The sequence below is a fragment of the Streptomyces sp. NPDC048392 genome (genome assembly GCF_043200575.1).
Taxonomy (GTDB): domain Bacteria; phylum Actinomycetota; class Actinomycetes; order Streptomycetales; family Streptomycetaceae; genus Streptomyces.
Window position 1 is genome coordinate 115,344 of record NZ_JBICYB010000008.1, and the last position, 56,318, is coordinate 171,661.

Sequence of the window (56,318 nt, forward strand, 5' to 3'; positions counted from 1 at the left end):
GGTGAGGGCCCAGCGGCCGTCCCGCGTGATGCCGATCGGCAGGACGTCGTACCGCGTCCGGTCGATGGCCGCGAGGACGGCGCCGGCGGTGACCACGGAGATCCCGTGTTCGGAGCTGCGCCCGCCGAACACGACGGCCACACGCGGTTTGCGAGGCGGCTGCTCGGGGCTCTGGGGGAGGTTCTCGGTGCTCATATCGCGTTGAGAGTACCCGCCCGTAGGGCCTCGAGACAGCGTCGGCGGGGCCGCGTGGCGCGGGCGACGGCCGGGTCCCGCTCCGGTGCCGGTCCGGCGTCGCTCAGCGTCGTTCGGGCTTCGCGCTGCGCGACATCAGTTCCTTGACGGCGACCACCGGGGACTTGCCCTCGTGCACGATCGCGACGACCGTCTCGGTGATCGGCATGTCGACGCGGTGCCTGCGGGCCAGATCCAGCACCGACTCGCAGGACTTGACGCCCTCGGCGGTCTGCCTGGTGACCGCGATGGTCTCCGCCAGGGTCATGCCCTTGCCGAGGTTGGTGCCGAAGGTGTGGTTGCGGGACAGCGGAGAGGAGCAGGTCGCCACCAGGTCGCCGAGCCCGGCGAGGCCCGAGAAGGTCAGCGGGTCGGCGCCGAGGGCGACCCCGAGACGGGTGGTCTCGGCGAGGCCGCGGGTGATGAGGGAGCCCTTGGCGTTGTCGCCGAGGCCCATGCCGTCCGCGATGCCGACGGCCAGCCCGATCACGTTCTTCACGGCGCCGCCCAGCTCGCAGCCGACGACGTCGGTGTTGGTGTACGGGCGGAAGTAAGGTGTGTGGCAGGCGGTCTGGAGACGCCGGGCGACGGCTTCGTCGGGGCAGGCGACCACGGCGGCGGCCGGCATCCGGGCGGCGATCTCACGGGCCAGGTTGGGGCCGGTGACCACGGCGATGCGCTCGGCGCCGACCTTGGCGACGTCCCCGATGACCTCGCTCATCCGCATCGCGGAGCCGAGTTCGACACCCTTCATCAGCGACACCAGGACGGTGCCGGACGCCAGCAGCGGCGTCCAGTCGGCCAGGTTGGCGCGCAGTGTCTGGGAGGGGACGGCGAGGACCGTGAAGTCGGCGTCCCGCGCGGCCTCGGCGGCGTCGGTGGTGGCGCGCAGGTTCGCGGGAAGTTCCACGCCGGGCAGGTAGTCCGGGTTGGTGCGGGTGGAGTTGACGGCGTCGGCGAGTTCGGCGCGGCGCCCCCACAGGGTGACGTCGCACCCCGCGTCGGCGAGGACCGTGCCGAAGGCGGTGCCCCAGGACCCGGTGCCGAAGACGGCCGCCCTGACCGGCTTGCTCACGTGCTCTGCCCTTCTGCCTGCGGTCCGTGCGTCCGTGGCGGCGCCGGCCGCGACTGCGCCTGCCGCGTGCGGCGCCGCTGCTCGATCCGCTCGCGGCGCGGGTCGTACGGGGTTTCGGGTGCCTTCTCGCCGCGGATCTGCTCCAGCTGGCGGGTGACTGCGGCCATGATGACCTCGGTGGCCTGCTTGAGCAGCTCCGTGGTCATCTCCTTGTCGTAGAACCGCGACAGGTCGACCGGCGGCCCCGCGAGCACCTGGTGGGTCTTGCGCGGGAGGAGGTGGGGCTTCTTGGCGTACGGCGGCAGCAGTTCGTTGCAGCCCCACTGGGCGACGGGGATCACCGGGCACTTGGTCTGCAGGGCGACGCGCGCGGCACCGGTCTTGGCGGTCATCGGCCAGCCGTCCGGGTCGCGGGTGAGGGTGCCCTCGGGGTAGAACGCGACGCACTCGCCGCGCTCCACGGCGTCGATCGCGGCCCGGAAGGCGCTCAGCGCGTCCGTGCTCTCGCGGTAGACGGGGATCTGTCCGGTGCCCCGCATCGCGGCGCCGACGAAGCCCTTCCTGAAAAGGCCGCTCTTCGCCAGGAATCGCGGGACGCGTCCGGTGTTGTACTGGTAGTGCGCGTACGCGAAGGGGTCCACGTGCGAATTGTGGTTCACGGCGGTGATAAATCCGCCCTCGGCCGGAATGTTCTCCATTCCCCGCCAGTCCCGCTTGATCAGAACCACCAGCGGCGGTTTGCAGATCACCGCGGCCAAGCGGTACCAGAAGCCGATTCTGCGGCGGGGCACGCGGACACCTTTCCTCCAGGGCCTGGGGCCGGACAAGTGTCGCCCCGGGCCGCCCGTCTGTCGAGAACACCGTACGCCCCGACGAGTGAACCGCCAGGTCTCCCAGGTGACAATGACGGCGACGAGAGAAGGACGGAACGCTCGTGCAGTGGACCTTGGTCGTACCCGTGAAGCCCCTTGCCCGGGCCAAGAGCAGGCTGTCGGACACCGCGGACGACGGGGTGCGGCCGGGGCTCGCGCTGGCGTTCGCGCAGGACACCGTGGCGGCCGCGCTGGCCTGCCCGGCGGTCGCGGATGTGGCAGTCGTCACGGACGACGCACGGGCCGGACGGGAACTCGCGGCGCTCGGCGCGGATGTCGTCCCGGACGAGCCCGGCGGCGGTCTGAACGCCGCGCTGGCGCACGGAGCGGCCGTGGTACGGGCGGCCCGGCCCGGAAGTCCGGTGGCCGCGCTCAACGCCGATCTCCCCGCACTGCGGCCGGCTGAATTGGCGCTGGTGCTGACGGCGGCCACGCAATTCCCGCGTGCTTTTCTCCCGGACGCGGCCGGAATCGGCACGACGCTGCTGGCCGCGGCGCCGGGCCGTGAATTGGCCCCCGCTTTCGGTAAGGATTCGCGGACCCGCCACCGGGCGTCCGGCGCGGCGGAACTGCGCCTCGGCGCGGTGGATTCCGTACGGCAGGACGTCGACACCGGTGATGATCTGCGCACCGCGCTGGCGCTCGGGGTGGGGCCCCATACGGCCGCGGTGGCGGCGCGGTTGCTGATCGCCGGGCAGTAGGCTGCCGGCATGCAGGCGACCGCGTACACGTACGACCCCGAAAGCCGCAGCGGGCAGGTGCTGCTCGACGACGGCACGCCGGTGCCCTTCGACGCGGCGGCGTTCGACGCGGGGGGCCTGCGGCTGCTGCGGCCCGGGCAGCGGGTGCGGATCGAGACCGAGGGCGCGGACACGGACCGCCGGATCACGCTGGTGACGCTTCAGACGTTCTGACCCGCCGGGCGTCCCCTGGCGCCTGGGTCACGGGGCGCCGGGGTCACGGGCACCGGACTCAAGGGCGTTTGCCACGGCGGGCGCACACGCCGCGGGCCGGACTCCGAGAGGGAGTCCGGCCCGGCGCGTGAATACCCCTGTGCCTGTTCGCCTGCTTGCCGCGTGGGCCGGCGCTGCCCGCGCTGCCTGCTACTTCTTGCGGGCGGTGGCCTTCTTGGCGGTGGTCTTGCGGGCGGTCGACTTCTTGGCCGGGGCCGTCTTGGCGGTCGCCTTCTTCGCGGGGGCCTTCTTGGCCGCGGTCTTCTTCGCCGCCGCCGTGGTGCTCTTGGCGGCGGACTTCTTGGCGGTGGTCTTCTTCGCCGTCGTCTTCGCCGCTCCGGTGGTCTTCTTGGCGGTGGTCTTCTTCGCCGCTCCGGTGGTCTTCTTGGCCGCGCCCGTGGTCTTCTTCGCGGCGCCCGTGGCCTTCTTGGCGGCGGCCTTCTTGCCCGCGGCCTTGGCGATGGTGGGCGGCGGGCCGGACAGGCTGCCCTTGGGGGCCTTCTTGACCGCGATGTCGTTCTTCGGAAGCTTCTTCGAGCCGCTCACCAGGTCCTTGAAGCCCTGGCCCGCGCGGAAGCGCGGCACGGAGGTCTTCTTGACCCGAACCCGCTCACCCGTCTGCGGGTTGCGGGCGTAGCGGGCCGGGCGGTCGACCTTCTCAAAGGAACCGAAGCCGGTGACCGAGACCCGGTCGCCCGCGACGACGGCACGGACGAGTGCGTCCAGGACCGCGTCGACAGCGTCGGCGGCCTGCTGCCGGCCGCCCAGCTTGTCGGCAATCGCTTCTACGAGCTGCGCCTTGTTCACGTCTTCCCCTTCGGAGACATCGCCAGAACGAATGTGTTCAAGCTTTTTCGCACGTTAGGCAGATATATACCGCAAATCAAACACGAAACGGGCTAATCACCCTTGTGCCGCAACGGACTCGGGCCGTCCCGGCCTGTTCAGCCGTCCTCTTCGGGAAATCGACCCTCGTCGAGGTCGGCGGTGAACCGATCCAGGCGCCTTGCCGCACCGGCGAGATCGTGTTTGGCCGCGGCCGTAATGACCAGCAGCTTCCGGGTCAGCGCCATCCGTACGCCCTCCGGGACTTGCAGTGCGCGCACTCTTGTGTGCGCTTCCTTGAGCCGGACCGCGACCGCCGCATAGAGCTCGAGTTGGCCGTCGTGTTCCATGCACAGATTGTGCCATCTGGGGCGAGTTGTCGCCTGCGCAGGGGGCAACTGCCGCCCCAGACGGCCTTCCGGGCACACCCGGAAGCCGGACTTTCATGACCTGCGTACCCCGGCAACAACGCCTCTAACGTGGGAAGTTGTTCGTCACAGGCGTGCCGGGCAGGCGTGGGCCGAGGCAAAAACGGCCGTACCCCCGATCGGGCTGATCGGGGGTACGGCGGGGATGTCGGGTGGCCGAAACTCGACCTTGCGGAGCACGTGGGGCCCCGGGGTCCGAAGACCCGTGGGATCAGACTTGGAGGGTCTGCGGCTTGAACGACGGGCGCTTGGCCTCGTACGCGGCGATGTCCGCCTCGTTCCGCAGGGTGATCGAGATGTCGTCCAGCCCGTTCAGCAGTCGCCAGCGGGAGTTCTCGTCCAGCTCGAAGGAGGCGGTGATGCCCTCGGCGCGGACCTCGCGCGTCTCCAGGTCGACCGTGACCTCGGCCTGGGGGTCGTCCTCGGTGAGCTCCCACAGCGCGTCCACGGTCTGCTGGCCGAGGACCACCGTGAGCAGGCCGTTCTTCAGCGAGTTGCCGCGGAAGATGTCGGCGAAGCGGGAGGAGATCACGGTCTTGAAGCCGTAGTTCTGCAGCGCCCAGACGGCGTGCTCACGGGAGGAGCCGGTGCCGAAGTCGGGGCCGGCGACCAGCACCGTGGCACCCTCGCGCTCGGGCCGGTTGAGGACGAACTCCGGGTCCTTGCGCCAGGCCTCGAACAGCCCGTCCTCGAACCCGTCCCGGGTCACCTTCTTGAGCCAGTGGGCGGGGATGATCTGGTCGGTGTCGACGTTGCCGCGGCGCAGCGGGACGGCCCGGCCGGTGTGCTTGGTGAACGCTTCCATGACTCTCAGACTCCAGCGGGCGTGGGGACGTCGGCGGCGGACAGGTCGGCCGGGGAGGCCAGGTGGCCCAGGACCGCCGTCGCGGCCGCGACCTGCGGCGACACCAGGTGGGTGCGGCCGCCCTTGCCCTGGCGTCCCTCGAAGTTGCGGTTGGAGGTGGACGCGGAGCGCTCGCCCGGGGCCAGCTGGTCCGGATTCATGCCCAGGCACATCGAGCAGCCCGCGTGCCGCCACTCGGCGCCGGCCTCCTTGAAGACCACGTCCAGGCCTTCGGAGACGGCCTGCAGACCGACCCGCGCGGAGCCCGGCACGACCAGCATGCGTACGCCGTCGGCGACTTTGCGGCTCCGTACGATCTCGGCGGCGGCGCGCAGGTCCTCGATGCGTCCGTTGGTGCAGGAACCCACGAAGACGGTGTCCACCTTGATGGAGCGCAGCGGCTGTCCGGCCGCCAGCCCCATGTACTCCAGGGCCTTCTCGGCGGCGAAGCGCTCCGAGGCGTCCTCGTACGAGGACGGGTCGGGGACGGCGCCGGAAAGCGGCGCGCCCTGGCCCGGGTTGGTGCCCCAGGTGACGAACGGCGACAGCGCGGCGGCCTCGATGACCACCTCGGCGTCGAACTGGGCGTCGTCGTCGGTGCGCAGCGTCTTCCAGTATTCGACCGCCGCGTCCCAGTCCGCGCCCTCGGGGGCGTGCGGACGGCCCCGGAGGTAGGCGAAGGTCGTCTCGTCGGGGGCGATCATGCCGGCGCGGGCACCGGCCTCGATCGACATGTTGCAGATGGTCATGCGGGCCTCCATCGAGAGCTTCTCGATGGCCTCGCCCCGGTACTCCAGGACGTAGCCCTGGCCGCCGCCCGTGCCGATCTTCGCGATGATCGCCAGGATCAGGTCCTTGGCGGTGACAGCGTCGGGCAGTTCGCCGTCGACGGTGATCGCCATGGTCTTCGGGCGGGCCATGGGCAGCGTCTGGGTGGCCAGCACGTGCTCGACCTGGGAGGTGCCGATGCCGAACGCCAGCGCGCCGAAGGCACCGTGTGTGGAGGTGTGCGAGTCGCCGCAGACCACGGTGGTGCCGGGCTGGGTCAGGCCCAGCTGCGGGCCGACGACGTGCACGACGCCCTGCTCGACGTCGCCCAGCGGGTGCAGCCGGACGCCGAAGTCCGCGCAGTTCTTGCGCAGCGTCTCCAGCTGGACCCGGGAGACCGGGTCCGCGATGGGCTTGTCGATGTCGAGCGTCGGGGTGTTGTGGTCCTCGGTGGCGATGGTCAGGTCTAGCCGGCGCACCGGGCGGCCGCTCTTGCGGAGGCCGTCGAAGGCCTGCGGGCTGGTCACCTCGTGCAGCAGGTGCAGATCGATGAAGAGGAGGTCGGGCTCGCCCTCGGCGCGCCGGACGACGTGGTCGTCCCAGACCTTCTCCGCGAGTGTCCTACCCATCGCTTTCCCTCCGGCCGGCGTCGAAGCGCCGACCCAACTAGAGATCTTGGGAAACGGTGCCCGCACCCCTGTGTTCCCGGGCGACCGCCACCAGGCCCTTTCGTCACGGGCCGTTGTGACTTCGTGCCATCCAGAGTGGCGCGTTCCACGAAAAATTGAACTTGCGTTTCACAGAGTGAGACGGGAGTATCGTTTCATGGACAACAGTAGCGGCGTCGGCGTTCTGGACAAGGCGGCACTCGTCCTGAGCGCTCTGGAGTCCGGCCCGGCCACCCTCGCGGGGTTGGTCGGTGCGACCGGACTGGCACGACCCACGGCCCACCGCCTGGCCGTGGCGCTGGAGCACCACCGCATGGTGGCGCGCGACATGCAGGGCCGTTTCATCCTCGGCCCGCGCCTGGCCGAACTTGCGGCGGCGGCCGGCGAGGACCGCCTGCTCGCCACGGCGGGCCCGGTGCTCACCCACCTTCGCGACATCACGGGCGAGAGCGCCCAGCTCTACCGCCGCCAGGGCGACATGCGCATCTGCGTGGCCGCGGCGGAGCGTCTGTCGGGCCTGAGGGACACGGTCCCGGTCGGCTCCACGCTCACCATGAAGGCCGGGTCCTCGGCGCAGATCCTGATGGCCTGGGAGGAGCCCGAGCGCCTCCACCGCGGCCTGCAGGGGGCCCGTTTCACGGCGACCGCCCTGTCCGGCGTACGCCGCCGCGGCTGGGCCCAGTCCATCGGCGAGCGGGAGCCCGGCGTCGCGTCCGTCTCCGCGCCGGTGCGCGGCCCCTCCAACCGCGTGGTGGCCGCCGTGTCCGTCTCCGGCCCCATCGAGCGCCTCAGCCGCCACCCCGGCCGCATGCACGCGCAGGCGATCATCGACGCCGCCGGCCGCCTCTCCGAGGCGCTGCGCCGCACCGGCTGATCACCCCGGGACGCCTCCGACCGGTATCGGGTCCGCCTCAACGCCGCGGCGGGCCCTGTTTCGGTCCCAGTCGCCGTCCGGCACCCCTCCCCGGCGCCCACCCGTCTCTCCGGCCCATGCGCGAACCGGGCCCCGTGCACCGCTCCCTGGTGGCGGCGGTGACCGCGCCGCGCCGCCCGGACTACCGTACGACGGAACTGGCGGGGGCCCAGGGCGAGTTGACGCCGGAGGTGGCCCGGCGGGACCCGGACTTCACGGAGGCCCGTGCCCCGGAGGCGGAGGGAGAAGGCCGAAACGGCGGTCGCGGCGGCGGTGCTCTTCCAGCCGGTGCCGCGGGCCCCGCACCGGCCGGCCCAGGAGGAGGAGTCGGCGCGGCGGTACGGCGCCGGGTGAACGCCGAAGGGGGCTCCCGCCTCAGCGGGAGCCCCCTTCGGGACTCATGTACCCCCGACCGGATTCGAACCGGCGCTACCGCCTTGAGAGGGCGGCGTGCTAGGCCGCTACACAACGGGGGCGTGGATCTTGCGAGCGTTCAACGCTACAGCGCCGCAGATCCGAGCTGGTCTACCAGGACTCGAACCTAGACTAACTGAACCAGAATCAGTCGTGCTGCCAATTACACCATAGACCAATGTGGTTTAGACCAGTTCGTACCCCCGACCGGATTCGAACCGGCGCTACCGCCTTGAGAGGGCGGCGTGCTAGGCCGCTACACAACGGGGGCCCTAGCGATCCTGCATCGAGAACAGTGGGAGCTACCCGAGCTGCCCTCGCGGGAAGGATCTGTACCCCCGACCGGATTCGAACCGGCGCTACCGCCTTGAGAGGGCGGCGTGCTAGGCCGCTACACAACGGGGGCTTTGCGGATGTGCTCCGCGGCGCAGATAAGCTCTGCGAGCTGGCCTACCAGGACTCGAACCTAGACTAACTGAACCAGAATCAGTCGTGCTGCCAATTACACCATAGGCCACTGGAACGCAAGCCCCGGCGGGGTTCTTGTTCTAGCGTTGCGCTTCCGGTTCCCGGCCTCTCGGCCCGCTCCCCGGCGGCGCAGGAAGAACATTACCCGAAGGTGGACGGGGCTCCAAAACGGGTATCGGCGCCGAGGAGCGCGGGAAGTTCGGAGAGCGAGGCGATGCGGCTCGGTCCGGCCGGCGGGTCGACGGTCGCGTACACACCGCCGCGGTCGATCCACACGGAGAGCAGTCCGGCGTCGGCGGCGCCGCGTCCGTCGATCTCCGGGTGGTCACCGACGTAGGCGACCTCGGACGGGGTGAGGGCGAGGGCGTCGCAGGCGGCGAGGAAGGCTCCGGCCTCGGGTTTGGAGACGCCCAGCTCGGCGGCGCACAGGATGGACTCGAAGCGGTCGTGCACGCCGAGGACGCGCAGCTTGCGGTCCTGGACGGTGAGGCTCGAGTTGGAGAGCACGGCGTGCCGGTGGCTTACCGCGAGGGCGTCCAGGACCGGCAGGACGTCCGGGAAGAGGGACCAGGCGGCCTCGTAGTGCGTGACGTACCGCTGGAACCAGTCGTCAGCCTCGGCGTCCGTCAGCTCCGGCCGGCCGAGGAAGACCCGGGTGCGGTCGCGACGCTGTGTGACGAAGTCCACCTCGCCCGCCGCGAAGCGGCCCCACTGCTGGTCGGTGATCTCCCGCCAGCGCACAAGGGCCTCGTCGGCCGACCCGTACCCGGCGAGCAGTCCTTCGGCGATCAGATGGGCCCGCATGCCCTCGCGGTCGGCGGTGGTGTAGTCGAAGAGCGTGTCGTCGACGTCCCAGACCACGGCGCGAATGCTCATGATCCGACCGTAACGCCGCCGGGCCCGGCGTGTCCGGCGTACGCCCGAGGGACGGCCCCAAAAGTCCGCGCAAGTCCGGGAGCCGCCCCTCGGGCGCGGGGTACGCGCGGTCAGGCCGCGAGCCTCGCCAGCGCCGCGTCGATCCGGGCCAGTGCCTTCTCCTTGCCCAGGACCTCCAGGGACTCGAAGAGGGGCAGGCCGACCGTACGGCCGGTGACGGCGACGCGGACGGGGGCCTGGGCCTTGCCGAGCTTGAGGCCGTGGGCCTCGCCGGCGGCCAGGACGGCCTCCTTGAGGGACTCGGGGGACGTCCAGTCGGCGGCGTCCAGCTTCTCGCGCGCCGTGCTCAGCAGGGCGTCCGAGCCCTCCTTCATCGCCTTCGTCCAGCTCGCCTCGTCGAGGACCGGCTCGGGCAGGAAAAGGAAGTCGACGTTGTCCGTGATCTCGGAGAGGACCTTCAGGCGGGTCTGCGCGTGCGGCGCGATCGCCTGCCACTTGGCCTCGTCGAAGTCCTCCGGGGCCCAGGGGGCGGCGGGGGCCTTCAGCCACGGGCGGCAGCGCTCGGTGAAGTCCTTGACCTCGAGCAGGCGGATGTGGTCGGCGTTGATCGCCTCGCACTTCTTGAGGTCGAAGCGCGCCGGGTTGGGGTTGACGGCGGAGATGTCGAAGGCGGCGACCATCTCCTCGATGGTGAAGACGTCCTGGTCGGCGGAGAGGGACCAGCCGAGCAGGGAGAGGTAGTTGAGCAGGCCCTCGGGGAGGAAGCCGCGCTCGCGGTAGAGGTTGAGGCTCGACTGCGGGTCGCGCTTGGACAGCTTCTTGTTGCCCTCGCCCATGACGTACGGCAGGTGGCCGAAGGCGGGGATCTCCTTGGCGACGCCGAGCTCGGTCAGCGCCCTGTACAGGGCGATCTGGCGCGGGGTGGAGGAGAGCAGGTCCTCGCCGCGCAGGACGTGGGTGATCTCCATCAGGGCGTCGTCGACCGGGTTGACGAGCGTGTAGAGGGGGGCGCCGTTGGCGCGGACGATGCCGTAGTCCGGGACGTTCTCGGGGAGGTAGGTGATCTCGCCGCGGACCAGGTCCGTGAAAGTGATCGCCTCGTCGGGCATCCGGAAGCGGACGATGGGCTCGCGGCCCCGCGCCTTGTACTCCTCGACCCGGTCGTCGCTCAGCTCACGGCAGTGGCCGTCGTAGCCGGAGGGCCTGCCGGCGGCGCGGGCGGCCTCGCGGCGGGTGTCCAGCTCCTCCTGGGAGCAGTAGCAGTGGTAGGCGTGGCCGGCGTCGAGGAGCTTCTGAGCGACGTCTCGGTAGATGTCCATGCGCTGCGACTGGCGGTACGGCGCGTGCGGGCCGCCGGCCTCGGGGCCCTCGTCCCAGTCGAAGCCCAGCCAGCGCATCGAGTCGAGCAGCTGGTCGTACGACTCCTCGGAGTCGCGGGCCGCGTCGGTGTCCTCGATGCGGAAGACCAGCGTGCCCTGGTGGTGCCGGGCGAACGCCCAGTTGAACAGGGCGGTGCGGACCAGGCCCACGTGGGGGTTGCCGGTGGGGGACGGACAGAATCGGACGCGTACGGGGGAGCCGGGTGCGCTAGCCACGCTTGACAACCTTGTTGGTGAGAGTGCCGATGCCTTCGATGGTGACGGCGACCTCGTCGCCGACGTTGAGGGGGCCGACGCCCGCCGGGGTGCCGGTGAGAAGCACGTCGCCGGGGAGCAGCGTCATCGCCTCGGAGATGTTGACGATCAGATCCTCGATGGAGTGGATCATCTCGCTGGTGCGGCCGAGCTGCCGCTGGCCGCCGTTGACCGTGAGCTGGATGGTCAGGTCGCTCGGGTCGAGGTCGGTCTCCACCCAGGGGCCCAGCGGGCAGGAGGAGTCGAAGCCCTTCGCCCTGGCCCACTGCTTCTCGCGGCGCTGCACGTCGCGCGCGGTGATGTCGTTGGCGCAGGTGTAGCCGAGGATCACGTCCTTCACGCGTTCGCGCGGCACCTCGCGGCACATGCGGCCGATGACGACGGCGAGTTCGGCCTCGTGGTGCAGTTCCTCGGAGAAGGAGGGGTACTGGATGACGTCCCCGGGGCCGATCACCGAGGTGGACGGCTTGAAGAAGGCGAACGGGGCGTCGGGCACCTCGTTGCCGAGTTCGCGGGCGTGCTCGGCGTAGTTGCGGCCGAAGGCGACGACCTTGTTGGGCAGTACCGGCGGCAGGAGCCGCACCTTGCTCAGGGGCACCTTGGTGCCGGAGAGCTCGAAGTCCGCGAACGGGATGCCCTTGATGATGTCGAGGACGAGCTGGTCCGGCTGGTCGCCCTCGACCGCGCCGAAGGCGACGTTCCCGTCGATGGAGAACCTGGCGATGCGCACGGGTTGCTTGGCCCCTTGACTGAGCTGGCTGGAGTCTGACGCTCCAGGCTAACGCGGCAAAGGGCGGGCGCCTCGCGCATGACGTGCCGTGACCCCGGGGGGCGGCGGTCCGTGGGCGCGGGCGCCCGTGTCCGCGTACGGCCGCCCTGAACGGATCGCGGCCGGGCGGCGTACTACTCCGCGGCGGAGGCCGCGACCGGGATCTCCATGAGGACCGTGCGCCGGGGATTGGCGGTCTGGGCGGGGAGCTCGACGGGGTGCTCCGGCTGCTCCGGCGTCCGCAGGTCGTCGGCGTCCTCGAGGTGTGCCAGCGTCGTGCGTCGCGGGTTGGCGATCTTGTGGAACATCATCGTCGTCTTCACGGTTCTACGAGGCCCTGTCGTGTCCGGGCGCCCGAGGGCGGCGAAAGCCCCTGAGAGGGCGCGTGTTGTCGGTTTTGCCTTCTCTGTAAAGCGTCAGGCTAAACATGCGATTCCCCGGCAACCCGGGGGCAGCTCGTGATCTGAGTGTGAGTTTGCTCACTTAGCAAGGGTCAAACCGGTCAATTGCGACGCCATCTCCACCCCGACCAAAGCGACATAACACACCTGAACCCACCATTCCGCTGCTGATCATGTCGACTGGGACACCCACCCCACCTCGGCGACTCGCGCACATACGTCCGGTTTGCGGGTGATCATCTTCTACGTCTGGTGACTCGCCCCTCACGTGGTGTCACCTATCTCACGGCCCGCCCCACGGGCCTTGTTGGAGATCCTGCACTGTGCTGGAATCGCACGGACCGCCGCAGGACCGAGCCGGCGCACAGGGGGCGCACACCGCCGCCGAGCGGCGGTGAGAAGGGGGAACCAGCGCCGGTCACTCACGACCAACACAGGGGCGTATTCAGGGCGCCCCCATGACGCCGACACCGTGTCCCGCCGTTCACGCGGAGGGGCGCCTGGTCCAGAGGTTGCGACGCTAGTGCAGGGACGTTTCAAGAGGGATGGCAGCGCTTCGGCGGAGCCGGAGCCGCACGGCGGGACTGGCCCCAAGGCCGTCAGCTCCTCGCCCCAGCACGCCCAGAACCCGGGCCAGACCCAGTCCGGCGACGGCAAGGAGCGCGCCGGTCGGGCGACGGGCCCGTCCGCTGCCGGCCAGCAGCCGCCCGCGAAGCCGACGAAGGGCTCGACCGGCCCCGGCCCGCGCATAGCGCTGCGCAACTGGCGGATCTCCACCCGTCTGGTGTCACTGCTCGCGCTCCCGGTGGTCGCGGCGACCTCGCTGGGTGCCTTGCGCATCAACCAGTCGGTCGACGACATCCAGCAGCTCGACAACATGAAGCTGCTGACCGAGATGACCAAGCAGGCCACTGAACTGGCTCACGCGCTCCAGGAGGAGCGCGACCAGTCCGCCGGCCCCCTGGCCCACGGTTCGAAGTCCAGCGCGATCGCCGTCAAGGGTGACCGCGAGCAGACCGACCGGGCCCTGAAGAACTTCCTCGACAAGTCCGAGCAGATCGACACGGCGAGCAAGGACGGCCAGCTCGTCGGCGTCCGGGACAGCCTCGTCGGCCTCGCGAGCGACCTGAACGACCTGACCAAGATCCGCAGCACGGCGTACCAGGCGAAGGACAACTCGACCCAGACGGTCGAGGCCTACCACCGCCTGATCACCCACCTGCTCGACCTCTCGCAGGACATGGCGGAGGCGACCAGCAACTCCGACATGATCCAGCGCACGCGCGCCCTGTCGGCCTTCTCCTCGGCCAAGGAGTACGCGTCCATCCAGCGTGCGGTCCTCGCCGCGGCACTGCCCGCGAACAACACCACCAAGGGCGATCTCGCCGAGAACGACCGGCTGTACGCCCAGTCCGCGCTGCAGAGCCAGACGTCCGAGATCCGCAGCTTCACCAGCATCTACGGCGACGGCGCGGAGGACCTGCTCAAGCCGATCTCCGAGGGCAACCCGGTGATCGAGGCGTCCGACCAGTACGCCGGCCGCGCCCTCAGCGGGGTCAACGGTCTGGGGGACCTGAAGTCCCGGTCCTACCAGGACTGGCTGGACGACAGCTCCACCAAGATCCAGCAGATGAAGAACATCGAGCTGAAGCTGCTGGAGGACATGGAGCAGCAGGCCCGCGAGCTGCGCAACGAGTCCCAGCAAGAGGCCATCATCTCGGGTGTCCTGATCCTGCTCGTGCTCGGCGTCTCCCTGGTCGGCGCCTTCGTCGTGGCCCGGTCCATGATCCGCTCGCTGCGCCGCCTGGAGGACACCGCGACCAAGGTCGCCCAGGACCGTCTGCCGGAGCTGGTCAAGCAGCTCTCCGAGACCGACCCGCAGGACGTCGACACCTCGGTGGAGTCGGTCGGTGTGCACTCCCGGGACGAGATCGGCAAGGTGGCCGCGGCCTTCGACCACGTGCACCGCGAGGCGGTCCGGCTCGCCGCCGAGCAGGCCCTGCTGCGGGGCAACGTCAACGCGATGTTCACCAACCTCTCGCGCCGCTCCCAGGGTCTGATCCAGCGCCAGCTGTCGCTGATCTCCGAACTGGAGTCCCGCGAGGCCGACCCGGACCAGCTGTCCTCGCTGTTCAAGCTCGACCACCTCGCCACGCGCATGCGCCGCAACGGTGAGAATCTCCTCGTCCTCGCCGGTGAGGAGCCCGGCCGCCGCTGGACGCGTCCGGTACCGCTGGTCGACGTGCTCCGTGCCGCCGCCTCCGAGGTGGAGCAGTACGAGCGCATCGAGCTGGCCTCGGTGCCGACCACCGAGGTCGCCGGCCGTGTGGTCAACGACCTCGTGCACCTGCTCGCCGAGCTGCTGGAGAACGCGACCTCGTTCTCCTCGCCGCAGACCAAGGTCAAGGTCACCGGTCACGCGCTGCCCGACGGCCGGGTACTGATCGAGATCCACGACACGGGCATCGGCCTCTCGCCGGAGGACCTGGCCGCGATCAACGAGCGGCTCGCCTCACCGCCCACCGTGGACGTCTCCGTCTCCCGCCGCATGGGTCTGTTCGTGGTCGGCCGCCTCTCGCAGCGCCACGGCATCCGCATCCAGCTGCGTCCGTCCGACTCCGGGGGCACGACCGCGCTGGTCATGCTGCCCGTCGACGTCGCCCAGGGCGGCCGCAAGCCGCAGCCCAAGCCGGGCCAGTCGGCCTCCGGCGGCGGTCCGGCCGCCGCGCAGGCGGCCGCCGGTGTCGCCGCGGCCCGCCGTGGCGGCCAGGGCGGCGGTGCCCTCGCGGGCAACGGGGCCTTCGGCGGCGGTGGCGGCGCTCTCGGCGCCGGTGCGCCGGGTGGCCGGCTCAGTGCCGGCCAGGGACCGCGGGCCGCACTGCCCGGGCGCGACGCGGGCGGTAACCCGGGTGCGCCGGGTGGCCCGCGCGGGCCCCAGTCCCCGGCGGGTCCGGGCCGGCAGAACCGTCCGGCTCCGGCCGGCGCGGGTGCCGGTGCCGGTGCCGGTCAGGCGTCCGGTACTCCGCAGGGCCTGCAGGCCGCGGGCATGAACGCGCCGCAGGGCAACGCGCCGCAGGGCAACGCCTCGCAGGGGCGGGGCCAGGACATGTTCGGCGGTACGCGCGCCCCCGCAGCGCCCCCGCAGCGCGGCAAGCGGGGGAACAGCGGCGACACCGAGCAGGGCCGCCGTCCGCAGCTGCCGCCGCGCGGCGGCCCGCGGGCCGAGCTGCCCGGCGGCAATCCGCAGCCGCGGATGCCCAGCTGGAGCGACGAGAACGCGCAGCCGCCCGCGCCGCGTGCCTCGCTGGACGCCCCGCGCGGCCACGACGAGCCGGACGGCTCCCGCGCCGACCGGACGCCGCGCCTCGACGACCGGCAGGGTCCGGGTTCCACGGCGGAGATGCCGGCCGTGCCCCGGTTCGGCGAGCCCCAGTCCCCCGCCGCCACGGCCGAGTTCGCCCGCCCCGACTTCGACGCCCCGGCGCCTCGTCGGGACGAACCACAGGACACGGGCCAGTTCGCCCGGCCCGACCAGAACCAGTACGACCAGAACCAGTACGACCAGAGCCAGTACGGGCAGGGCCAGTTCGACCAGAACCAGTACGGGCAGGGGCAGTACGGCCAGAACCAGTACGACCGGGGCCAGGGTGGACCGGACGCCGCGCAGAACGACCAGTACGCGGGCTCCGAGCCGGCCGCCCCGCAGCAGGGCGGCGGGCCCTTCGTCCGCTCGGACGTCTTCGGCGGTCAGCCCGTGCAGGCGGCGCCGAACGACCCTGCCCCGGCCGACGGGTTCGCCGACGCCCAGGGCTACGACAGCGGCCCGACCGGGCAGCACAACCTGCCGGGCCGTCAGAACCCGGCTGCCACAGGCCAGTACGAGCGTCCGCAGGGCAACGGCCACCAGGGCGGGAACGACTTCGGTGCCCCGCGCCCGCCGGCCCCGCAGCGTCCCGCCCCGCAGCGTCCCGCCCCGCAGCGTCCGGCGCCGCCGCAGGGACCCGCGGGCCACAGTGCCGACGGGTCTCTCCCGCAGCGGCCCGGAGACGGCTGGGCACTGCCCCCGGCTTCCGGCCCCGGCGACGGACGTACGCCGCTGTACGACACGCTGGAGACCAACTGGTTCCACGGCGACCGCGAGGCGAGGGCGCAGCAGAGCGCGCCGGCCGCGGCCCCGGAGCCGCAGGCACCCCAGCCCCAGACCCCGGCGGCCCCCCAGCGGCCCGCCACCTCCGCCTGGCGCAGCTCACCGAACGACGATCTCGTCCGGCAGGCGGAGCGCGTCCGGCAACCGGCCGCGGGCGGGGTCACCACCTCCGGCCTTCCGCGCCGGGTACCCCGGGCCAACCTGGTCCCGGGGACGGCTCAGCAGCAGTCGCACCAGAACGGTCCGCAGGTTTCGCGTGCGCCCGACGACGTGCGCGGCCGGCTGACCAATCTCCGTCGGGGAATCGCACAGGGCCGTCAGGCCGGTACCGGTACCGGTACCAACCAGACCGGCAGCTATCCGCGGCCCACTCACCAGCAGGAGCGTTAGTTGAGCCCGATGAGCCAGGCGGCACAGAACCTCAACTGGTTGATCACGAATTTCGTGGACAACACCCCAGGGGTGTCCCACACCGTCGTCGTGTCCGCCGACGGACTCCTTCTGGCGATGTCCGAAGGGTTCCCTCGCGACCGCGCCGACCAGCTCGCGGCCGTCGCCTCGGGGCTGACCTCGCTGACCGCCGGGGCGTCCCGGATCTTCGAGGGCGGCGAGGTGGCGCAGACGGTCGTGGAGATGGAGCGAGGGTTCCTCTTCCTCATGTCCGTCTCGGACGGCTCGTCCCTGGCCGTCCTCGCGCACCCGGACTGCGACATCGGCCTCGTCGGCTACGAGATGGCGCTCCTGGTCGACCGCGCGGGTGCGGTCCTCACACCCGACCTGCGCGCCGAACTACAAGGCAGTCTGCTCCACTGATCGGCCCCGGCACCACCCGTGTTACCAAATCACCGTCCGGCCGCCACAATCCCCCCACCGGCCTCGTCAGACGGCTTGACTGACCGACTTGCTGTCCCGCCCGGAGGATTCATGACCCCGCCCACCGCCTCTCATGATCCGTACGCGGAGCCGTACGAGGACGAGGGCGACCAGCCGCTGGTACGCCCGTACGCGATGACCGGTGGCCGGACCAGGCCGCGCTATCAGCTCGCCATCGAGGCGCTGATCAGTACGACGGCCGACCCGGCAGCGCTCATGGGGCTCCTCCCCGAGCACCAGCGCATCTGCCATCTGTGCCGCGAGGTGAAATCGGTGGCCGAGGTGTCGGCCCTGCTCGCGATGCCGCTCGGCGTGGCGCGGATCCTGGTCGCGGACCTCGCGGAGGCAGGGCTCGTCGCCATTCACCAGCCTGGCGGAGATGAGAACAACGGCGGTGCGCCTGACGTGACACTGCTCGAAAGGGTGCTCAGTGGACTTCGAAAGCTCTGACGGAGGGCGGGCGACCACCTCCGCGAAGATCGTGGTGGCCGGCGGCTTCGGCGTCGGCAAGACCACGTTCGTGGGCGCCGTCTCCGAGATCAACCCCCTGCGCACCGAGGCCGTGATGACCTCGGCCAGCGCCGGGATCGACGACCTCACCCACGCGGGTGGCAAGACGACCACGACGGTCGCCATGGACTTCGGACGCATCACGCTCGACCAGGACCTGATCCTGTACCTCTTCGGTACGCCGGGCCAGGACCGGTTCTGGTTCATGTGGGACGACCTGGTGCGCGGTGCCATCGGCGCGGTCGTGCTGTGCGACACCCGCCGGCTGGCCGACTGCTTCCCGGCCGTCGACTACTTCGAGAACAGCGGTCTGCCGTTCGTCGTGGCGCTCAACGGCTTCGACGGCCAGCAGCCGTACAACCCGGACGAGGTGCGCGAGGCGCTGCAGATCGGCCCGGACACCCCGATCATCACGACCGACGCCCGGCACCGCGCCGACGCGAAGTCGGCGCTGATCACCCTGGTCGAGCACGCGCTGATGGCCCGCCTTCGGTAGGTCCACCGGCGGTCGCAACCAAGTCGGCGAGGTACTACGGCACTTGTCGTAGACGGGACGGAGCCGGCTGTGTCCTTTGACACGGTCGGCTCCGCTGTTCATAACGTTTCGGCAGAGGAATCGGGTGGTATCGACACGCGTCGCGGTCAACCGGTCTCGCTGCGCGCACGAACGCCCCGTCTTTTGACGGGCCTCGCTCTTTATGACCGTTTTACGCGGGGCTTACATCACATGTAACCCCCGCGTTCCACTGTTTGGAAGAGCGCTGGTCGCCGTGCTGGAATGCCAGAACTGCCCAATGGTCAAAGACGTACTCAGCAGTAGCGCGTACTCGATGACGTACTTGGTTCTGAAACACAGCGGCACGACACAGGTGCCGACCGCCGAGAGGTTGTTGGTCGAGTGAGGCGAAGCAAGAACAGTCCCGAGCCATCGGCCCGGGGCAACTTCACCCCGCCGCCGCGCACAGCGGCGCCCGCCCCCGCGCCCGCTGCGGAACCCAAGGCCGAGCCGCCCGCGCCGAGCGGTGGCCGTTTCTCACCGCGCAACTGGCGGGTGACCACCCGGCTGAACGCGATCCTGCTCATTCCCGTGCTGGTCGGCCTGGTCATGGGCGGCTTCCAGGTGAAGAGCTCGATCGACACCTGGCAGGACGCCGAGGACGCCGAGAGCACCGCCCGTCTGGTGCGGGCCTCCCTCGGCTACGCGGGCGCCCTCTACAACGAGCGCGACCTCACCGCGGCCCCGCTGCTGCAGGGCAAGGGCGAGAAGGACGCCACCGTCACCAAGGCCCGCCGGACCACCGACGAGGCGGCCGACGCCTTCGACGCGGCGGCCCAGGGCATGCCCTCCAAGCCAGGGCTCGAGCGCCGGCTGAAGGTGTTCCGCGAGCAGGAGCCCAAGCTCCAGACGCTGCGGGCGGCGGCCTACACCTCCAAGCTCAAGGGCGTGGAGACCGAGGAGGGCTACACCGGCATCGCCCACCCCCTGATGGAGTTCGCCAACGAGCTCGGTCTGGGCACCGGCAACATCACCTCCTACGGCCGTACCGTCTACGCGATCTCGCTGACCAAGGCGGCGCTCTCCCTGGAGCGCTCCATCGGCATGCACATGCTGGTCAAGCCGGGTCCTGAGCCCAGCCACCTCGCCAGCCAGCGCGTCGCGCTCTCCTCGTACGCCTATCTGGAGCGCATCGCGATCGAGGAGTACATCGGCGGCGGCACCGAGGCGGACGCGCGGAAGCTCGACGACGCCCTGGCGAAGGTCAAGGAGGACGGCGCGGCCATGGCCAAGGAGGCCAAGGCCGCGGACCCGGACTACGTGCCGCCGCCGTCCAACCCGACCACGATGATCTCGGAGCTGGCCGGACTCGACTCCACGGACACCAGCGCGCGTGCGGAGCTGGCCCAGCAGGGCATCACGCCGGAGAACTGGTGGGCGGTCAACACCCTCAAGTTCGACACGTACCAGACGATCGAGTCGGACCTGGCCGACCGGGCGGTGTCCGAGGCGTCCACGATCGCCGACGACGCCGAGCGCGACGCCTACATCACGGGTGCCGCGGTCGTGATCGCGCTGCTCGCCGCCTTCGTCCTGGCCGGCATGGTGGCCCGCCAGATGAGCCGCTCGATGCGCCAGCTGCGCAACGCCGCCTTCGGCATCGCCGAGCAGCGCCTGCCGATGCTGGTCGACCAGCTCTCCCGCACCGACCCCGGCCGGGTCGACACCCGGGTCCAGCCGATCCCGATCACCTCGACCGACGAGATCGGCGAAGTCGCCCGCGCCTTCGACCAGGTGCACCGCGAGGCCGTCCGGCTCGCCGCCGAGCAGGCCCTGCTGCGGGGCAACATCAACGCGATCTTCACCAACCTGTCGCGCCGCAACCAGTCGCTGATCGAGGGCCAGCTGAGCCTGATCACCGAACTGGAGAACAACGAGGCCGACCCCGACCAGCTGGAGAGCCTCTTCCGGCTGGACCACCTGGCCACCCGTATGCGCCGCAACGGCGAGAACCTGCTGGTTCTCGCCGGCGAGGAGCCCGGCCGCCGCTGGGACCAGCCGGTGCCGCTGGTCGACGTGCTGCGTGCCGCCTCCTCCGAGGTGGAGCAGTACGAGCGCATCGAGCTGTCCGGCGTGCCGGAGGCCGAGATCCACGGCCGTGCCGTGACCGACCTCGTGCACCTGCTCGCCGAGCTCCTGGAGAACGCCACCACGTTCTCCTCCCCGCAGACCAAGGTCCGCGTCACCGCGACCCGGCTGCCCGACGGCCGCGTGATGGTCGAGATCCACGACAAGGGCATCGGCCTGACCGCGGAGGACTTCGCCGACATCAACCACAAGCTGGCCAACCCCCCGACCGTGGACGCCGCGATCTCGCAGCGCATGGGCCTGTTCGTGGTCGGCCGGCTGTCCGACCGGCACGGCATCCGGGTCCAGCTGCGCCCCTCCGGCGAACAGGCGGGCACCACCTCGCTGGTCATGCTCCCGGACGCCATCACCCACGGCGGCGGCGGCGAGCAGCAGCCGCGCGACGAGTTCACCGTCTCGCAGATCATCCCGGAGCAGAACTTCCAGGGTGAGGGCCTCGGACCGGTCGGTCAGGTCGGCCAGCCCATGCGCACCGCCGCCGAGCTGGGCTTCGACGACAGCCGGTACGCCGAGATCCCCGACGACATACGCGAGCTTGACCCGGTCGGCCGCTCGCTGATGCGCGAGGAACGCCGTGCCGCCGTGGAGGCCCAGTCGCACCCCGAGCTGCCGGGTCCGGCGGACCAGGGCGGCGCCGAGAGCGGCGGGACGCCCGGGTTCCAGGACCAGTTCACCGGTCAGCAGCAGGGCTACGACCCCGCCCCGGACGGTTACCAGGAGCAGCAGAACGGCGGGTACGACCAACAGCCGGGGTACGCCGAACAGCAGCAGGGGTACGCCGAACAGCAGCAGGCCTACCAGGAGCCGCAGCAGGCGTCGTACGACGGGCAGTACTACGCGCCGAACGGCGGCCTGCCGGGGAACGAGGGCTACTCGTCCAACGGCGGTTATCCGGACCCCTCCTACCCGCAGCCGGGTCACCACGGGCAGCAGCCGGCGGGCTCCGGCGCCCCGGAGAACTACTCGGCCTTCGAACAGCGCCGCCACCAGGACGACTGGCCCCAGCAGGACGGATACCAGAACGGTTATCCGGACCAGTACTCCGCGAGTGCCCCTCAGGCGCGATCCGCGCAGGCCGCTGACGTGAACGAGGCGGACCGCGTAGGCTTCGACCTTCCGGGTCCGGCCTCCTCCGCCGCCCACGAGCTGACCGACGCCGGTCTTCCCCGCCGCGGACCCACCGCGGGCGATGCGGGCGACGCGGGCGACGCGGGGCACGTGGGCCAGGAGACGCCGGCCGCCGCACCGGGGGCGAGCGGCGAGGACACCTGGCGGTCGGCCAACGACGACCGCTGGCAGCAGGCCTCGGCGCTGCGCAAGCCCAAGGCGGGCGGGGTGACCTCCTCGGGACTGCCGCGGCGGGTTCCCAAGGCCAACCTGGTCGAGGGCGCGGCCGAAACCACTCCACAGGGAGGCCCCCAGGTCTCCCGCGCTCCGGAGGACGTCCGGGGCAGGCTGAGCAACCTGCGGCGCGGTGTCGAGCGAGGCCGCAACGCGGGCAGTGAAACGAACGGCCAGGGCCCAGGAAATGAACACCGTGGTCCTGACAGCACCTACAACCAGGAGCGTTAGTGTGAGCCCGATGAGCCAGGCGGCGCAGAACCTGAACTGGTTGATCACCAACTTCGTGGACAACACCCCGGGGGTGTCCCACACGGTGGTGGTCTCCGCCGACGGACTCCTTCTGGCGATGTCCGAAGGGTTCCCTCGCGACCGAGCCGATCAGCTCGCGGCCGTCGCCTCCGGTCTGACCTCGCTGACCGCCGGTGCCTCGCGCATCTTCGAGGGCGGCAGCGTGAACCAGACGGTTGTGGAGATGGAGCGGGGATTCCTCTTCCTCATGTCCATCTCCGACGGCTCGTCCCTCGCGGTTCTCGCACACCCCGAGGCGGACATCGGTCTCATTGGGTACGAGATGGCCCTTCTGGTGGACCGTGCGGGCACGGTTCTGACCCCCGATCTGCGGGCGGAGCTCCAAGGGAGCCTTCTCAACTAAAGGACAGACGGTGCGTTTTGGCGTCCCGTGGCCGTAAAGTTTCGGGACGCGGCTCCACAGCGATGGGTGCCAGCACAGTCGGAGGAGGAAAGAGTGGGAACATCCCCAGGCGGTCCGTCATCGGGCAACTGGTCGTACGGCCCTGGTCAGGGCCAAGGCGACGGCTCGGCGAACGGGTACGGCTATCCCTCCGTGCCGGGTCACCGGCAGCCGTACGCGCCGCAGGGCCCGGGCCCTGCGCCGTACGACCAGCCGCATGCTCCGCGCATCCAGCCCGTGCAGCCGCAGCGCCGCACCCCCGAGCCGGCGCCCGCCGGGGCGTCGAACAATCCCCTGGTGCGCCCGTACGCCATGACGGGCGGCCGCACCAGGCCCCGCTACCAGCTCGCCATCGAGGCACTGGTGCACACCACCGCGCAGCCGCATCAGATGCAGGGCCAGCTGCCCGAGCATCAGCGGATCTGCAACCTCTGCCGGGAGATCAAGTCGGTGGCCGAGGTCTCGGCCCTGCTGACGATCCCTCTCGGTGTGGCCAGGATCCTCGTCGCCGACTTGGCGGAGGCGGGACTGGTCGCCATCCATCAGCCCGGCGGCGACGAGAGCGCCGGCGGCCAGCCAGACGTGACACTGCTCGAAAGGGTGCTCAGTGGACTTCGCAAGCTCTAGCGGCGGTCCTTCCCGCTCCACCACTTCCGCGAAAATCGTGGTGGCGGGCGGCTTCGGCGTGGGCAAGACCACGTTCGTCGGCGCTGTCTCGGAGATCAACCCGCTGCGCACCGAGGCCGTGATGACATCCGCTTCGGCGGGCATCGACGACCTCACCCACACGGGGGACAAGACGACCACGACGGTCGCCATGGACTTCGGACGCATCACGCTCGACCAGGACCTGATCCTGTACCTCTTCGGTACGCCCGGTCAGGACCGCTTCTGGTTCATGTGGGACGACCTGGTGCGCGGTGCCATCGGCGCGATCGTCCTGGTCGACACGAGGCGGCTCGCCGACTGCTTCCCCGCCGTCGACTACTTCGAGAACAGCGGCCTGCCCTTCGTCATCGCCCTCAACGGCTTCGACGGCCAGCAGCCGTACAACCCGGACGAGGTGCGCGAGGCGCTGCAGATCGGCCCGGACACCCCGATCATCACGACCGACGCCCGGCACCGCGCCGACGCGAAGTCGGCACTGATCACACTCGTCGAGCACGCGCTGATGGCGCGGTTGCGCTGACCGCGCAGGCGGCACCCCGCCGGCGCCGGGTCACACGACGCCCCCTGCGGCCCCCGGGCCGCGGGGGGCTGTTTCGTCGCCGGGGTGCGGGTGGGTCGTGGCGGGGCGCACGGTTCCCCACGCCCCCGACATGCGAGCAGGGCCCCTCCTGGTGGAGGGGCCCTGCTCGCATGTCGGGTCAGCGCCAGCTGTGCGGGGCCCGGAACCCGGGCTCGCGCTCCAGGCGTCGCCAGCCCGCGCGGACTCGGCCGCCGCCGTGGATCGGGGCGATCTCGGCGGGGCGGGCGGCGGCGCGGGCCAGGAGGAGCGCCGTGATGGCGGCGACTTCCTCGGGTTCGGCGTGGCCCTTCTCGACGCGGATGTCGGAAGTGGACATGGAGGTGGCTCCTCGGATCACTGCGGCGGGTTGCCGTGCTTGCGGGAGGGCAGGTCGGCGTGCTTGGTGTGGAGCATCGCGAGGGAGCCGACGAGCACCTCGCGGGTCTCCGCCGGATCGATGACGTCGTCGACCAGGCCGCGCTCGGCCGCGTAGTAGGGGTGCATCAGCTCGGCCTTGTACTCCTTGACCATGCGGGCCCGCATGGCCTCGGAGTCCTCGGCGCCGGCGATCTGACGGCGGAAGATGACGTTGGCGGCACCCTCGGCGCCCATGACGGCGATCTCGTTGGTCGGCCAGGCGTAGGTGAGGTCGGCGCCGATGGACTGGCTGTCCATGACGATGTAAGCACCCCCGTACGCCTTGCGCAGGATGAGCGAGATCCTGGGCACGGTCGCGTTGCAGTAGGCGTAGAGCAGCTTGGCGCCGTGGCGGATGATGCCGCCGTGCTCCTGGTCGACGCCCGGGAGGAAGCCGGGTACGTCCAGAAGGGTGATGATCGGGATGTTGAAGGCGTCACACATCTGGACGAAGCGCGCGGCCTTCTCCGACGCCTCGATGTCCAGGACGCCGGCCAGGGCCTGCGGCTGGTTGGCGACGATGCCGACGACCCGCCCGTCGAGGCGGGCCAGGGCGCAGATGATGTTGCGGGCCCAGCGCTCGTGGACCTCGAGGTACTCGCCCTCGTCGACGATCTCCTCGATGACCTTGGTCATGTCGTACGGGCGGTTGCCGTCCGCCGGGACGAGGTCGAGCAGTACCTCCGAGCGGCGGTCGGCCGGGTCGGAGGACTCGTGGCGGGGCGGGTTCTCCCGGTTGTTCTGCGGGAGGAGGGAGAGGAGGTAGCGCACCTCGGCGAGGCAGGTCTCCTCGTCGTCGTAGGCGAAGTGGCACACGCCGCTGGTCTCGGCGTGCACGTCGGCGCCGCCCAGGCCGTTCTGCGTGATCTCCTCGCCGGTGACGGCCTTGACCACGTCCGGTCCGGTGATGAACATCTGCGAGGTGTCGCGGACCATGAAGACGAAGTCGGTGAGGGCGGGGCTGTAGGCCGCGCCGCCCGCGCAGGGGCCGAGCATCACGCTGATCTGCGGGATGACACCGGACGCCTTGGTGTTGCGCTGGAAGATGCCGCCGTACCCGGCGAGGGCGCTGACGCCCTCCTGGATGCGGGCGCCGGCGCCGTCGTTCAGGGAGACCAGCGGGGCACCGGCCGCGATGGCCATGTCCATGATCTTGTGGATCTTCGTGGCGTGGGCCTCGCCCAGCGCGCCGCCGAAGATGCGGAAGTCGTGGGCGTAGACGAAGACCGTGCGGCCCTCCACCGTGCCCCAGCCGGTGATGACACCGTCGGTGTACGGCTTCTTGGCCTCCAGGCCGAACCCGGTCGCCCGGTGCCTGCGCAGTTGCTCGACCTCGCGGAAGGAGCCCGCGTCCAGGAGCAGTTCGATGCGCTCCCGTGCCGTCAGCTTGCCCTTGGCGTGCTGCGCCGCCGTCGCCTTCTCGCTCGGTCCGGCCAGCGCCTGCGCACGGATCTCGTGCAGTTCGGCCACTCGCCCGCGCGCGTCCGTCGGCTCACCCGGCGCCTCATCCAAAACGGTCATGTAGCGACTCTACGAAGCGAACCAAGGATTGCGAGCCGTCGACTCCGTACAGTCTCCGGCCCGTTTTCCTGGTAGCACTGAACAGAACCCCCACCGCATGCAGCCTTTTCGACTGCTCAGAGGGTCTCAGCCTTGTAGAGGTCGCACAAAGTCGTCAGCTGAGAGTCACCTCACATTCATGGGTGGCGCATACCGTCCCCGGGGTGACGCGGAGGCGGAGCCGGCGGCCCGTCGTGAGGATGCCGACCGTCTCGTCGGCCCGCACGACCGTTCCCACCGGGTGGTCCCAGACGATCTCCAGGGGTGCTCCCGTGCGCGGCGGTTCGCTCACGGAGAGGGTAGCGGTACGGCCCCGGCGCCGGACCGGCACACTCGCCCCGGCCGTCGCGGTGAGCGGGCCGGTGCCGGCCCGCCAGAAGTTGGCGGCCGTCAGTCCGAGCGGGCGGGCGGCGACCGCCTGGCACCGGTCGTCGTTGGCGAGGACGGTGAGCCGGTGGCGGTCGGCGGCGCGGCGCGTCACCGCCCGCCGGGAGGCACCCGGCATGAGGACGTGGACATAGCCGGCGTCGACCGGGTCGGTGCCGTGGTCCAGCCAGAGGGTCTGCCGGCGCCGGGTGCGGCGCCCGGTCGTGCTGGTGGTGTTGAGGTCGGACCAGGCACCGGTGCGGTCCTCGCGCAGCGCCCGCCGCTCGCCCTCGGGCACGATCCGGCCGCCGTGGCCCTCCGGACGGGCCCAGTGCCGGCCGTGGACGAAGGTCCGGGTCCCGCCCTCCCCCAGGCTGCGGTTGTCCACGACCGCGGTGGCGCGCGCAGCACGGCGCGGCGGGTGGGTCCGGCGCCGGTTCGGCGGGTGTACGGCCACAGGGAGGTCATGCACATGGCCTTTCCCCGGTCCGGGGTCCGCCAGGCGGCGGAACGGATGCTGCGGGGGCGGTTCCGCCGGGTTACGAAGGGGAGGCCCGACCACCGCTCCGGTTCGTCTTCGTGCCGGAGCGTTCCGATCCGCGACGAGGTGACCATGCGTCTGCTGCTCGTGCATCCCAGCGCCCTGATGTACTCCGAGATCTTCCTGCGCCTGGAGCCCCTGGGGCTCGAACGGGTGGCGGGCGCGGCCCGGGAGGCGGGGCACGAGGTGCGGGTCGTGGACCTCCAGGTGCTGGACCTGGCGACCCTGCGCGACGAGGTGCGGTCGTTCCGGCCCGAGGCGCTCGGCGTCTCGCTGAACTACCTGGCGAACATCCCGGAGGCGATCGACCTGGCGGCGAAGGTGAAGCGGGAGGTGCCGGGCTGCTACGTCTTCTTCGGCGGGCACAGCGTCTCCTTCGTCGCCGAGGACGTGCTGGAGCAGGCGGCCGGGGCGGTGGACGCGGTGGTCCGGGGCGAGGGGGAACCGGTGATCGGGCCGCTGCTGGAAGCGGTGCGCGACGGCGGGGCGGACGGCGTGCCCGGGATCATCACCGCCGCCGGACGCGGTCCCGCCCCGCTGATGATGCACGGCATCGACTCCCCGCTCCCGGCCCGCGACCTGATGCGCAACCGGCGCCGCTACTTCATCGGCGAGCTGGACCCGTGCGCCTCGATCGAGTTCACCCGGGGCTGCCCCTGGGACTGCTCGTTCTGCTCCGCCTGGACGTTCTACGGCCGCAGCTACCGCAAGGCCTCCCCCGAGGCGGCGGCCGAGGACCTGGCGAGGATCCGCGAGCCCAACGTGTTCATCGTGGACGACGTGGCCTTCATCCGGCCCGAGCACGGCAACGCCATCGCCGACGAGGTGGAGCGGCGCGGCATCCGCAAGCAGTACTACCTGGAGACCCGCAGCGACGTGCTGCTGCGCCACCCCGAGGTCTTCGAGCGGTGGGCGGGGCTCGGCCTGCGCTACATGTTCCTGGGCATGGAGGCCATCGACGCCGAGGGCCTGGACCTGTTCCGCAAGCGGATCAGCCCGGACGAGAACTTCCGGGCCCTGGAGGAGGCCCGGCGGATGGGCATCCAGGTCGCGATCAACCTCATCGTGGACCCGGCGTGGGACGAAGAACAGTTCCGGGTGGTGCGGGAGTTCGCGCTGTCGGTGCCGGAGATCGTGCACTTCACGGTGATGACGCCGTACCCGGGGACGGAGATCTGGCACACCGAGTCGCGCCGCCTCACCACCCGCGACTACCGCCTCTTCGACATCCAGCACGCCGTGGTGCCGACCACGCTGCCGCTGGACCGGTTCTACGAGGAACTGGTGCGCACCCAGGCAGTGATCAACCGCAAGCACCTGGGCCTGCGGACGGCGTTCGGCGCGGCCCGCATCCTCGGCCACAACCTGCTGCGCGGGCAGACGAACTTCGCCCGGATGCTGTGGAAGTTCAACCAGGTCTACAACCCGCGCCGGCAGTTCGCGGACCACAGCATGCCCGTGCGGTACGAGCTTCCACTGCCCAAGCCCGTCGATGTGGGCGACCGGCGGCAGCTGTACATCCACACGCGGCAGGCACCGCAGGCGTCACCGCCACGCCGGCCGTAACCGTTGAAGCTTGTACGGAATAGGTCTAGAGTCGTGACCGTTGAACTGGTTGAACATTCAACATCACGCCTCGACCCCTTTCCGGAGGACGCCATGACCACGGCCACCGACCTCGCCACCCTGACCGGCGAATACACCCTCGACCCCGCCCACACGACGATCGGCTTCACGGCGCGCCACGCCATGGTCACCAACGTCAAGGGCAAGTTCCTCGACTTCAGCGGCACGCTGCACCTGGACGGCACCGACCCGACCCGCTCCACCGCGTCCCTCGACATCACCATGGACAGCATCGACACCGGGTCCGCCGACCGCGACGGCCACCTCAAGAGCTCGGACTTCTTCAGGACGGACGAGTTCCCGACGATGACCTTCCGCTCCACCGAGGCGGAGGCCCTGGGCGGCGAGGACTACCGCATCACCGGCGATCTCACGATCCTCGGCACCACCAGGCCGCTCACCATCGACCTGGAGTTCAGCGGCGCCGCCAAGGACCCGTTCGGCAACGAGCGCGTCGGCTTCGAGGGCAAGGCGGAGATCAAGCGCTCGGAGTGGGGGCTCACCTGGAACGCGGCCCTGGAGACGGGCGGCGTGCTGGTCTCCGACAAGATCAGGCTGAACTTCGACATTTCGGCGATCAAGCAGGCATGACGCCCCGCGCCCCCTCCTCGGGGGCGTCGAAGTCCACGTCGGCGGCGGCCCGGACCCGGATACGGCGGCCGGGCCAGCCGATCATGCGGTAGATCGCGTTGTACTGGGCGATCGAACGGTCCGCGGGGACGAGATCACCGGCGTCCGCCTCGGTCCGCGCCGACGTGGTGTGCCCGTCGGCGACGACGACGAGGTCGTAGCCCCGGCTCAGCGCCTGCCTGGCCGTGGTGTCCACGCAGACCTCCGTGGCGAACCCGGTCACGATCACCTCGGTGACACCGAGCGCCCCGAGGGTCGCGTCGAGGCCGGTGTCCAGAAAGCTGTCCGGGGTCGTCTTGTCGACGACCGGCTCCCCCTCCCGCGGGGTCAGCTCGGGCACCACCCGCCAGCCCTCGGTCCCGGGCACCATGCCCTCGTCCCGCTGCCGCACGGTCACCACCGGCACCCCGGCGGCCCGGGCCCGCTCGCTCAGAGCGGCGATCGCGGTGACGGTCTCGGCCGCCCGGTGGGCCATGGCGACCGTGGTGTTCTGCATGTCGATGACGAGGAGAGCGCTTCGTGACGGCATGGGCTCACCCTAGTGGCACGTCCCGGGTGGCCGCCGCCCCGCCTCCCAGCAGCTCCCGCACCTGGTCGAGGGCCTGACCGAAGGGGTCGGGGTAGACCCGCAGGCCGTGCGTGACAAGGGCGCCCTCGTGGAGCAGCATCAGCGTCCGCCCCAGCCGGTCCGCCCGGCCCGGGTCGATCTCCCGGGCGAGACGGGTGAACAGGTCGAGCATCCAGGCCTTCTGCGCCGCGATGACCGGGTACGCCGGATGCGCGGGGTCGTCGATCTCGGCATACGCGTTGATCATGCTGCACCCCTTCGACCCGTACTCCCCCGCCCACTCCCGCGAGGCCTCGAAGACCGCCAGGAGCCGGCCGGCCGCGCCCTGCCCGGCGGCCGCCTCGAGACGGCGGGCGAGGAGTCCGCGCCAGCGCTCGTCCCGGCCCGCCAGGTACTCGACGACGATCTGCTCCTTCGAACCGAACCGGTCGTACAGCGTCTTCTTCGTCACCCCGGCCTCCGCGGCGATGAGGTCCACGCCGACGGCGTGGATGCCGCGCTCGTAGAACAGCCGCTCCGCCGCCGCCAGGACGCGCCGCGCGCCGGGCGTCAGCCGGACCCGGTGCGGCTTGTGCGCCGACTCCACTTCTCCGAACTCCGCATCTCGCTCCATACGCACAAGTATACCGACCTGTATAGTGGGCACTCGAATGAGTAAACCGTTCTGCCTACTCAAGGGGGCGCGATGCACGCCCTGCTCTCGACCGCCTTCGTACTCTGCTGGAGCTCCGGATTCATCGGCGCCAAGCTCGGTGCGGAGTCCGCGGCCACGCCCACGCTGCTGATGTGGCGGTTCCTGCCGCTCGCCGTCGTCCTGATCGCCGTCGCGGCCGTCTCCCGGGGAGCCTGGCGGGACCTGACGCACCGGAACGCCGGGCGGCAGATCGCCATCGGCGCACTGTCGCAGAGCGGCTACCTGCTCAGCGTCTACTACGCCATCGAGCTCGGCGTCTCCAGCGGCACCACCGCCCTGATCGACGGGGTCCAGCCGCTCCTCGCCGGCGCCCTGGCCGGCCCCCTGCTGCGGCAGTACGTCTCGCGCAGGCAGTGGCTCGGGCTGTGGCTCGGGCTGTCCGGCGTGGCCACGGTGACGGTCGCCGACGCGGCGGCGGCGGGCGCGGAGGTGGCCTGGTGGGCGTACCTCGTACCGTTCCTCGGCATGCTGTCGCTGGTGGCGGCCACGTTCCTGGAGGGCCGCACGCGGGCGCCGGTCGCACCGCGAGTGGCTCTGACGCTCCACTGTGCGACCAGTGCCGTGCTCTTCTCCGGCCTGGCCCTGGGGATGGGCGCGGCGACACCCCCCGCCGGCTCCTCGTTCTGGGTGGCGACCGCCTGGCTGGTGGTGCTGCCCACCTTCGGCGGCTACGGGCTGTACTGGCTGATCCTGCGACGGTCCGGCATCACCGGGGTCAACACCCTCATGTTCCTCATGGCCCCGGTCACGGCCGTGTGGGGTGCCCTCATGTTCGGCGAACCGTTCGGTGTGCTGACCGCCCTCGGTCTGGCCGTCGGTCTCGCGGCGGTGGTCGTCGTCCGGCGCGGGGACGGCACGTCCCGCCCGCGCCGGGCACGGCCCGCACGGCCCGCACGGCCCCGCCCGGACCTTGCGCCCGGGTCGGACCAGCCGGTCGCCTCCGCGGGCGGCGGCCCGGCCGCGCCGGGCGGCGGCCCGGCCGCGTCCGCCTCGGGCAGGCGCTGACACCGGGCGCGCGCCTCAGAAGCCGCCGCCGAAGTCCCCTCCACCGCCGAACCCGCCGCCACCGCCGAAGTCGCCGCCGCCGAAGCCGCCCCCGAAGTCGCCGGGGTCGAAGTCGCCGCCCGAGACGTCGCCGCCCTCGTAGCCGCCGAAGTCGCCGTACCCGGTGCCGTAGCCGGCTCCGTAGGCGGGGCCCGCCATCATGCTGCCCAGCATGGTGCCGACCAGCAGACCGGGCAGGATGCCGCCGCCGAAGTAGCCGCCCGCCCAGGGGCCGTAGGCCGGACCCGCGTCCCAGTAGGGGCGGCGGCCCTGGTCGGTGTCCACCTCGCGGATCATCGGGTCCCGCCCGTCGGACAGCCGGGCCCGGTCGGCCGCGCAGACCGGGACCTGGCGGGTCGCGCCGCCCGGCGGGGTCCAGGTGGCGTCGGCGACGGACGGGCCGTGGCGCGGGTCGAAGAAGCAGGGCGGACGGCGCTCGGGCAGCGGCCTGCCCTCGCGTCGGGCGGCGAGCTGCGCGAGGGAGAAGCGGCCGTCCTCCACCGCCTGGGTGACGGCGCGCACGTCCTCCGGTCTGCGGGCGTCCGCCATGTACGTCTTCGCCTGCTCGTAGGCGTCGAGGGCGCGTTCGTAGTCCGCCCGCATCGCGTCGTCGGCACCCGGTTCGGCCGGGTGGAAGTCCAGGCGGTCCAGCTCCTCGCCGAACGCCGTGATGTCCTCGTCGACCACCACCCGCAGCCGTTCCAGCGCCTCCCGCTGCTCCTCCTCGCGGCGCCGCCGGTTGCGCCGGGAGAGCGCGTAGACGCCGGCGCCGCCCACCGCCACGACCGCACCGGCGGTGATCAGGGCGCCGGTGGGCGCGGAGGTGCCGCCGGAGTCCCAGGACGAGGGGGCGGAGCCGCGCACGCTGCGCAGCGCGTCGTCGACGAAGTCGTTCAGCTGGGCCTTGGGGTCGCCCGCGCCCTGGGCGGCGGTGACCAGGTTGTCGACGCCCTGGCGGCTCAGCACACTGCTGTCGGCGCGGGCGTCGAAGCGGTCGCCGAGGCGGATGCCGTAGAGACCGGTGATGCCGGTCTCGGTGCGCAGGTTCCGGAAGAGGTCCTCGGTCGGGTAGCCGGCCGGGAGGACCGTCACGAAGACGGGTTCGCCCGCGTCCTCGATCTTGTCGGCGAGCGCCTCCGCGTCCGCCTCGGACAGCAGGCCGGAGGCGTCCGGGTCCACGTACACGGGACTCTCGCGCAGGGCCGCCCCGATCTCGGACACATCGGTGGCCGCCTGCGCGCCGGGCGCACCGGCCATCAGCACCGCGAGGGCGGCGACGACCGGCGCGACCAGGAGGCGTATGAGGACTCGAACACGGGCGTCCTGCAGGTCCTTCATACTTTCGAAAGTACCCGAATGCACCTCAATGAGACATAAGCAGGGTCCGGGAATGCCGTGCGGCCGTGGGGCTCACCCGGCGGGCGTGACCCCCGCCCGGAGCAGCCCGTACGCGTACGCGTCCTCCAGGGCCTGCCACGAGGCGGCGATGACGTTCTCCCCGACGCCGACGGTGGCCCACTCCCCCGTGCCGTCCGTCGTGGAGATGAGGACCCTGGTCGTGGACTGGGTGCCGTGCACGCCCTCCAGGATGCGGACCCTGTAGTCGACCAGCTCCAGCTTGGCCAGCTCCGGGTAGATCTTCTCCAGGGCGACGCGCAGGGAGCGGTCCAGGGCGTTGACCGGGCCGTTGCCCTCGGCGGTGGCGACGATGCGCTCGCCCTTGGCCCAGAGCTTGACCGTGGCCTCGTTGGCGTGGGTTCCGTCGGGGCGGTCCTCGGTGATCGCGCGCCAGGACTCGACGTCGAAGTACGTGAGCGGCCTGCCCTCGGCCTCGGCGCGCAGCAGGAGTTCGAAGCTCGCGTCCGCGGCCTCGTAGGTGTAGCCCGCCAGCTCGCGCTCCTTGACCCGCTCCACGACCCGGCCGACCAGCTCGCGGTCGCCGCCGAGGTCGATGCCGAGTTCCTTGCCCTTGAGCTCGATGGACGCACGGCCGGCCATGTCGGAGACCAGCATCCGCATGGTGTTGCCGACCAGTTCGGGGTCGATGTGCTGGTACAGGTCCGGGTCGACCTTGATCGCGGAGGCGTGCAGGCCGGCCTTGTGGGCGAAGGCGGAGACGCCGACGTAGGGCTGGTGGGTGGAGGGGGTGAGGTTGACGACCTCGGCGACGGCGTGCGAGATGCGGGTCATCTCGCGCAGCCGGCCCTCGGGCAGCACCCTCTTGCCGTACTTCAGCTCCAGGGCGGCCACCACCGGGAAGAGGTTGGCGTTGCCCACGCGCTCGCCGTAGCCGTTCGCCGTGCACTGGACGTGGGTCGCGCCCGCGTCGACCGCGGCGAGGGTGTTGGCGACGGCGCAGCCGGTGTCGTCCTGGGCGTGGATGCCGAGCCGGGCGCCGGTGTCGGCCAGCACCGTGGCGACCACGGCCTGGATCTGCGCCGGGAGCATGCCGCCGTTGGTGTCGCACAGGATGACGACGTCGGCGCCCGCCCGGGAGGCGGTGCGCACGACGGACTTCGCGTACTCGGGGTTGGCGCGGTAGCCGTCGAAGAAGTGCTCGCAGTCGACGAAGACGCGGCGGCCCCGCGCCTTGAGGTGGGAGACGGTGTCGGCGACCATCGCCAGGTTCTCGTCCAGCGTGGTGCGCAGGGCCAGTTCGACGTGCCGGTCGTGCGACTTGGCGACCAGGGTGATCACCTGGGCACCGGAGTCCAGAAGTGCGTCGACCTGGTGGTCCTCGGCGGCGGTGGCGCCCGCGCGACGGGTGGAGCCGAAGGCGACCAGCTGGGCGTGCTTGAAGTCGATCTCCTGCCGGGCCCGGGCGAAGAACTCGGTGTCCCGCGGGTTCGCGCCGGGCCAGCCGCCCTCGATGAAGCCCACACCGAAGTCGTCCAGGTGCCGTGCGATGGCCAGCTTGTCCGCGACCGTGAGGTTGATGCCCTCGCGCTGCGCGCCGTCGCGCAGGGTGGTGTCGAAGACGTGGAACGAATCGTCGAGTTCGCTGGTTGCGGTCATGATCTGAAGACTCCTGTATGGGATCTCGGTCTACCGGAATGACCGGCTCCACCGTCCTTCTATGATCCCTCGCGCTCTCTTCCCGGCTTGGGGTGGGCCAGGAAAGCGAAAAACCTCTCGCGGGTGCGAGAGGTCTGCGCGCGGGTCGAGGACGACGGTGTCCACCCGTACCTGGTCGTACGTGGTGGTCACTGCGGACCGGCGCGCCTGTTGCCAATAATCGTGGCGAACGAGAGCACGGACGCAGTCTGGCACATGCCGCCCTTCTGCTCACCGTCCGTCTCAGAATACGAGCGGTGCGCGTTCGGACCGGGGCGGCTCAGGAGCGCGCCAGCAGGCCCTCGGCGAGGAACTCCCGCGCGTGGGCGAGTACCTGGGCCCGGTCCGTCCCGCGCAGGCCGATCGCCACGTGGATGGCGAAGCCGTCGAGGAGGGCCCGCAGCCGGGACGCGAAGCGGTCGGGGTCGACGGTGCGGAACTCGCCGCGTGAGATGCCCTCCGCGAGCAGTGCGACCAGGTCGCGGTGCCAGGCGCCCTCGATGGCGGCCTGCCGGTCGCGGGCCTCGCCGGGGGCGTTCTGTGAGCGGTTCCACACCTCCAGCCACAGGGTCCAGTGCGGGTCGCGGTGGCCGTCGGGGACGTACAGGCCGATGTAGGCGTCGAGGCGTTCGCGGGCCGTGCCGGGCCGGGTGAGCAGCCGGCCGCGCTCGACGCCGAGGCGGCCCTCGCTCCACTCCAGGGTGCGCAGCAGCAGTTCGTCCTTGGAGCCGAAGTAGTACAGGAGATGGCCGCTGCTCATACCGACCTCGCGGCCGAGCGCCGCCATGGTGAGTTTCTCCAGGCCACGCTCGGCGATCATCTCCATGGCGGCGGCGAGCACGTCCTCGCGCGGCGGGGCCTGCCTGCGCCCACCACCGGCCATCTGGTGCTCCTAGATCCTCGGCTGCTGCTGCGTGACGCAGTGGATGCCCCCGCCACCCGCGAAGATCGTACGCGCGTCCACCAGGGTCACCGTCCGGCCCGGGTGGAGGCGGCGGAGGATGCCGGCCGCGATCTCGTCGCGGGGGTCGCCGAAGGCGCACAGGACGACGCCGCCGTTGCAGAGGTAGTGGTTGACGTAGGAGTAGTCGGCCCAGTGGCCGTCGGCCTCCAGACGGGTCGGGGCGGGCACCTCGACGACCTCCAGGCGGCGCCCCCGGGCGTCGGTGGCGGCGCGCAGGACGCCGATGGCCTCCTCGGTGACCTCGTGGTCGGGGTGGGCCGGGTCGGGCTGGTGGTGGGCGACGACGACGCCCGGCGCGGCGAAGGCGGCGACGATGTCGACGTGGCCGAGGGTGCCGAAGCCGTTGGGGGGGTAGTCGCCGGTGAGGCCGCGCGGCAGCCAGATCGCCCTGCGGGTGCCGAGGTGGGCGTGGATCTCCGCCTCGACCCGTTGCCTGGTCCACCCGGGATTGCGCTCGGGCCCGAGTTGCACTGTCTCGGTGAGCAGCACCGTGCCCTCGCCGTCGACGTGGATGCCGCCGCCCTCGTTGACCAGCGGTGAGGCGTAGGTCCGGGCGCCCGCGAGGCTGGCGACGTGCGCGCCGATCTTCGCGTCGTGCTCCCAGCGGGCCCATTCCTGGGCGCCCCAGCCGTTGAAGGTCCAGTCCACGGCGGCCAGTCCGCCCCGCCCGGTGAGGAAGGTGGGGCCGATGTCGCGCATCCAGGCGTCGTCCAGTTCGCGCTCGACCGTGTCGATGCCCTCGCCCAGCAGCTCCCGCGCCTCGGTGGAGCGGCCCGGCCCGCACACCACGGTGACCGGCTCGAAGCGGTGCACCGCGCGGGCGACGGACGCCCAGGCGATGCGCGCGGCGGCCAGGTCCTCCGGGTCGTCGAAGGTGGGGTTGGGGCCGGGCCAGGCCATCCAGGTGCGCTCGTGCGGGGCCCATTCGGGGGGCATCCGGAAGCCGTCGGCGGCAGGGGTCATGGCGGGAGGCACCTTCACAGGAAGTAGAGGCGGTTGAGGGGGACCGAGTCGGCGGGGTCGGAGCGCAGCGGGTCGCCGTCGAGGGTGACCAGGCCGGTGCGCTGGTCGACGTCGACGGCGCCGGTACGGGAGTTCAGGCGCAGGTCGGCCGGACCGATGCCGCGGGTGCCGCGCACCGCGACCCGGCGACGGCGGGTCGGCATGGTGTCGCCGCCCTGGTCGAGGGCGGCCTGGGCGACGAAGGCCACCGATATCTCGGCCGGCGTGGCACCGTGCGCGCCGAACTGGGGACCGAGGACGAGGGGTTCGCAGGTGTCGGTGGCCGCGTTCGGGTCGCCGACCACGCCGTACGCGGGGAAGCCCGACTTGAGGACGAGCTGCGGCTTGGCACCGAAGTGGTCCGGGCGCCACAGCACGATGTCGGCCAGCTTGCCGGCCTCGATCGAGCCGACCTCGTGGGACAGTCCGTGGGCGATGGCCGGGTTGATGGTCAGCTTGGCCATGTAGCGCAGGACGCGCTCGTTGTCGTCGTCCCCGTCGGTGCCGAACTGGGCCTTCATCTTCCCGGCCATGGCGAACGTGCGGCGGACGGTCTCGCCGGCCCGGCCCATGCCCTGCGCGTCGGAGGAGGTGATGCCGATGGCGCCCAGGTCGTGCAGCACGTCCTCGCCGCCCATGGTCCCGGCGCGGATGCGGTCGCGGGCCATGGCGGCGTCGCCCGGCAGGTCGGTCTTGAGGTCGTGGACGGAGACGATCATGCCGTAGTGCTCGGCGACCGCGTCCCGGCCGAAGGGCAGCGTGGGGTTGGTGGAGGAGCCGATGACGTGGGGGACGCCGGCCATCTTCAGCACGTTGGGGACGTGTCCGCCGCCGCAGCCCTCGATGTGGAAGGCGTGGGTGGTGCGGCCCTCGAGGACCCGGAGGGTGTCCTCGACGGAGAGGCACTCGTTGAGGCCGTCACTGTGCAGGGCGACCTGGACGTCGTGCTCCTCGGCGACGCGCAGTGCGGTGTCCAGGGCGCGGGTGTGGGCGCCCATGTCCTCGTGCACCTTGAAGCCGGACGCCCCGCCCTCGGCCAGTGCCTCGACCAGCGGCGCCTCGTGGGAGGAGGAGCCCCGGCCCAGGAACCCGATGTTGACCGGCCAGGCGTCGAAGGCGCCGAACGCGTGCCTCAGTGCCCAGGGGGAGTTGACGCCGACGCCCCAGACGGGGCCGAACTCCTGGCCGATGATCGTCGTCACGCCGGACGCGAGCGAGGCCTCCATGACGCGCGGGGAGAGCAGGTGGACGTGGGTGTCCACGGCTCCGGCGGTGGCGATGAGGCCCTCGCCGGACACGATGGAGGTGCCCGTGCCGACCACGACGTCGACACCGTCGAGGGTGTCGGGGTTGCCGGCCCGGCCGATGGCGTGAACACGCCCCTCGCGGATGCCGATGGACACCTTCCGGACGCCCTGCACGGCGTCGATGACGACCACGTTGCTGATCACGACGTCGCAGGTCTCGCGGACGGCGGCCGCCTTGAGGTGCAGTCCGTCGCGGGCGGTCTTGCCGAAACCGGCGAGGAACTCGTCGCCGTGGCGCTGGGCGTCGGACTCGACGCGGACGACCAGCCCGGAGTCGCCGAGGCGGAGCCGGTCGCCGGCGCGGGGACCGTGGGTGGCGGCGTACGCGTACGGGTCGGTGCTCATCGGTCAGCTCCCAGATATCCGCAGGCGGCGGCCCGGCGCAGGGCCTCTTCCTTGGCGCCCGGCGCGTCCAGCGGACCGTCGACGAGTCCGGCGAACCCGATGGCGACGCGGGCCCCGCCGATCGGCAGGAGCCCCACTTCGACGCGTTCGCCGGGTCCGAAGCGGACCGAGGACCCGGCGGGGACGGCGAGGCGCATGCCGTAGGCCCGCCCACGGTCGAAGTCCAGGCGCGGATTGGCCTCGAAGAAGTGGAAGTGCGAGGTCACGGAGACGGGCACGGTCGCGGTGTTGGTGACCGGGAGCCGCAGCGCCGCCTGAGGCCCGGCGTGCTCGCGTCCTGGCAACAGGACACCGGGGGCGTCGGCCCCGAGCCCTCCGCCCCCGACGGGGTCGGAGACGACCGCGAGGCGGGAGCCGTCGTCGAAGACGGCCTCCACGTGCACCTCGGTGACCACGTCCGCGACGCCGGGCAGTACGTCGTCCGGCCCGAGTACGGACCGGGCGCGCTCGATGGCCTCGGCGAGGCGGGCTCCGTCGCGGGCCGCCTCGCACACGGTGTCCGCGATCAGCGCGGTCGCCTCCGGCACGTTCAGCCGCAGCCCGCGGGCCCGGCGGGCACGGGCCAGCCCGGCCGCCCCGAAAAGCAGCAGCCGGTCACGTTCCGTGGGGGTCAGTCTCACGACGCGGCACCTCCTTGCCTTCCCAAGATTAGAACGACACTCTAAAGGCGGATTGCGTGCAACGGAACCGTTGACGAGCGGTCGGGCCACACGTCACATTGAACGTCGCTCTAAAACTCGGGCGGCCGTCGAAGGAGACCAGCCATGCCGATAGAACAGCGCGGAGTCGACACCATCCCCGAGGAGGAACGCACCAGCGGACCCCGGGACCTGGTCTCGATCCTGCTGGGGTCCAACCTCTGTCTGGGCGTGATCGTCTTCGGCTGGCTGCCGCCGTCCTTCGGCCTCGGCTGGTGGGCGTCGGTGAGTTCGGTGGTCGCGGGGACGGTCGTCGGCACGCTGTTCACGGCCCCGCTGGCCCTGATCTCGCTGCGCACCGGTACCAACCTGTCCACCTCCTCCGGCGCCCAGTTCGGCGTCCGCGGACGGCTGGTCGGTTCGGTGGTCGGCCTGCTCCTGGCCCTCGGCTACACCGCGCTGACCGTGTGGATCGGTGGGGACGTGATGATGGGCGTGCTCGGGCGGCTCGTCGGCCTGCCGCAGGGCGGGGCGGCGTACGCCCTCGTCTACGGTCTGCTCGCCGCCGCGACCGTCGCGGGCGCGGTCTACGGCTACCGGGTGCTGCTCGCCATGTCCAGGGTGCTGGCCTACGCCATGACCGCGCTGCTGGTGCTGGGCGTGATCGCCTACGCCCCCGACTTCACGACCGCCGCGCTGCCGGAGGCCGGCGGCCATCTGCTGGGCGGGTTCTGGCCCACGTGGCTGCTGGCGGCCGTGGCCGCCGGACTGTCCGGGCCGATCGCCTTCATCACGCTGCTCGGCGACTACACCCGCTACATCTCCCCGGCCCGCTTCGCCTCCCGCCGGGTACTGCACGCGACGTGGCTCGGGCTGGTCCTCGGCCTGCTGGTCCCGCAGCTCTTCGGTACCTTCACGGCCTACGCCGCCCGCGCCGCCCTGGACTACGCGGGGCCGCTCGTCGACGCCGCTCCCACCTGGTACCTGGTCCCGCTGCTGCTCGCCGCCACGGCCGGCTCGGTCGGCAACGCGGGGCTGATGCTGTACTCGATGGGCCTGGACCTGGACGCCATCCTGCCGCGCGCCTCCCGCGCCCGCGCCACCTGCGCCGTCGCCGTCGTCGCCACGGCCTGCGTCTTCGCCGGGCACTACGGGTGGCGGGCGCAGTCGGCGATGACGTCCTTCGTGCTGCTGCTGACGGCGATCGGCACGCCGTGGGCGGTCATCACGATGATCGGCGCGGTCCGCTGCGGCGGGGTCTACGACGCGGACGCCCTCCAGGTCTTCAACCGCCGGGCGCGGGGCGGCGTCTACTGGTACCGGTCCGGCTGGAACATCCCCGCGACGGCCGCCTGGGCGGCGGGCGCGGTGGTCGGCGTACTGGCGGTGTCCCTGCCGTCGTACGAGGGCCCGCTGCTGTCGCTCACCGGCGGCGTGGACTGCAGCTTCCTGCTGTCGGGGCTGGTGGGCGGCGTGGTGTACCTGCTGTTGCCGCAGCCCCGGGCCCACTCCTCTACGCAGCCCGCAGGCGACCGTCTCAGTCCGTCCGGCGTCTGAGGACGAGACCGGACGGGCGGAGGCGGGCCTGCCGGGGCGGGCAGCTCCGGCGGGCCCGCCCCCGCGCCCGGTGTCTCAGGCCAGCCGGTGCATCCACCCGTGCGTGTCCTCGGCCGTACCCCGCTGGATGTCCAGCAGCGCGTCCCGCAGCCGCTGCGTCACCTCGCCCGTCTCGCCCCCGCTCTGCTGCCACTCGGCACCGGCCCGCTTGACCGTGCCGACGGGTGTGATCACGGCCGCCGTACCGCAGGCGAAGACCTCGGTGAGGGTGCCGTTCTCCGAGTCGCGCTGCCACTGCTCGACGGAGACGCGGCCCTCCTCGGCCTCGTACCCGAGGTCGCGGGCGACGGTGAGCAGGGAGTCGCGGGTGACCCCCTCCAGGATGGAACCGGTGAGGGAGGGCGTGACGATCCTGTCGCCGTACACGAAGTACAGGTTCATGCCGCCCAGTTCCTCGACCCACTTGCGCTCGATCGCGTCGAGGTAGCAGACCTGGTCGCAGCCCTTGGTGGCGGCCTCGGCCTGTGCGAGCAGGGAGGCCGCGTAGTTGCCGCCGGTCTTGGCGTCGCCCATGCCGCCTGGGACGGCCCGGACGCGGTCCTCGGAGACCCAGATGGAGACCGGCTTGACGCCGCCCGGGAAGTAGGCGCCGGCCGGGGAGGCGATGACGAGGAACAGGTACTCGTTGGCCGGCTTGACGCCCAGACCCACCTCGGTGGCGATCATGAAGGGGCGCAGGTAGAGGGACTCCTCGCCGCCGTGGGCCGGGACCCACTTCTCGTCCTGCTTCACCAGCGCGTCGCACGCCTCGATGAACGTCTCCACCGCAAGCTCCGGCATACCGAGCCGTCGGGAGGAGGCCTGGAAGCGCGCGCCGTTCTTCTCCGGGCGGAAGGTGGCGACGGAACCGTCGGGCCGCCGGTAGGCCTTCAGCCCTTCGAAGATCTCCTGCGCGTAGTGCAGGACCATGGTCGCCGGGTCGAGGGAGAGCGGGGCGTACGGAACGAGCTGGCCGTCGTGCCAGCCCCGGCCCTCGGTCCACTTGATCGTCACCATGTGGTCGGTGAAGTGGCGGCCGAACCCGGGGTTGGCCAGAATCGCCGCGCGCTCGGAATCCGAGAGCGGGTTGGCGGAGGGCTTGAGCTCGATCGTGGGCGTCGTCATGGGTGGCTGTCCTTCACCGGTATGGGTTGTGACGGGCCGCGGTCACGCCCGTACGGCCGGTGGCCGGTGCTAGGACGTCCGAGCATTCCCTCATGTCGCGGCTTCGCGTTCGATTATCGCGCACGGACGGCGACGGACGACACGGGGTGAATGCGGCCCAGGGTTCGATGGTCGCACCTGGCGGACGCAGGAGAAAGCCGCCGGGTGCCTTGTTTTTCGGGACCCGGCGACTGCGGAAGGGTTCGATCGAGTGGCGCGGCGGGTGTCAGCCGGCTACTCGTACGGCGAGCGCGTCGCCGATCTCGGAGGTGCTCCGGGCGGGCAGGCCGCCGCGCTCCCCGAGGTCGGCGGAGACGGCTTCCTCGATCCGGGTCGCCTCGTCCTCGTGGCCGAGGTGGCGCAGCAGCAGGGCGACCGACAGGACCGTGGCGGTGGGGTCGGCCTTGCCCCGGCCGGCGATGTCGGGTGCGGAGCCGTGCACCGGCTCGAACATCGAGGGGAAGTCGCCGGACGGGTTGATGTTCCCGCTGGCGGCGACGCCGATGCCGCCGGAGACGGCCGCGGCGAGGTCGGTGATGATGTCGCCGAAGAGGTTGTCGGTGACGATCACGTCGAACCGCGCCGGGTCGGTGACCAGGTAGATGGTCGCCGCGTCGACGTGGATGTAGTCGGTGGTGACCTCGGGGAACTCCGCGGCCACCGTGTCGAAGACGTTGGTCCACAGGTGACCCGCGAAGGTCAGGACGTTGTTCTTGTGGACCAGCGTGAGCTTCTTGCGCGGACGGGCCTGGGCGCGGGCGAAGGCGTCGCGGACGACGCGCTCGACACCGTAGGCCGTGTTGACGGAGACCTCGGTGGCGACCTCGTGCCCGGTGCCCTTGCGGATGGTGCCGCCGTTGCCGGTGTACGGGCCCTCGGTGCCCTCGCGGACGACGACGAAGTCGATCTCGGGCTGACCGGCGAGCGGGGTGGCGACGCCGGGCAGGAGCTTGCTGGGCCGCAGGTTGACGTGGTGGTCGAAGGCGAAGCGGAGCTTGAGCAGGAAGCCGCGCTCCAGGACGCCGGACGGCACCGAGGGGTCGCCGATCGCGCCGAGCAGGATGGCGTCGTGCGCCTTGAGGGCGTCGAGGTCGGCGTCGGTGAGGGTCTCACCGGTGGCGTGGTAGCGCCGGGCGCCGAAGTCGAACTCCCTGGTCTCCAGCTTCACATCCTGCGGGAGGACGGCGGAGAGGACCTTGAGACCTTCGGCCACGACCTCCTGGCCGATGCCGTCACCGGGAATCACTGCGAGACTGAGGCTGCGAGACATGTCCGGCACCCTACCTCTCGTCCCACGTGATGACATGCGGCGTCCGGCATGCGGACGCCGCGCGTCGGCGCGGTCCTCAGTGACCGGTGGCGCCGCCGTTGTCCCGGCGGTCGAGGGAGCGCTGGAGGGCGGCCGCGGCGTTCTTGCGGTCGGAGTCAGTCGTACGGGAGTGGTGGCGGACTCGGCGGCGGACGGTCGTCTCGGCCATGGGAATCGACTCCTTCGGCACAAAATGAGCGCGGAAAGCGAGTGGTACGGAGAGACGCCGGAAGGGGCGGGAAGCGCGGTGCCGCAGGGGTTGCCTGCACGGGCACGGGCTCACTGCCGCCATTCGCTCGATCGAGCGGGACGTTCGGCTCCTACAAAGTTAAGGGAGCGCGCCGCGTCTGTCTCCACAATTACTCGGACTTCCTACTATCTGAGACAGTGCCCTCGCTCACACGGCCTGGACCTGCGAAAACGCCCGGCGGGCCAGGTCGGTCGACCTGGCCCGCCGGGCGTCCGCGCGCGGGTGTCAGCCCATGTGCGGGTACGTGTAGTCGGTCGGCGCGACGAGCGTCTCCTTGATGGCGCGGGTCAGCGTCCAGCGCATCAGGTTCTGCGGGGCACCGGCCTTGTCGTTGGTGCCGGAGGCGCGGCCGCCGCCGAAGGGCTGCTGGCCGACCACGGCGCCGGTCGACTTGTCGTTGATGTAGAAGTTGCCGGCCGCGTAGCGCAGCTTCTCCATCGTGTACGCCGCCGCCGCGCGGTCGCCCGAGATGACCGAGCCGGTGAGCGCGTAGTCCGACACCGACTCCATCTGGGTCAGCATCGCGTCGTACGCGTCGGCCGCGCTGTCGTCGTACACGTACACGGCGAGGAACGGGCCGAAGTACTCGGTGCGGAAGACCTCGTTCTCCGGGTCGGAGCACTCGACGACCGTCGGGCGCACGAAGTAGCCGACGGAGTCGTCGTAGGAGCCGCCCGCGACGATCGTGCAGGTCTCGTCGGCCTTGGCGCGGTCGATCGCGGCCTTGTTCTTGGCGAAGGACCGCTCGTCGATGACGGCGCCGACGAAGTTCGACAGGTCGGTGACGTCCCCCATGGTGAGGTAGTCGACCTCGGCGGCGAACTCCTCCTTGAAGCCGTCGTTCCAGATGGACGCCGGGATGTAGGCGCGCGAGGTGGCGCTGCACTTCTGGCCCTGGTACTCGAAGGCGCCGCGGGTCAGCGCGGTCTTGAGCACCGCGCGGTCCGCGCTCGGGTGGGCGACGAGGAAGTCCTTGCCGCCGGTCTCGCCGACCAGGCGCGGGTAGGTGCGGTACTTCTCGATGTTGTTGCCGACCGTCTTCCACAGGTGCTGGAAGGTCCTGGTCGAGCCGGTGAAGTGGATGCCCGCGAGGTCGCGGTGCTCCAGCGCGACCTCGGAGACCGCGATCCCGTCGCCGGTGACCAGGTTGATGACGCCCTTGGGCAGCCCGGCCTCCTCCAGGAGCCGCATGAGCAGCACGGCGGCGTGGGTCTGCGTCGGGGAGGGCTTCCAGACCACCACGTTGCCCATCAGGGCCGGGGCGGTGGGCAGGTTGGCCGCGATCGCGCTGAAGTTGAAGGGCGTGATCGCGTAGACGAAGCCCTCCAGCGGGCGGTGGTCCATGCGGTTCCACACGCCCGGGGAGTTGGCCGGGGGCTGCTCGGCCAGGATGTTGCGGGCGTAGTGCACGTTGAAGCGCCAGAAGTCGACCAGCTCGCAGGGGCTGTCGATCTCGGCCTGCTGGGCCGTCTTGGACTGACCGAGCATGGTGGAGGCGGCGATCGTCTCGCGCCAGGGTCCGGAGAGCAGTTCGGCGGCGCGCAGGATGATCGCCGCGCGGTCGTCGAAGGACATCGCGCGCCACGCGGGGGCGGCGGCCAGGGCGGCGTCGATCGCGTCCTGGGCGTCCTGCTGCGTGGCGTTGGCGTAGGTGCCCAGGCGGGACTTGTGGTTGTGCGGCTGCACGACGTCGAAGCGCTCACCGCCGCCCATCCGCTTGACGCCGCCGATGGTGCAGGGCAGGTCGACGGGGTTGTCGGCGAGCTCCCGGAGCTTCTCCTCCAGGCGGGCGCGTTCCGGGGAACCGGGGGCGTAGCCGTGCACCGGCTCGTTGACGGGGGTGGGGACCTGGGTCACAGCGTCCATGGGTTCCGTAACTCCTTACTGAGCGGGTCTTGCGAGCGGGTGCGGGCTCAGCCCTTGCTGACCATCGAGCGGGCGAAGAACCGGAGGTTGGCCGGCTTCTCCGCCAGACGGCGCATGAAGTAGCCGTACCAGTCGGTGCCGTAGGCGGTGTAGACGCGCATGCGGTGGCCCTCGGCGGCCAGCCGCAGGTGCTCGTCGCCGCGGATGCCGTACAGCATCTGGAACTCGTACTCGTCGAGCTTGCGCCCGGCGGTGCGGGCCAGCTCCTGGGCGATGGAGATCAGGCGGGGGTCGTGCGACCCGATCATCGGGTAGCCCTCGCCCTCCATCAGCGTGCGCAGGATGCGCACGTACGCCTTGTCGATCTCGTGGCGCCGCTGGTACGCGACCTCGGCGGGCTCCTTGTAGGCGCCCTTCACCAACCGTACGCGAGAGCCGCCGTCGGCGAGCCGGCGCGCGTCGGCCTCGGTGCGGAACAGGTAGGCCTGGATGACGCAGCCGGTCTGCGGGAAGTCCTTCCGCAGCTCCTCGTGAATGGCGAACATCGAGTCGAGGGTGGTGTGGTCCTCGGCGTCGAGCGTGACCGTGGTGCCGATCTCGGCGGCGGCCTCGACGACGGGGCGGACGTTCTTGAGGGCGAGTTCGTGGCCGCCGTCCAGCGCCTGCCCGAACATGGAGAGCTTCACGGACATCTCGGCGCGGCTGCCGAGGTCCAGGGGCTCGAGCCGGTCGATCAGCTCCAGGTAGGCGTCGCGGGCAACCTGGGCCTGCGCGGGGGTGGTGATGTCCTCGCCGACGACGTCCATCGTCAGCTCCAGGCCCTGACCGGTGAGGTCCCGGATGATCGGCACGATCTCGTCGACCGTCTCACCGGGGATGAACCGGTCGACGACCGGCCTGGTCACGGGCGCGGCCGAGACAAGACGACGCATCCGGTCGCTGCGCGACGCGGCCAGAATCACGGGACCCAGCACGGGGCACCTCCACTCACCAACCAACACAGGGGCCGCCGCCCGGCGAACGGGGAACGGCACGGAGAACCACCGTGAAATCTAAGGATCCCCCCGATCGTCGGCCATCGACAGCTGTCACGCATCCGTGCCACGGATCTCAGACAGATGTATGAAGGACGCGAACGAATACGGCAGAATGCCCGGATGACATCGGATTCCAGAGGTTCGGCAGGCTCCGGTGGCACCCGTGGTGACTACCAGGAGCTGGTCGACGAGATCTCCGAGCTGCTCGGCGCGCCCGCGACCCTGGAGAACCGCGACTTCGAGCTGATCGCCTTCGGCGCCTACGACAGCGAGGGCGACCTCGATCCGTCCGTCCTGGACCCGGTGCGCACCCGCTCGATCCTCACCCGGCGCTCCACCGCCGCGGTCCGGGCGTGGTTCGAGGGCTTCGGCATCACCCGTGCGGCGGGCCCGGTCCGCATCCCGCCGACCCCCGAGGCGGGGGTGTACCGGGGGCGCACCTGTCTGCCGGTGCGCCACCGGGGGGTCGTCCTCGGTTATGTGTGGCTCCTGGACACCGACCCGGGTCCGACCGAGCGGCAGCTGACGGCGGCCATGGAGGTCGCGGCGCGGATCGGCGCGCTGCTCGCCGACGAGGCGCAGCACGGCGCGGACCTGAGCCGGGAGCTGCGGGCGGTGCTGACGGCCGAGCGGGACTGGCAGCGGGACATGGCCGTGGCGGAACTGCGCACCGCGCTCGGCACCCGGGCGGACACCCCGCACGCGGTGGTCTGCGTGGCGCCCTGGCCCTCGGCCGATCCCGAGGACGCGCCCTCGGTCCGTACGGTGCCGGGGGCGACGGCGCTGTGCACGGTGCCGTGGGGGGCCGCGGGGCTGTCGCTGGCGCTGCTGGTGCGGCTGCGCTCGGCGGACGTGCCGGCCCCGGCGACGTCGGCGGCGGGGCGGCTGCTGGAGCGGGCGGCGGCATCCCGGGGCACGAGCGGGGCGGCCGGTGTCGCGGCCGGCGTGTCGGCACCGCGCACGGGTCTCGCGGACCTGGGGGCCGCCTGGTGGGAGGCCTCGGCGGCGGCACGGGCGGCACGGGCCGAGTCGCGGTTCGGCCCGGTCGCGCAGTGGACGTCGATCGGAGCGTTCCGGCTGCTGACGGCGCTGCCGCCGCGGTCGGCCCAGGACCCCGCCGTACGGGCGCTGCTCTCCCCCGCCCACCGCGAACTCGCCCGCACCGCGGAGGTGTACCTGGACTGCGCGGGCCAGGCCGGCCGCACCGCCGCCGAGCTGGGCATCCACCGCCAGACGCTGTACTACCGCCTGTCCCGCGTCGAGCAGCTCACGGGCCTGGACCTGGACGACGGGGAGGACCGGCTGCTGCTGCACATGGCGCTCAAGGCGCGTCGTCTGTAGCGGCCCGTAGGTTCCGCGATTCCGTGGACATTTCCGCGTGATCATGGACACCGTTTGGACACTTCCGCGTGATCATGGACAACGGTATCGCTCAGTAGCGGTCAGTTCATGACGGTTAACGATCCTCCGGCTTCGGGTGGCGCGTTCTTTTTGGCGCCGCCGCCGTCCATCTGATCTTCCAGCGTGTCGGCCTTCCCCGCCGACCGCCTGCGCGTGGACCGCATCGTGGACGAGGACCGGCACAGCGCCGCCCCATCCGGCTGATGTTTCCCCCACTCCCCTTGCTGCACCCATTGAGGAGGAGCCGGGTGGTGCTGGCGCGGACGAGGCCGTCGATCGCGGTCAGCGGAGAAGCTTCCGCCGGAACGCGGGAATCGGACATACGAGCCAAGGGTGACAGTCACTCGATTGGCCCGTCAGGACCCTTTCGCGCCGTCAGACTCTGGGAGAGAACGCGCCGGTGGGGCGCGCGTACGGGCGGGACGGGGTGGGCGTGACCGAGCGCGGTAGGGCCGACCGTGCCGTTCCGGGGGGAGGGGGCTGGGCGTGACGGACCACGGCGTCCCGCACGCCCGCCCGGCGACGAAAGACCGGCCGGGCGGGCAACAGTACGGCGACGAGTTGCGGCAGGACGACAGGCCGGTGCGTGCGGTGCCGCTCCACGTGGCCTGCGTCATGGACGGCAACGGCCGCTGGGCGCAGCGGCGTTCGCTTCCCCGGACGGCGGGCCACCGGGCCGCGGAGGCGACGGTCATCGACATCATCGAGGCGGCTCGGACCGCCGGTGTCGAGTGGCTCAGCCTGTACGCCTTCTCCACCGAGAACTGGAACCGCCCGGGTGCGGAGGTCGACTATCTGATGTGCCTGGTCCGCCGGGTCGTGCGGAAGCATGCGCCGTTGCTGCTGGCCCGTGGCATCCGCTGTCGCTTCCTCGGGGTCGCCGACCCGCGTATCCCCCGTGAACTGGCCCGGGACTTCGACGATCTGGCCGCACTGACCGCCGACAATCGCGGGATGACGCTGACCGTGGCCTTCGACCACGGCGGCCGCCGGGACATCGTGGCGGCCGCGAGGTCGCTGATCCGCAGCAAGACCCCCGCCGATGAGGTGACCGAACGGCTCTTCTCGGACCACCTGCCGTTCCCCGACACCCCCGACGTGGACCTCGTCATCCGCACCTCCGGCGAGCAGCGCATCTCCAACTTCATGCTCTGGCAGGTCGCCTACGCCGAGTGGATCTTCCCCGAGGTGCTCTGGCCTGACTTCCGGGCCCCCGAGTTCCTCGCGTGCCTCCATACCTACCGGCGCCGCGACCGCCGCTTCGGCGGCGTGCCGCCCCGGACGAACGGAGACCCATCATGACCACCGAAACCACGGACACGGCCGACGAGGGGCCCCTGTTCGGCCCGGAATCGCAGTTCAGCGCCTTCTTCGACGACCCGCGCTGGGCGCTGGCCATGATCCGCGCCACCGTGCTGGAAGCCGCTCACCCGCAGATCGGCGCTGCCCTCGTCGACAACTCCACCTTCGTCGCCCACCCCTGGCGCCGGCTGCGCAACACCTTCCTCAGCATGCGGCGCATGTTCGGCACCGACTTGGCGGAGCGCGAACGGGAAGCCGCCCGGCTCAACCGGCTGCACGCCCGCATGAGCGGTTCCGACTCCCGCGGCCGCGCCTACGACGCGATGGACCGGGCGACCCGGGCCTGGGTGGTCGCCACCCTCTTCGAGAGCGCCGTCACCATGTGCCGGCTGAGCGGCCAGCCGCTCGACCCGGACACGATGGAGCGGATGTACGCCGAATACCGCGCGTTTCTTGCCGCGCTCGACGGTGACGCCGCAGAACTCCCCGAGGCCCTGAACGACTTCTGGCGATACTTCGACCGGGTCGTCGAAAACGAGCTCGAGAACACCGAAGCGGCCCGCGTCATCCTCTACCGGCTCTTCGACCACCTGCCCGCCCCGGCACTGCTCGACGGCGCGCCGACGCTGTGGGCGGCGGGCCGGGCCGTCGTCGGCCCGCTCCTCGGCGCGATCACCGTCGCCTCGCTCCCCGAGCCGTACCGGCGCAGGGCCGGGCTGCCGGAGATGCCCGGTGCCCAGACCCTCATGCAGGGCGCCTACCTCGCCGCCGGGCTCGCCCGTTTCCTGCCCGAGGGCTGGATCAGCGCCGAGAGCATCATCGAAGTCCTCTCCCTCTCGCCCGGCAGCGACGACCCCCGCGCCCGCACCGTGGCCGCTCTGCGCGCCCGCATGAAGCGGGCGTCGGCCCTGCTTCGTCTCCTCACACCACTGGGCGGCGTCGTCGGCCCCGGCCCGGACCCGGCGGCTTCCGCGGGCTCGGGAGAGGGCCGACGCTCGGCGGGGGAGTTCTTCCGCCAGGTGCTGGACCAGACGGGCGACGGCCACCTCGACTGGCCTGACCTCGCCGCCATGGCCCGCGAACTTTCCACCCGCCTGGACCTGGACGAGCCCGAGGAGACCCGGCTCTACGACGCTTTCGCCGCCTGGTGGCGCGAGCTCCAGGCCGCCCTCGACACGGACGGCGACGGCCGCGTCAGCGCCGACGAGTACGCCGCCGCCATCCCCTCCCTCGCCGGACCCGCGCTCATCCGTGTCGCCGAGGTGCTCTTCGACGCCACCGACAAGGACGGCAGCGGGAGCATCGATGCCGACGAGTACCGGACCCTCTTCCGCACCGCCTTCCACCGCGACCTCAACCCCACCGACGGCGCCTACGGCCGGAGCGCCTTCGTGGGTGACTTCCTCTCCTTCATGTCGGGCCGCCGCACGAGCACCCCGTACGACCCCCTTCTCGCCGACGCCTAGCGAACTCGCGCATGTGGCGGCCACGGCTGCACGCTCCTGACTCCACGTCCGGACGTGCGGCTCAGGTGCCGCGAAACTTCCACGACGGCTGGGCCTCCTCAACGCGCGCGTCTCGTCGGGAATCTGGGGGGCCGGTCAGTTCCTGCCGCCGCGAGCACCTCAACGGGGCATCCTGCTCATGATCAACGCCCCCGAGCAGTGCTCACGACACGCGGAACCCGACGTTTCCGCAGGACGCAGTGCTCACGGAACCACGGTCCCTACAGCCTCGACCACCTGACGCAGGCCGTTGGTGAGCTGGGCCGCCTCGGGCGCGGTCTTCGGATCGAAGGTCCACTGCGCCATGACGCCCATCATCAGGGTCGTGTAGAAGGTGCCGAGCGTGTCGACGACCTCCTCCGGGATGTCCTCCTCGCGCGCGCCCGTGAACAGGGCGACGAATCCGCGCGAGCCCTCTCGCTGGGCTCGCGCCAGATGGTCGCGCACTTCCGGCATCTGATCGCCCAGCGCCACGATCTCCATACTCAGGCGCCACATCGATCCCGGCCTGCGCATGGTGCCGATGATGTTCGACCACACGGAGGTGAACCGCTCGAACGAGCCGGGCTCGCCCTGGACCTCGCTGTCGAAGGCCTCGGACATGTTCTCGACCATCGCCACGTAGGCCTGCGCGAGGAGCGCGTCCTTCGACCCGTAGTGGTAGCCGATGGACGCCAGGTTGGTCTCCGACTCCTTGACGATGTCGCGCGCCGTCGTGCGCACGAACCCCTTGGCGAGCAGGCAGCGCTTGGCGCCTTCGAGCAGATCCTCACGGTGTCCCATGCCGTCACCCTACCCGCCCGTCCATACATCCGTCTTATACATCCGTTCTAGACAGCCGTATAAGACATGCGTACAGTCACCCGTCATGACAACGAACCCGTCCCGGGCCGGCCGCCGCGAGTGGACCGCGCTGGGCGTACTGATGCTCCCGCTGCTGCTGGTCTCGATGGACGTCTCGGTCCTCTACTTCGCGATTCCGGCGATCAGCGCGGACCTCGACCCGAGCGGCGCCCAGCAGCTGTGGATCTTCGACATCTACGGCTTCGTGCTGGCCGGCCTGCTGATGACGACGGGATCGCTGGGCGACCGCTTCGGCCGCCGCAGGCTGCTCCTCCTCGGCGCGGCGGCCTTCGGCGCCGCCTCCCTGCTCGCGGCCTACGCACACACCGCCGAGACCCTGATCGCGGCCCGTGCCGTCCTCGGCGTCGGCGGCGCCACCCTGATGCCGTCGACGATGGCGCTGGTCCGCACGATGTTCACCGACCCCGCCCAGCGGGCGAAGGCGATCGGGCTGTGGTCCGGGGTGATGACGGCCGGCATCGCACTCGGCTCGGTGATGAGCGGCGTCCTCGTCGAGCACTTCTGGTGGGGCTCGGTCTTCCTGGTCAACCTGCCCGCGATGGCCCTGCTGCTGATCCTCGGCCCGGTGCTGCTCCCGGAGTCGAGGAGCCCTTCCCCCGGCCGTTTCGACCTGCTGAGTGTCCCGCTGTCGATGGCGGCGGTCCTGCCCGTGGTCTACGGCCTGAAGGAGATCCCGACCGAGGGCTGGCACGTGCGCTACGTGATGTCGGTGACGGTCGGCCTGCTCTTCGCCGCGTGGTTCGTGCACCGCCAGCGCACCGCCGCTTTCCCGCTCGTCCCACCCGCGCTCTTCCGAGGCCGCGGCTTCACCCCCGCCGTCGTCCTCAACCTGGTGTCGGCCTTCGGGATGATGGGCTCCTCGTACTTCACCACCCAGTACCTCCAGTCCGTCCTGGACAAGAGCGCGTTGGAGGCCGCGTTGTGGGCCCTGCTGCCCTCGGTACTCATCGGCTTCGCCGCGCCACTCGCCATGGGGCTGGTGCGGCGGGGTGTGGAGCGGGCGCACGTGGTCGCGGGTGGCTTCGTGGTCGCGGCGGCCGGATACGGGCTGCTGGCCATGGCCGCAACCGACTCGCTGTGGCTGGTGCTGGCGGCGTGCGGGGTCATGGCCGGTGGCATCGTCGCCGTGATGTCCCAGCTCACCGACCTGGCGCTCAGCTCCGCCCCCGTCGAGAAGGCGGGTACCGCCTCGTCCCTGATGGAGACCGGCACCGAGTTCGGCGGCGCACTGAGCATGGCGGTCCTCGGCTCGGTCGGAACGGCCGTCTACCACCACGAGATGCCGGCATCGGCACCGGACGCCGCTCGGGAGACCCTGGGCAGCGCGCTGGCCGTCGCCGGTCGGGCACCGGGAGCCACGGGCGAAGCCCTGGCCGTGGCGGCGCGGGCGGCATTCACCGACGGGATGCGGGGCGCCGCGCTCGCGGGGATGGTCCTGCTGCTGGCGGCAGCGGTGCCGGCCGCACGCGCACTGCGCGGCATCCGGGTACGCGAGAACGCCGGACAGGCTGACCGACTCAGCCCGTCCGGCGTCTGAGGACCAGGCCCGTACAGGGCCGGTGCGGGGGTCCGGGGGCAGCGCCCCCGGAACCTCAGACCAGGTTCACCGAGCGGGCCGACGTCGCGCCGATCTCCGCCGAGACCTCCGCCAGCACCCCGGCGGGCACCGTGTCGTCGACGGTCAGGACGGCGAGCGCCTCGCCGCCCACCGTCGCGCGGGCGACCTGCATGCCGGCGATGTTGACGCCGGCCTCACCGATGACGCGGCCGACGGTGCCGACGACGCCGGGGCGGTCCTCGTAGCGCAGGACGACCATGTGGTCGGCGAGGGCGAGGTCCACGTCGTACTCGCCGACGGCGACGATCTTCTGGAGGTGCTTCGGGCCGGCCAGCGTGCCGGAGACCGACACCTCCTCGCCGTCCGCGAGGGTGCCGCGCACCGTGACGACGTTGCGGTGCTCCGGGGACTCCGAGCTGGTGGTCAGCCGGACCTCGACGCCGCGCTCCTGGGCGAACAGCGGGGCGTTGACGTACGACACGGTCTCGTCGACGACGTCCTCGAAGACACCCTTGAGGGCGGAGAGCTCCAGCACCTTCACGTCGTGCTGGGTGATCTCGCCGTAGACCTCGACGTCGAGGCGGACGGCGACCTCACCGGCGAGCGCGGTGAAGATGCGGCCGAGGCGCTCGGCGAGCGGCAGGCCCGGCTTGACGTCCTCGGCGATGACGCCGCCCTGGACGTTGACCGCGTCCGGGACCAGCTCACCGGCGAGGGCGAGGCGGACGGACTTGGCGACGGCGATGCCGGCCTTCTCCTGGGCCTCGTCGGTGGAGGCGCCGAGGTGCGGGGTGGCGACGACCTGGTCGAACTCGAACAACGGCGAGTCGGTGCAGGGCTCCTTGGCGTACACGTCCAGGCCGGCGCCGGCGACGCGGCCCTCCTTGAGCGCCGAGTACAGCGCCTCCTCGTCGACGATGCCGCCGCGCGCGGCGTTGACGATGCGGACGCTCGGCTTGACCTTCCGCAGCGCCTCGTCGCCGATCAGGCCGAGGGTCTCGGGGGTCTTGGGCAGGTGGACGGTGATGAAGTCGGAGACCTCGAGCAGCTCGTCGAGGGACAGCACCTTGACGCCCATCTGCGCGGCCCGCGCGGGCTGCACGTAGGGGTCGTAGGCGACGACCTTCATGCCGAAGGCGGACATGCGCTGGGCGACGAGCGCGCCGATGCGGCCGAGGCCCACGACGCCGAGGGTCTTCTCGGCCAGCTCGACGCCGGTGTACTTGCTGCGCTTCCACTCGCCGTTCTTCAGGGCGGCGTTGGCCTGGGGGATGTTGCGGGCGGTGGCGACGAGGAGACCGCAGGCCAGCTCGGCGGCGGTGACGATGTTGGAGGTCGGGGCGTTGACCACCATCACGCCGGCCTTGGTGGCGGCGGAGACGTCGACGTTGTCCAGGCCGACGCCCGCGCGGGCCACGACCTTGAGCTTCTTGGCGGCGGCGACGGCCTCGGCGTCGACCTTGGTGGCGGAGCGGACCAGGATCGCGTCCACGTCGGCGATGGCGGGGAGCAGTTCGGCCCGGTCCGCGCCGTTGCACTGGCGGATCTCGAAGTCGGGGCCGAGCGCGTCCACGGTGGCGGGCGACAGCTCTTCAGCGATGAGTACGACGGGTTTCGAGCTCACGTGAGTCCTCACAAGTCCAATGCGGACGGCCGTCCCGACGGCCGCATGCGGTGGAGGGTTGCTAGCCGCGTGGAAGACGCACGACGCTGTGGGCCTGACGCGTATGTGTTCAGCAGTGTAGTGGCGCGGCGGGAGCCGTCCTGCGCCTCTTGGGAAGCATCACCCGGAAGTGGAGGCCCGTGACGGTGCCCGGCGTGCCGGGCACCGTCACGGGACGAGCGACTCACGCCTCTTCGTCGACCCAGCTCATGAGCTTGCGCAGCTCCTTGCCGGTGGTCTCGAGCAGGTGCTCGGAGTCCTGCTTCTTGTACTCGTTGTACTTCTTCAGACCGCCGTGGTACTCGTCCATCCAGTTCTTGGCGAACGTGCCGTCCTGGATCTCGGCGAGGACCTTCTTCATCTCGGCCTTGGTGGCGTCGGTGATGATCCGCGGGCCGGTGACGTAGTCGCCCCACTCGGCGGTCTCGGAGATCGACCAGCGCATCTTCTCCAGGCCGCCCTCGTACATGAGGTCCACGATCAGCTTCAGCTCGTGCAGGCACTCGAAGTACGCGATCTCCGGCTGGTAACCCGCCTCGGTCAGCGTCTCGAAGCCCGCCTTGACCAGGGCAGCGGTGCCACCGCACAGGACGGCCTGCTCACCGAACAGGTCGGTCTCGGTCTCCTCGGTGAAGGTCGTCTTGATGACGCCGGCGCGGGTGCCGCCGATGCCCTTCGCGTACGACAGGGCCAGCGAGAAGGCGTCGCCCGTGGCGTCCTGCTCGACGGCGGCGATGCAGGGAACGCCGCGGCCCTCCTCGTACTGGCGGCGCACCAGGTGGCCCGGGCCCTTGGGGGCGACCATGCAGACGTCCACGCCGGCCGGGGGCTTGATGAAGCCGTAGCGGATGTTCAGGCCGTGGCCGAAGAACAGCGCGTCGCCGTCCTTCAGGTTGTCCTTGATGTGCTTCTCGTAGACCTCGGCCTGGATCGGGTCCGGGACCAGGATCATGATGACGTCGGCCTCGGCGGCGGCCTCGGACGGGCTCACCACGCGCAGGCCCTGCTCCTCGGCCTTCGCCTTGGACTTGGAGCCCTCGTGCAGACCAACGCGCACGTCGACACCGGAGTCGCGCAGCGACAGGGCGTGGGCGTGGCCCTGGCTGCCGTAACCGATGACCGCGACCTTGCGGCCCTGGATGATGGACAGGTCGGCGTCGGCGTCGTAGAACAGCTCGGCCACTGGGTTCTCTCCTTGTGTGCAGGTGTTGCGTGCCACCGTATGCCGGTGGGGGGAAGGGAAGTTCCGGGGTCTCGCGATACGGGCGGCGCGCCGTCCGGCGGGCCGCCCGTTTCCGTCGTTATGCGGACCGGTCGAGTGCGCGCAGTGAGCGGTCCGTGATCGAACGGGCGCCGCGGCCGATGGCGATCGTGCCGGACTGGACGAGTTCCTTGATGCCGTACGGTTCCAGCATCTTCAGCATGGCGGACAGCTTGTCGCTGCTGCCGGTGGCCTCGATGGTGACGGCCTCCGGGGAGACGTCGACGGTCTTGGCGCGGAACAACTGGACGATCTCGACGATCTGGGAGCGCGTCTCGTTGTCGGAGCGCACCTTCACCAGAACGAGTTCGCGCTGGACGGCCTGGGTGGGCTCCAGCTCGACGATCTTGAGCACGTTGACGAGCTTGTTGAGCTGCTTGGTCACCTGCTCGAGCGGGAAGTCCTCGACGCTCACCACGATGGTGATGCGGGAGATGTCGGGGTGCTCGGTGACGCCGACGGCGAGCGAGTCGATGTTGAAGCCGCGGCGGGAGAAGAGGGCGGTGATCCGGGCGAGGACGCCGGGGGTGTTCTCCACCAGGACGGAGAGCGTGTGCTTGGACATGGGTCTGCTTCCTTTGCCTGTTCCTTGCCTACGGCTCTCAGTCGTCCTCGTTGTCGCCGAAGTCGGGGCGGACGTCCCGGGCGGCCATGATCTCGTCGTTGGAGGTGCCGGCGGCGACCATCGGCCAGACCATCGCGTCCTCGTGGACGATGAAGTCGACGACGACCGGGCGGTCGTTGACGGAGTTCGCCTCCTCGATCACCTTGTCGAGGTCGGCGGGGTCCTCGCAGCGGATGGCGTAGCAGCCCATGGCCTCCGACAGCTTCACGAAGTCGGGGACCCTGGTGCCGGCGCCCATCTGCGTGTTGTCCGCGTCCGGTCCCGAGTGCAGGACCGTGTTGGAGTAGCGCTGGTTGTAGAACAGCGTCTGCCACTGACGGACCATGCCGAGGGCGCCGTTGTTGATGATGGCGACCTTGATCGGGATGTTGTTCAGGGCGCAGGTGGTCAGTTCCTGGTTGGTCATCTGGAAGCAGCCGTCGCCGTCGATCGCCCAGACGGCCCGGTCGGGCATGCCGGCCTTGGCACCCATGGCGGCCGGGACGGCGTAGCCCATGGTTCCGGCGCCGCCGGAGTTCAGCC

At 71.1% G+C, this 56,318-nt stretch carries 51 protein-coding genes, 5 tRNA genes and 1 pseudogene (2 of these 57 cut by a window edge); 20 read left to right on the forward strand and 37 right to left on the reverse strand.

From position 1 onward, the window contains the following. From ACGFYH_RS14330 to ACGFYH_RS14340, 3 genes are all read right to left on the reverse strand, one after another. A protein-coding gene (locus ACGFYH_RS14330; protein WP_393803429.1) for a D-alanine--D-alanine ligase family protein crosses the window boundary here: on the reverse strand, nucleotides 1–195 show its beginning. It extends 963 nt beyond the left edge of the window; only the first 195 of its 1,158 coding nucleotides appear in the window; it begins with the start codon at nucleotides 193–195; its stop codon lies beyond the left edge, outside the window. A 103-nt stretch (nucleotides 196–298) separates the two neighbouring features. Further along, nucleotides 299–1,309, reverse strand: coding sequence for an NAD(P)H-dependent glycerol-3-phosphate dehydrogenase (locus ACGFYH_RS14335; protein ID WP_393803430.1), 1,011 nt, complete (start codon nucleotides 1,307–1,309; stop codon nucleotides 299–301). Next, entirely contained in the window at nucleotides 1,306–2,100 is a 795-nt protein-coding gene (locus ACGFYH_RS14340) for a lysophospholipid acyltransferase family protein (protein WP_393803431.1), read from the reverse strand. Before ACGFYH_RS14340 ends, ACGFYH_RS14335 begins: the two co-directional genes overlap by 4 nt. Nucleotides 2,101–2,243: 143 nt before the next feature. Here ACGFYH_RS14340 and cofC point away from each other — a divergent pair, with 143 nt between their 5' ends. Beyond that, entirely contained in the window at nucleotides 2,244–2,882 is a 639-nt protein-coding gene (gene cofC, locus ACGFYH_RS14345; RefSeq protein ID WP_393803432.1) for a 2-phospho-L-lactate guanylyltransferase, read from the forward strand. Nucleotides 2,883–2,891: 9 nt separating this feature from the next. Next, nucleotides 2,892–3,095, forward strand: a complete 204-nt coding sequence (locus ACGFYH_RS14350; protein WP_393803433.1) for a hypothetical protein — start codon at nucleotides 2,892–2,894, stop codon at nucleotides 3,093–3,095. 189 nt (nucleotides 3,096–3,284) lie between these two features. Here ACGFYH_RS14350 and ACGFYH_RS14355 read toward each other — a convergent pair whose 3' ends face one another. From ACGFYH_RS14355 to leuC, 4 genes are all read right to left on the reverse strand, one after another. Continuing rightward, complete coding sequence (locus tag ACGFYH_RS14355; RefSeq protein WP_393803434.1) at nucleotides 3,285–3,941, reverse strand: HU family DNA-binding protein; 657 nt, start codon at nucleotides 3,939–3,941, stop codon at nucleotides 3,285–3,287. A 137-nt stretch (nucleotides 3,942–4,078) separates the two neighbouring features. After that, nucleotides 4,079–4,309 (reverse strand): hypothetical protein, encoded by a 231-nt coding sequence (locus ACGFYH_RS14360; RefSeq protein WP_393803435.1) that lies wholly within the window; start codon nucleotides 4,307–4,309, stop codon nucleotides 4,079–4,081. 289 nt (nucleotides 4,310–4,598) lie between these two features. Continuing rightward, a complete protein-coding gene (gene leuD, locus ACGFYH_RS14365) occupies nucleotides 4,599–5,192 on the reverse strand; it encodes a 3-isopropylmalate dehydratase small subunit (protein WP_393803436.1) in 594 nt (197 codons plus the stop codon). A 5-nt stretch (nucleotides 5,193–5,197) separates the two neighbouring features. Then, a complete protein-coding gene (gene leuC / locus ACGFYH_RS14370) occupies nucleotides 5,198–6,628 on the reverse strand; it encodes a 3-isopropylmalate dehydratase large subunit (RefSeq protein ID WP_393803437.1) in 1,431 nt (476 codons plus the stop codon). A 196-nt stretch (nucleotides 6,629–6,824) separates the two neighbouring features. On the opposite strand from leuC, the gene ndgR reads away from it, so the two are divergent. After that, complete coding sequence (gene ndgR / locus ACGFYH_RS14375; RefSeq protein ID WP_217162275.1) at nucleotides 6,825–7,541, forward strand: IclR family transcriptional regulator NdgR; 717 nt, start codon at nucleotides 6,825–6,827, stop codon at nucleotides 7,539–7,541. Between the two features lie 264 nt (nucleotides 7,542–7,805). Further along, entirely contained in the window at nucleotides 7,806–7,934 is a 129-nt protein-coding gene (locus ACGFYH_RS14380) for a hypothetical protein (protein ID WP_393803438.1), read from the forward strand. A 49-nt stretch (nucleotides 7,935–7,983) separates the two neighbouring features. Here ACGFYH_RS14380 and ACGFYH_RS14385 read toward each other — a convergent pair. The 9 genes from ACGFYH_RS14385 to ACGFYH_RS14425 form a co-directional block, all read right to left on the reverse strand. After that, nucleotides 7,984–8,056: transfer RNA gene (locus ACGFYH_RS14385), tRNA-Glu, on the reverse strand. A gap of 44 nt (nucleotides 8,057–8,100) precedes the next feature. Continuing rightward, a tRNA-Gln gene (locus ACGFYH_RS14390) sits at nucleotides 8,101–8,172 on the reverse strand. A 20-nt stretch (nucleotides 8,173–8,192) separates the two neighbouring features. Then, nucleotides 8,193–8,265, reverse strand: a tRNA-Glu gene (locus ACGFYH_RS14395). A gap of 62 nt (nucleotides 8,266–8,327) precedes the next feature. Continuing rightward, nucleotides 8,328–8,400 (reverse strand) — tRNA-Glu (locus tag ACGFYH_RS14400). Nucleotides 8,401–8,439: 39 nt separating this feature from the next. Further along, nucleotides 8,440–8,511, reverse strand: a tRNA-Gln gene (locus ACGFYH_RS14405). A 92-nt stretch (nucleotides 8,512–8,603) separates the two neighbouring features. Then, nucleotides 8,604–9,338, reverse strand: coding sequence for an HAD family hydrolase (locus ACGFYH_RS14410; protein WP_393803439.1), 735 nt, complete (start codon nucleotides 9,336–9,338; stop codon nucleotides 8,604–8,606). A gap of 110 nt (nucleotides 9,339–9,448) precedes the next feature. Continuing rightward, nucleotides 9,449–10,933 (reverse strand): glutamate--tRNA ligase, encoded by a 1,485-nt coding sequence (gene gltX, locus ACGFYH_RS14415; RefSeq protein WP_393803440.1) that lies wholly within the window; start codon nucleotides 10,931–10,933, stop codon nucleotides 9,449–9,451. Next, nucleotides 10,926–11,702 (reverse strand): fumarylacetoacetate hydrolase family protein, encoded by a 777-nt coding sequence (locus ACGFYH_RS14420; RefSeq protein WP_393803441.1) that lies wholly within the window; start codon nucleotides 11,700–11,702, stop codon nucleotides 10,926–10,928. The genes gltX and ACGFYH_RS14420 overlap by 8 nt, the downstream gene beginning before the upstream one ends. A 173-nt stretch (nucleotides 11,703–11,875) precedes the next feature. Further along, nucleotides 11,876–12,064: a hypothetical protein gene (locus ACGFYH_RS14425; RefSeq protein ID WP_393803442.1), complete on the reverse strand. Its 189-nt coding sequence runs from the start codon at nucleotides 12,062–12,064 to the stop codon at nucleotides 11,876–11,878. 601 nt (nucleotides 12,065–12,665) lie between these two features. On the opposite strand from ACGFYH_RS14425, the gene ACGFYH_RS14430 reads away from it, so the two are divergent. The 8 genes from ACGFYH_RS14430 (at nucleotide 12,666) to ACGFYH_RS14465 (ending at nucleotide 23,540) form a co-directional block, all read left to right on the forward strand. Further along, nucleotides 12,666–16,679 carry a nitrate- and nitrite sensing domain-containing protein gene (locus ACGFYH_RS14430; RefSeq protein WP_393803443.1) on the forward strand — a complete coding sequence of 1,338 codons (4,014 nt, stop codon included), beginning with the start codon at nucleotides 12,666–12,668 and terminating at the stop codon, nucleotides 16,677–16,679. 9 nt (nucleotides 16,680–16,688) lie between these two features. Further along, entirely contained in the window at nucleotides 16,689–17,102 is a 414-nt protein-coding gene (locus tag ACGFYH_RS14435) for a roadblock/LC7 domain-containing protein (RefSeq protein WP_356655628.1), read from the forward strand. Nucleotides 17,103–17,213: 111 nt separating this feature from the next. After that, nucleotides 17,214–17,612, forward strand: a complete 399-nt coding sequence (locus tag ACGFYH_RS14440) for a DUF742 domain-containing protein (protein ID WP_003973454.1) — start codon at nucleotides 17,214–17,216, stop codon at nucleotides 17,610–17,612. Then, complete coding sequence (locus ACGFYH_RS14445) at nucleotides 17,593–18,168, forward strand: ATP/GTP-binding protein (RefSeq protein ID WP_383837080.1); 576 nt, start codon at nucleotides 17,593–17,595, stop codon at nucleotides 18,166–18,168. The genes ACGFYH_RS14440 and ACGFYH_RS14445 overlap by 20 nt, the downstream gene beginning before the upstream one ends. Before the next feature lie 402 nt (nucleotides 18,169–18,570). Further along, nucleotides 18,571–21,888, forward strand: a complete 3,318-nt coding sequence (locus ACGFYH_RS14450) for a nitrate- and nitrite sensing domain-containing protein (protein ID WP_393803444.1) — start codon at nucleotides 18,571–18,573, stop codon at nucleotides 21,886–21,888. A 10-nt stretch (nucleotides 21,889–21,898) separates the two neighbouring features. Next, on the forward strand, nucleotides 21,899–22,312 hold the full coding sequence (locus tag ACGFYH_RS14455; RefSeq protein ID WP_030948713.1) for a roadblock/LC7 domain-containing protein: 414 nt from the start codon (nucleotides 21,899–21,901) through the stop codon (nucleotides 22,310–22,312). A 93-nt stretch (nucleotides 22,313–22,405) separates the two neighbouring features. Continuing rightward, a complete protein-coding gene (locus tag ACGFYH_RS14460; protein WP_393803445.1) occupies nucleotides 22,406–22,978 on the forward strand; it encodes a DUF742 domain-containing protein in 573 nt (190 codons plus the stop codon). After that, entirely contained in the window at nucleotides 22,959–23,540 is a 582-nt protein-coding gene (locus ACGFYH_RS14465; RefSeq protein ID WP_009314218.1) for an ATP/GTP-binding protein, read from the forward strand. Before ACGFYH_RS14460 ends, ACGFYH_RS14465 begins: the two co-directional genes overlap by 20 nt. A 178-nt stretch (nucleotides 23,541–23,718) precedes the next feature. Here the strand turns inward: ACGFYH_RS14465 and ACGFYH_RS14470 are convergent, their stop codons facing one another. The 3 genes and pseudogenes from ACGFYH_RS14470 to ACGFYH_RS14480 form a co-directional block, all read right to left on the reverse strand. Beyond that, nucleotides 23,719–23,916, reverse strand: a complete 198-nt coding sequence (locus ACGFYH_RS14470) for an acyl-CoA carboxylase epsilon subunit (RefSeq protein ID WP_393803446.1) — start codon at nucleotides 23,914–23,916, stop codon at nucleotides 23,719–23,721. 17 nt (nucleotides 23,917–23,933) lie between these two features. Continuing rightward, nucleotides 23,934–25,517 carry an acyl-CoA carboxylase subunit beta gene (locus ACGFYH_RS14475; protein ID WP_393803447.1) on the reverse strand — a complete coding sequence of 528 codons (1,584 nt, stop codon included), beginning with the start codon at nucleotides 25,515–25,517 and terminating at the stop codon, nucleotides 23,934–23,936. 154 nt (nucleotides 25,518–25,671) lie between these two features. After that, nucleotides 25,672–26,313: pseudogene (locus tag ACGFYH_RS14480) on the reverse strand (polysaccharide lyase beta-sandwich domain-containing protein); the annotation flags it as partial. Between the two features lie 222 nt (nucleotides 26,314–26,535). On the opposite strand from ACGFYH_RS14480, the gene hpnR reads away from it, so the two are divergent. Both hpnR and ACGFYH_RS14490 read left to right on the forward strand, forming a co-directional pair. After that, the gene (gene hpnR, locus ACGFYH_RS14485) at nucleotides 26,536–28,029 is read left to right on the forward strand and encodes a hopanoid C-3 methylase HpnR (protein WP_393803448.1); all 1,494 of its coding nucleotides are present in this window, start codon (nucleotides 26,536–26,538) and stop codon (nucleotides 28,027–28,029) included. A gap of 93 nt (nucleotides 28,030–28,122) precedes the next feature. Further along, nucleotides 28,123–28,680 (forward strand): YceI family protein, encoded by a 558-nt coding sequence (locus tag ACGFYH_RS14490; protein WP_393803449.1) that lies wholly within the window; start codon nucleotides 28,123–28,125, stop codon nucleotides 28,678–28,680. On the opposite strand, the gene ACGFYH_RS14495 is transcribed toward ACGFYH_RS14490, so the two are convergent. Beyond that, a complete protein-coding gene (locus ACGFYH_RS14495) occupies nucleotides 28,667–29,248 on the reverse strand; it encodes a cysteine hydrolase family protein (RefSeq protein WP_393803450.1) in 582 nt (193 codons plus the stop codon). The genes ACGFYH_RS14490 and ACGFYH_RS14495 overlap by 14 nt on opposite strands. A gap of 4 nt (nucleotides 29,249–29,252) precedes the next feature. Next, nucleotides 29,253–29,900, reverse strand: a complete 648-nt coding sequence (locus tag ACGFYH_RS14500; protein WP_393803451.1) for a TetR/AcrR family transcriptional regulator — start codon at nucleotides 29,898–29,900, stop codon at nucleotides 29,253–29,255. Nucleotides 29,901–29,972: 72 nt separating this feature from the next. Between ACGFYH_RS14500 and ACGFYH_RS14505 the strand changes: the two genes are divergently transcribed. After that, nucleotides 29,973–30,986 carry a DMT family transporter gene (locus tag ACGFYH_RS14505; RefSeq protein WP_393803452.1) on the forward strand — a complete coding sequence of 338 codons (1,014 nt, stop codon included), beginning with the start codon at nucleotides 29,973–29,975 and terminating at the stop codon, nucleotides 30,984–30,986. Nucleotides 30,987–31,001: 15 nt separating this feature from the next. On the opposite strand, the gene ACGFYH_RS14510 is transcribed toward ACGFYH_RS14505, so the two are convergent. The 6 genes from ACGFYH_RS14510 to ureA form a co-directional block, all read right to left on the reverse strand. Then, nucleotides 31,002–32,363 carry a hypothetical protein gene (locus ACGFYH_RS14510; protein ID WP_393803453.1) on the reverse strand — a complete coding sequence of 454 codons (1,362 nt, stop codon included), beginning with the start codon at nucleotides 32,361–32,363 and terminating at the stop codon, nucleotides 31,002–31,004. A 72-nt stretch (nucleotides 32,364–32,435) separates the two neighbouring features. Then, complete coding sequence (cimA, locus tag ACGFYH_RS14515) at nucleotides 32,436–34,040, reverse strand: citramalate synthase (protein WP_393803454.1); 1,605 nt, start codon at nucleotides 34,038–34,040, stop codon at nucleotides 32,436–32,438. Between the two features lie 319 nt (nucleotides 34,041–34,359). Next, entirely contained in the window at nucleotides 34,360–34,962 is a 603-nt protein-coding gene (locus ACGFYH_RS14520; protein ID WP_393803455.1) for a TetR/AcrR family transcriptional regulator, read from the reverse strand. Between the two features lie 9 nt (nucleotides 34,963–34,971). After that, nucleotides 34,972–36,006, reverse strand: coding sequence for an agmatine/peptidylarginine deiminase (locus ACGFYH_RS14525; RefSeq protein ID WP_393803456.1), 1,035 nt, complete (start codon nucleotides 36,004–36,006; stop codon nucleotides 34,972–34,974). A 14-nt stretch (nucleotides 36,007–36,020) separates the two neighbouring features. Beyond that, nucleotides 36,021–37,697 (reverse strand): urease subunit alpha, encoded by a 1,677-nt coding sequence (locus tag ACGFYH_RS14530; RefSeq protein ID WP_393803457.1) that lies wholly within the window; start codon nucleotides 37,695–37,697, stop codon nucleotides 36,021–36,023. After that, a complete protein-coding gene (ureA, locus tag ACGFYH_RS14535; protein ID WP_393803458.1) occupies nucleotides 37,694–38,377 on the reverse strand; it encodes an urease subunit gamma in 684 nt (227 codons plus the stop codon). The genes ACGFYH_RS14530 and ureA overlap by 4 nt, the downstream gene beginning before the upstream one ends. Before the next feature lie 144 nt (nucleotides 38,378–38,521). Between ureA and ACGFYH_RS14540 the strand changes: the two genes are divergently transcribed. Continuing rightward, the gene (locus ACGFYH_RS14540; protein WP_393803459.1) at nucleotides 38,522–39,952 is read left to right on the forward strand and encodes a cytosine permease; all 1,431 of its coding nucleotides are present in this window, start codon (nucleotides 38,522–38,524) and stop codon (nucleotides 39,950–39,952) included. Between the two features lie 75 nt (nucleotides 39,953–40,027). Here ACGFYH_RS14540 and ACGFYH_RS14545 read toward each other — a convergent pair whose 3' ends face one another. From ACGFYH_RS14545 to ACGFYH_RS14565, 5 genes are all read right to left on the reverse strand, one after another. Beyond that, nucleotides 40,028–41,116: a branched-chain amino acid aminotransferase gene (locus ACGFYH_RS14545; RefSeq protein ID WP_393803460.1), complete on the reverse strand. Its 1,089-nt coding sequence runs from the start codon at nucleotides 41,114–41,116 to the stop codon at nucleotides 40,028–40,030. Nucleotides 41,117–41,381: 265 nt separating this feature from the next. Beyond that, on the reverse strand, nucleotides 41,382–42,425 hold the full coding sequence (locus ACGFYH_RS14550) for a 3-isopropylmalate dehydrogenase (protein ID WP_393803461.1): 1,044 nt from the start codon (nucleotides 42,423–42,425) through the stop codon (nucleotides 41,382–41,384). Between the two features lie 76 nt (nucleotides 42,426–42,501). Further along, a complete protein-coding gene (locus tag ACGFYH_RS14555) occupies nucleotides 42,502–42,633 on the reverse strand; it encodes a hypothetical protein (protein ID WP_393803462.1) in 132 nt (43 codons plus the stop codon). A 306-nt stretch (nucleotides 42,634–42,939) separates the two neighbouring features. Further along, nucleotides 42,940–44,580 (reverse strand): L-glutamate gamma-semialdehyde dehydrogenase, encoded by a 1,641-nt coding sequence (gene pruA / locus ACGFYH_RS14560; protein WP_393803463.1) that lies wholly within the window; start codon nucleotides 44,578–44,580, stop codon nucleotides 42,940–42,942. Nucleotides 44,581–44,627: 47 nt separating this feature from the next. After that, complete coding sequence (locus ACGFYH_RS14565) at nucleotides 44,628–45,554, reverse strand: proline dehydrogenase family protein (RefSeq protein WP_393803464.1); 927 nt, start codon at nucleotides 45,552–45,554, stop codon at nucleotides 44,628–44,630. Between the two features lie 183 nt (nucleotides 45,555–45,737). Here ACGFYH_RS14565 and ACGFYH_RS14570 point away from each other — a divergent pair, with 183 nt between their 5' ends. From ACGFYH_RS14570 to ACGFYH_RS14580, 3 genes are all read left to right on the forward strand, one after another. Beyond that, the gene (locus tag ACGFYH_RS14570) at nucleotides 45,738–46,958 is read left to right on the forward strand and encodes a PucR family transcriptional regulator (RefSeq protein ID WP_393803465.1); all 1,221 of its coding nucleotides are present in this window, start codon (nucleotides 45,738–45,740) and stop codon (nucleotides 46,956–46,958) included. Nucleotides 46,959–47,600: 642 nt separating this feature from the next. After that, nucleotides 47,601–48,320 carry a polyprenyl diphosphate synthase gene (gene uppS, locus ACGFYH_RS14575; RefSeq protein WP_393803537.1) on the forward strand — a complete coding sequence of 240 codons (720 nt, stop codon included), beginning with the start codon at nucleotides 47,601–47,603 and terminating at the stop codon, nucleotides 48,318–48,320. Then, the gene (locus ACGFYH_RS14580; protein WP_393803466.1) at nucleotides 48,317–49,786 is read left to right on the forward strand and encodes an oxygenase MpaB family protein; all 1,470 of its coding nucleotides are present in this window, start codon (nucleotides 48,317–48,319) and stop codon (nucleotides 49,784–49,786) included. Before uppS ends, ACGFYH_RS14580 begins: the two co-directional genes overlap by 4 nt. A gap of 243 nt (nucleotides 49,787–50,029) precedes the next feature. On the opposite strand, the gene ACGFYH_RS14585 is transcribed toward ACGFYH_RS14580, so the two are convergent. Next, entirely contained in the window at nucleotides 50,030–50,608 is a 579-nt protein-coding gene (locus tag ACGFYH_RS14585; RefSeq protein ID WP_393803467.1) for a TetR/AcrR family transcriptional regulator, read from the reverse strand. Between the two features lie 85 nt (nucleotides 50,609–50,693). Here ACGFYH_RS14585 and ACGFYH_RS14590 point away from each other — a divergent pair, with 85 nt between their 5' ends. Beyond that, the gene (locus tag ACGFYH_RS14590; protein ID WP_393803468.1) at nucleotides 50,694–52,226 is read left to right on the forward strand and encodes an MFS transporter; all 1,533 of its coding nucleotides are present in this window, start codon (nucleotides 50,694–50,696) and stop codon (nucleotides 52,224–52,226) included. Nucleotides 52,227–52,281: 55 nt separating this feature from the next. Here ACGFYH_RS14590 and serA read toward each other — a convergent pair whose 3' ends face one another. The 4 genes from serA to ACGFYH_RS14610 form a co-directional block, all read right to left on the reverse strand. Beyond that, a complete protein-coding gene (gene serA, locus ACGFYH_RS14595; RefSeq protein WP_393803469.1) occupies nucleotides 52,282–53,871 on the reverse strand; it encodes a phosphoglycerate dehydrogenase in 1,590 nt (529 codons plus the stop codon). A 223-nt stretch (nucleotides 53,872–54,094) separates the two neighbouring features. After that, on the reverse strand, nucleotides 54,095–55,093 hold the full coding sequence (ilvC, locus tag ACGFYH_RS14600) for a ketol-acid reductoisomerase (protein ID WP_393803470.1): 999 nt from the start codon (nucleotides 55,091–55,093) through the stop codon (nucleotides 54,095–54,097). 118 nt (nucleotides 55,094–55,211) lie between these two features. Then, a complete protein-coding gene (gene ilvN, locus ACGFYH_RS14605; RefSeq protein WP_189234138.1) occupies nucleotides 55,212–55,736 on the reverse strand; it encodes an acetolactate synthase small subunit in 525 nt (174 codons plus the stop codon). 37 nt (nucleotides 55,737–55,773) lie between these two features. Further along, on the reverse strand, nucleotides 55,774–56,318 hold the 3' end of the coding sequence (locus ACGFYH_RS14610; RefSeq protein ID WP_393803471.1) for an acetolactate synthase large subunit. The gene runs 1,300 nt beyond the window's last position; only the last 545 of its 1,845 coding nucleotides appear in the window; its start codon lies off the right edge, out of view — the gene reads right to left on this strand; it ends in the stop codon at nucleotides 55,774–55,776.

Coding starts and splice junctions, on each gene's coding strand:
- ACGFYH_RS14350 (WP_393803433.1), top strand. CDS start 2,892: ATGCAGGCGACCGCGTACACGTACGACCCCGAAAGCCGCAGCGGGCAG.
- ACGFYH_RS14360 (WP_393803435.1), bottom strand. CDS start 4,309: ATGGAACACGACGGCCAACTCGAGCTCTATGCGGCGGTCGCGGTCCGG.
- leuD (WP_393803436.1), bottom strand. CDS start 5,192: ATGGAAGCGTTCACCAAGCACACCGGCCGGGCCGTCCCGCTGCGCCGC.
- leuC (WP_393803437.1), bottom strand. CDS start 6,628: ATGGGTAGGACACTCGCGGAGAAGGTCTGGGACGACCACGTCGTCCGG.
- ndgR (WP_217162275.1), top strand. CDS start 6,825: ATGGACAACAGTAGCGGCGTCGGCGTTCTGGACAAGGCGGCACTCGTC.
- ACGFYH_RS14410 (WP_393803439.1), bottom strand. CDS start 9,338: ATGAGCATTCGCGCCGTGGTCTGGGACGTCGACGACACGCTCTTCGAC.
- ACGFYH_RS14435 (WP_356655628.1), top strand. CDS start 16,689: ATGAGCCAGGCGGCACAGAACCTCAACTGGTTGATCACGAATTTCGTG.
- ACGFYH_RS14440 (WP_003973454.1), top strand. CDS start 17,214: ATGACCCCGCCCACCGCCTCTCATGATCCGTACGCGGAGCCGTACGAG.
- ACGFYH_RS14455 (WP_030948713.1), top strand. CDS start 21,899: ATGAGCCAGGCGGCGCAGAACCTGAACTGGTTGATCACCAACTTCGTG.
- ACGFYH_RS14470 (WP_393803446.1), bottom strand. CDS start 23,916: ATGTCCACTTCCGACATCCGCGTCGAGAAGGGCCACGCCGAACCCGAG.
- ACGFYH_RS14475 (WP_393803447.1), bottom strand. CDS start 25,517: ATGACCGTTTTGGATGAGGCGCCGGGTGAGCCGACGGACGCGCGCGGG.
- hpnR (WP_393803448.1), top strand. CDS start 26,536: ATGCGTCTGCTGCTCGTGCATCCCAGCGCCCTGATGTACTCCGAGATC.
- ACGFYH_RS14490 (WP_393803449.1), top strand. CDS start 28,123: ATGACCACGGCCACCGACCTCGCCACCCTGACCGGCGAATACACCCTC.
- ACGFYH_RS14495 (WP_393803450.1), bottom strand. CDS start 29,248: ATGCCGTCACGAAGCGCTCTCCTCGTCATCGACATGCAGAACACCACG.
- ACGFYH_RS14500 (WP_393803451.1), bottom strand. CDS start 29,900: ATGGAGCGAGATGCGGAGTTCGGAGAAGTGGAGTCGGCGCACAAGCCG.
- ACGFYH_RS14505 (WP_393803452.1), top strand. CDS start 29,973: ATGCACGCCCTGCTCTCGACCGCCTTCGTACTCTGCTGGAGCTCCGGA.
- ACGFYH_RS14510 (WP_393803453.1), bottom strand. CDS start 32,363: ATGAAGGACCTGCAGGACGCCCGTGTTCGAGTCCTCATACGCCTCCTG.
- cimA (WP_393803454.1), bottom strand. CDS start 34,040: ATGACCGCAACCAGCGAACTCGACGATTCGTTCCACGTCTTCGACACC.
- ACGFYH_RS14520 (WP_393803455.1), bottom strand. CDS start 34,962: ATGGCCGGTGGTGGGCGCAGGCAGGCCCCGCCGCGCGAGGACGTGCTC.
- ACGFYH_RS14525 (WP_393803456.1), bottom strand. CDS start 36,006: ATGACCCCTGCCGCCGACGGCTTCCGGATGCCCCCCGAATGGGCCCCG.
- ACGFYH_RS14530 (WP_393803457.1), bottom strand. CDS start 37,697: ATGAGCACCGACCCGTACGCGTACGCCGCCACCCACGGTCCCCGCGCC.
- ACGFYH_RS14540 (WP_393803459.1), top strand. CDS start 38,522: ATGCCGATAGAACAGCGCGGAGTCGACACCATCCCCGAGGAGGAACGC.
- ACGFYH_RS14545 (WP_393803460.1), bottom strand. CDS start 41,116: ATGACGACGCCCACGATCGAGCTCAAGCCCTCCGCCAACCCGCTCTCG.
- ACGFYH_RS14550 (WP_393803461.1), bottom strand. CDS start 42,425: ATGTCTCGCAGCCTCAGTCTCGCAGTGATTCCCGGTGACGGCATCGGC.
- ACGFYH_RS14555 (WP_393803462.1), bottom strand. CDS start 42,633: ATGGCCGAGACGACCGTCCGCCGCCGAGTCCGCCACCACTCCCGTACG.
- pruA (WP_393803463.1), bottom strand. CDS start 44,580: ATGGACGCTGTGACCCAGGTCCCCACCCCCGTCAACGAGCCGGTGCAC.
- ACGFYH_RS14570 (WP_393803465.1), top strand. CDS start 45,738: ATGACATCGGATTCCAGAGGTTCGGCAGGCTCCGGTGGCACCCGTGGT.
- ACGFYH_RS14580 (WP_393803466.1), top strand. CDS start 48,317: ATGACCACCGAAACCACGGACACGGCCGACGAGGGGCCCCTGTTCGGC.
- ACGFYH_RS14585 (WP_393803467.1), bottom strand. CDS start 50,608: ATGGGACACCGTGAGGATCTGCTCGAAGGCGCCAAGCGCTGCCTGCTC.
- ACGFYH_RS14590 (WP_393803468.1), top strand. CDS start 50,694: ATGACAACGAACCCGTCCCGGGCCGGCCGCCGCGAGTGGACCGCGCTG.
- ilvN (WP_189234138.1), bottom strand. CDS start 55,736: ATGTCCAAGCACACGCTCTCCGTCCTGGTGGAGAACACCCCCGGCGTC.